Genomic DNA, 54,815 nt, shown 5'->3' with positions numbered 1-54,815 from the left:
ACCGGTCAGCGGGAGGGGATCGGTGTGGTTTTCGGGGGATACAACGGCATCGCTCACGGCATCGACGTTAGCGGTTACCCATATCACAGCGACGCCCGGAGGGGGCCATGGAGAACATCACACCCTAAGTTACCCGCGAGTAACTTAACGTAGGGTAATGTCCTGGCCGAGCTACACATGTGGGACGTACGGCCAGTCGTGCGACCGCCACACCCCAGTGCCACCAGAACAGGAGGTCGACGAAGACCCATGCCGAACATCGTCGTACTGATCAAGCAGGTTCCGGACACCTGGTCCGAGCGCAAGCTGACCGATGGTGATTACACCCTCGATCGCGAAGCCGCCGACGCCATCCTCGATGAGATCAACGAGCGCGCCGTCGAAGAAGCGCTGCTGATCAAGGAGGCGCAGGGCGGCGAGGTCACCGTCCTGGCCATGGGCCCGGAGCGCGCCACCGAGGCCATCCGCAAGGCCCTGTCCATGGGCGCCGACAAGGCCATCCACATCAAGGATGACGCCATCAAGGGCTCCGACTCGATCCAGACCGCCTACGTGCTGGCCGCCGCTCTCGGCCAGATCGAGGGCATCGAACTGGTCATCGCGGGCAACGAGGCCACCGACGGCCGCGTCGGCGCGGTCCCGGCCATCGTCGCCGAGTACCTGGGCCTGCCGCAGCTCACCCACCTGCGCAAGCTCACCGTCGACGGCGACCGCGTCACCGGCGAGCGCGAGACCGACGAGGGCGTCTTCAAGCTCGAGGCCACCCTCCCGGCCATCGTCTCGGTCAACGAGAAGATCAACGAGCCGCGCTTCCCCTCCTTCAAGGGCATCATGGCCGCCAAGAAGAAGGAAGTTCAGACCTTCACGCTGGCCGATCTGGGCGTCGACCCGGAGACCGTCGGTGTTGCGAACGCTGGCACCCAGGTGACCGGCGTGACCCCGAAGCCGCCGCGCACGGCGGGCGAGAAGATCGTCGACGAGGGTGAGGGCGGCCAGCAGATCGCCACCTACCTGGTCGGTCAGAAGATCATCTAAAGCCCCTCGAGCACAACGAACTTCAGGAGAGAAAGACAATGGCAGAAGTACTCGTGCTCGTGGAGCACGCCGAAGGTGCGCCCAAGAAGGTCACCACCGAACTGATCACCGCCGCCCGCGCCCTGGGCACCCCGGCCGCCGTCGTCGTGGCCGCCCCGGGCACCGCGGACAAGCTGGGCGACGCCCTGGCCGCCGCCGGTGCCGAGAAGATCTACGTCGCCGAGTCCGACGACGCCGAGGGCTTCCTGGTCACCCCGAAGGTCGACGTTCTCGCCGGTCTGTCCGAGTCCGCCGCCCCGGCCGCGATCCTGGTCGCCGCCACCGCCGAGGGCAAGGAGGTGTCGGGTCGCCTGGCCGCCCGCATCGGCTCCGGCCTGCTCGTCGACGCCATCTCGGTGAACGGCGACGGCTCGGTGCAGCACTCCATCTTCGGTGGCGCGTTCACCGTCGACGCCAAGGCCACCGGCGACGTGCCGGTGATCTCGATCCGTCCGGGCGCCATCGAGGCCGCGCCGCAGGCCGGTGCGGGCGAGAAGGTCGCCGTCGAGGTGCCCGCCCAGGAAGAGGGCGTCGTCAAGGTCGTCTCGCGTGAGCCGATCGTGGGCGGCGACCGTCCGGAGCTCACCGAGGCCACCATCGTGGTCTCCGGTGGCCGCGGCGTCGGTTCGGCCGACAACTTCGGCAAGGTCGTCGAGCCGCTGGCCGACGCCCTGGGTGCCGCCGTCGGCGCTTCCCGCGCCGCCGTCGACTCCGGCTACTACCCGGGCCAGTTCCAGGTCGGTCAGACCGGTAAGACGGTCTCCCCGCAGCTCTACATCGCCCTCGGCATCTCCGGTGCCATCCAGCACCGCGCGGGCATGCAGACCTCGAAGACCATCGTCGCGGTCAACAAGGACGAAGAGGCTCCCATCTTCGAGATCAGCGACTACGGCATCGTGGGCGACCTGTTCAATGTCGCCCCGCAGCTGACCGAGGCCGTGAAGACCCACAAGGGTTGAGCACCTCGCGCTGAGCGCAACTGATCCGACCCCGGCTGGAAACAGCCGGGGTCGTGTCGTTTCAGGCGTGGCCGTTCTTGCGCCGGTTGTCGCGGTCGACGGTGATGCCGATGAAGGTGGGGATGAGCAGGGCCAGCCCCCAGGGCACGGCCACCCAGAACGGCCAGAAGTAGCCGAGGCCGGTGGCCAGCCAGATGAGGATGCACAGGATGTTCACGAAAACCCATGGCGTCCACATGATTTTGATCCACACCGGAATGCCGGGGGATTCCGCGGGCAGGGTGCCCGAGCCCTTGCCCTTCTTCTGTTTGGGCAGGTCGGAGACGAGCGGAACCAGTTCGCCATGGGTTTTGGCGGCGTAGACCTGTTGCAGGCGTTCGTCGAATTCGTGCAGGGACAGTCGTCCCTCGTCCATGGCCAGACGCAGGCGGTCGACGATCTTCTGGCGATCCGCGTCTGATGCCCGCAGGTTCTCGGCACTCACGGATTCAGGGTAGGTCGGCCGCGGGCGGTGCGCTTCCCGAATGAGAGGGTGGAGTGGTGACGCTGCCTGTGGATGTGGCCGAGAATATTCGCGAGATCTTCGCCGAGCGGGGCGAACGGTGGTTGGCGGAGCTGCCCGAGGTGATCGAGGAGCGCTGCGCGGCTTGGGGTTTGGACGTGGTGGGGGAGGCCTTCGGCGGTGGGACCCACTCGTGGGTCGCGCCGGTGCGCCGCGCGGACGGATCGTTCGCGGTGCTGAAGATCCCGGTCGTCGACGAGGAGAACATCGGGGAGGCGGCCGGGCTGTTCTGCTATGCGGGGGACGGCGCGGTGCGGTTGTACGAATTCGACCCGAAAACCAATGCCCTGCTGCTCGAATGGGCCCGGCCGGGATCGCCGCTCATCGTCCAGCCCGGCTTTCCCAGTCTCGAAGGGCTGCCGGAGAACGTCGACAAGGTCGAGCTGGCCTGTGGGCTGTACAGGCGCTTGCGTCGGGAACCCCTCGGCATCCCCGACGACTTTCCGCCACTGCCCGAGGCTGCGGGGATGGTGGCGGACTGGGTGGAGATGTTCAGCGAGCCGGAGCCCGAAGTGGCCGAGGTGATTCCCGCTCGGCTGCTCGACTCGGCGCATATCTGGTGCGAGCGCCTGGCCACCCCTGACGGACCGCTCTTGGTCGTCAACCGCGATACCCACCTCGGCAATATCGTTGCGGCCGAACGTGAGCCGTGGCTGCTGATCGACCCCAAGGCGTATCTGGGTGAGGCCGCCTTCGATGCCGGGTTCCTCATCATGATCTCGGTCCAGAGCTCACCGACGGCGGAACACGCTGCCGCCGTGGTGAAGCGCATTGCGGCGGGGCTCGAGGTCGACCCGGAGCGGGCGCGCGGCTGGGCGTTCATGCGCGCGATGGAGGAGATCGTCTGGGCGGTCGAGGACGACGAGCCCGAGGATAGGGAGTTGCATCTGTCTGTTGCGCGGGCGTTGGCGCTGTGACCCGTGTGGTTTGGCCTGAACGGTCGAAAATCCCATCAAGACAGTGAAATCCGCTGCCTGAACGCGATTTCTGACCGCTCAGGCCAACCCACCATCACGCGCTGTGCAGCGCGGCAAGCAAAGTCGTCAAAATCGGCGACCGCCTGATATCCCCCCGAATCACCGCCGACACCGGAATCCGCAGCGGCCCCTTCGCCAACCGCAGTGTCGCGATCCCCTCGGTCTGACTGTCGGCATACAGCACCGTCCACGCGTCGGGCCGATTGATGAGCTCCATGGTGGCGGTGTGATCGGGCGGAATTGGCGGACCGTAGACCGGTCCGGTCGGCAGATCGGCGAAGGCCGCGCGCACCACATTGTGCAGCAGCACCTGTTCGGACTCCGGCGGCAGCAGCAGCGGGTAGTCACTGAGTTCGGCCAGCGCCACATCCTGGCGTCCCGCGAGCGGGTGGCCGGTGGAGGTGGCGATGACGAGATCCTCCACCCAGAGCTTCTCCACATCGAGCCCGGGCTGATCCACGCTGCCGCGAATGAGAGCGAGATCACAATCGCCGTCGGCTACCGCTTGGATGCGTTGGCGAAACGGCTTGATGACGAACTCGATCTCGGCCCCCGGATGCGCGGCGCGCGCACCCGCGATGGCCGAGAGTGATCTTGTTGCGAAGGACATGTTCGCCGCCAGGCGAATTCGCGGACCGGAGGCGCGTACAGCTGCGCGAATAGCCGATTCCAGGCTCAGCATTTGTTTCGCAAGGGGAAGTAGCCGAGTGGTGGCGTCGGTGGGTACAACCGATCTTGTCGACCGTTCGAAGAGCGTCACGCCAAGGTCACGCTCCAGTCGGGCGATCTGGTGACTGATCGCCGACTGCGAGATGAAGCATCGCGTCGCCGCCCGGCTGAAGCTGAGCTCCTCGCAGACGGCGACGAAGTAGGCCAGCTGTCGCAGCTCCACTGATGATCTCCATTCATGATCAACCAAGATAAGAGTCATCTACATTATGCGCCCTGACCCCTGGAACATTCGCATTCCGAATCACGGTTAGTAATGACAGAAGGGAGCTGTCATGCAGTACTTGGATTCGGGGATCGAAGCCACTGATGTCGTCATCGTCGGATCGGGCTTCGGTGGACTTGCCGCCGCTAAGCAGTTGAACAAATCGGGGGTCGATTACGTTCTCATCTCGAGCACGCCGGAACATCTGTTCCAGCCGCTGCTCTACCAGGTAGCGACGGGTGTGCTGGCATCCGACGAGATCGCGCCACCCATTCAGAACATCATCCGTCACCACAAGCACGGTGAGGCCCGGCTGGGCACCGTGGTCGCCATCGACGCCGACGCCGCCGTCCTCACCTACGACACACCGCAGGGCCGCAAGCGGATTCGCTACGGCTCGCTGATCGCCGCCACCGGGGCCAACCAGTCCTATTTCGGCCGTGACGATTTCGCCGACAAGACCTTCTCGCTCAAGACCATCGACGACGCCAAGGCGCTGCGCGCGCAAATCGAGAGCGTCTTCGAACAGGCCCGCCACGCCGACGCCGAAACCCGGCAGCGGCTGTTGAGCTTCGTGGTGGTGGGTGCGGGCGCGACCGGCGTCGAGGTCGCGGGTCAGCTCGAGGAACTCGCGAAACGGCATTACCACCAGGATGTTTCGGTGACCCTGGTCGAGGGTGCGAGTGAGGTGCTGCCGCCGTTCGGCGGCGGGCTGTCGGAGTACGCGAAGCAGTCGCTCGCCCGCAGCGGCGTCGAGGTTCTGCTCGACACCTTCGTCACCGATATCGAGGTCGGCAAGGTGACGGTCAAGAGCAAGGACGGTGTCGAGCGCGGCATCGGCGCGGAGACCGTGGTGTGGTCGGCCGGTGTGCAAGCGGGCGCTTTCGCCAAGATCCTCGCCGAGGCCACCGGCTGCGAAACCGACCGCGCCGGAAGGCTGTTGATCAACCCCGACCTCACCGTAGGTGGCCACGCCGACATCTACGCCATCGGCGATATGACCTCCCTCAACGGCTACCCCGGCCAGTCGCCGGTAGCCATGCAGGAGGGCCGCCACGCCGCCGACATCATCCGCCGCAAAAAGCAGCCCGGCACCCCCTTCGTCTACTGGGACAAGGGCAGCATGGCCGTCATCAGCCGCTTCAGCGCCGTAACCAGGGTCAACGACAAACTCAAGTTCACCGGCACCATAGCCTGGTTCGCCTGGCTAGCCGTCCACCTCTTCTACCTGGTCGGCTTCCGCAACCGCTTCGCCGCCGTCTTCTCCTGGCTCGTCGCCTTCATCGGCACCGGCCGCCCAGGCTTCTACGAGGTAGACGAAAACCCCACCCCGACCCAACGATTGGAGCCGCCACGCGCGGCGTGACTCAGTAACCTGTGCCCCCTCCAGCCCTAGCTGGAGGGGGCACAGTGCATTTCGGGCGCGGTCGCACGCTGCCGCGCCTTGATGCCCCGAAGTCAGCGGCATCTGGTTGTGGTCGTTACTACCGCAGGAGTATTCGGTCTTCTCATCGCCATCGCCGGAGCTGTGATGATGTGCTTCGGCTATATGGCGCAAAAGGATTTGCGCGACGAATCTGCGCGGACAGCACTGGTTCTGGGTTTCAGCTGCCAGGCGAACGACGACCGTCCGGGCACGGAGGAATGCACCTGGGGCAATTGGACCCAATACGGTCACACCCCTGGCGAGGACACCATGCCCGTCCGAGAGCGCACGGGAGAACTGATCACCAATCGCGTCCTGATCGGCGCTGCCCTCTTCGTCGGTGGCTTGGTCCTGATGGCCGGAGCACTGGCGGCCGCGGGCAGATCCAACCCTGTGATGTCCACAGCTCCAGCACAGCCCCAATATTCAGGAGCGCAGTGGCCCGGGGCCTCATGAACCGGGCGACACTGCCATGATCCGTTCGGCCCAAGCGCACATCTGCGTAATCGGATGCTCGAACTCGGGAAACCGCTCGGAGCCCGCGGTGGATGTGCGCTCTCGGTAGATGGCGAGGCTGCGGAACTCGGCCGAATGGTCGGTGCCGAGCTGTTCGTCAAGTGCGCGTACCGCGTCGAGCGCGAATGGCTTGGTGTGAGCGCGGCGGGTGACGATCGACGACTGGTTCTTCATGTAGGCGACCAATATGTCGGCGTCTGTGGGCTCACCAAAACGGGCGAATGCGAAGAAGTATCCCCAGTCCAGGTAGATGCCGTCGTCGTTGACCAAGAGTTCCGCGAGCTTGTGGCGGAACTGCGTCCGGCGGTCGAGGCCAATGAGCCAGACCGCGGTCAGCCGTGCCCGCCACTCCAATCCCAGCAAGTCGCACAGCTCTTCGTCGGTGATTCGACGTGCATCTTGGGCGAGGCTGGCTTCGAAGCGGGAGCGTTCGGGTCTGTCGCGAAGTGGACCGACACCCTTGAGTTTCAAGTACCGGCCGGTCTTTCCGCCCAAATCGGAGACGACCCAACGGCGAACCAGAGCCAGTTCTTCTGGGGTGGTGGGGAGTCGGATGCTCATTGTCGCATTCTGCCTCCGCTGGCGTTTCCGCACTGTGCGGAATGCTGTGGTGCCGCGGACATCTCAGTCCTGCGGTGCGGGGTTGATCGTGTCGCCGTCCCAGCTCAGGTCCGCGTTCTCGGGGATCTCGAAGGCCTCGAAGCGGTTGTCGGAGAGAACCGCGTCGATCAGGGTTCGGGGGCCAGCGACGATCGTGGAGTCGAAGTCTATTTCGCTGGCCACGGACCAGGTGTGGTCGGCGGGCCATAGGAGTTGCGGTGTGGCGCCCGGGAAGTCGGGGGTCCAGCCTAGGCCTGCGGTGTATACCCAGTCGGGGTCGGCGAGTTCGGAGAGGGTGGTGTCGAAGAGTAGGAAGTCGCGGCCTGGCCACCGCAGGAAGGGGCCCGTCGAGGCTGCGCGTGCGACCTCCGGTGCGACGGCGGCAGCCAACTCGGCTTCGACTCGGGTGCGCTCCCGCTCGACGAAGTGCGGGTCGTCGTCGGTGGACGCGACGAATACAGCGGTCGAGGATGTGTCCAGCTCTCCGAACCCATTCCACACTCCAGCCGTCACCTCCTCCGGCGTTTCGGTGGCCGCGCGCAGGTGAACGGTGAGCGCGGCCAACAGCTTCGGGTCGAACCACCCTTCGACGGTCTGACCGACCTCCCAGCCGTCGTCGAACGACCTTGCCGCTTCCCCGTCGGTGATATTGCGCCACTGCACCAACGGGTGCATCACCCTGCCGTTCCGTGCCGCAACCTCACGCCACGGCCACAGCGCCTCCTCCACGACCGCAGGGGCACCCCACTCGTCGACGACCGTGACATCGCGTCGAATCGCCTCGATCGGATGCAGGATTCGCGCATACGCCTCGAACCCGGTACCGACGACCCCGCCGACCCCGTCCCCACCGGCGCGCGCCAGCAACCACGACCCCCGCGCGAAATCCGTTGTGAAATCCACCTTGTCAGCCTAGTGAGCCTCCGCTGGCGACAGCTCGGGAACGTTGACCGGGTGTGGGAGCCATCGCTTCAGTCGGGGCATCCGCTCGCGTTTGGGGGGTTGACCTGAAGGTTGGTTTAGGTTTCACGATGGCGGTATGTCGGAAAACAGAGTGGCGCTCGTTACGGGGGCGTCGGCGGGGCTGGGGCGGGCGTTGGCGCTTGCGCTGGCCGAGCGTGGATGGCGGTTGATCATTACTGCTCGTGGGGGTGAGCGGCTCGGGGAGGTTCGGGCGGTTACCGGGGGCGAGGCGGTGGTGGGAGATGTCGCGGATGTCGAACATCGGGGTCGAGTCTTCGCCGCGGTGGAGGCGGCGGGGAGGGTGGACCTGGTGGTGAACAATGCCAGTGCGCTGGGGTCGAGCCCGTTGCCTTCGTTGGAGCGGTATCCGCTCGATGAGCTGGAGGACGTGTTCAGGTCCAATGTCATTGCGCCACTGGCGATTTTGCAGGGCACCTTGCCGATGCTGCGCGACGCCAGCGGGGTCGTGGTGAATATCAGTTCGGATGCCGCGGTGGGTGCCTACGCGGGCTGGGGCGGTTACGGGGCGTCGAAGGCGGCGTTGGACCAGATCGCCACTGTGCTCGCGGTGGAGAATCCACAGCTGCGGGTCTACAGCTTCGATCCGGGGGATATGCGCACCGAGATGCATCAGGCGGCATTTCCGGGTGAAGACATCTCGGATCGTCCGGAGCCCGAAACCGTTGTGCCGGTACTGCTTCGGCTCATCGAATCGCGGCTGGAGAGCGGACGGTACATCGCGTCCGAATGGGCGGTGCGGTCATGACTGTCGCGGTGGATGCTGTCGAGTTCGTACTACCGGCGGAGCTGTCGGCCAGTGCGCCGCCCGAGACACGGGGTATGGCGCGTGACGAGGTGCGGCTCATGGTGGCCGACGGCGGGGTGTTGACCCATGCGAGGTTTCACGAGCTGCCGGGATTCCTGCGCCCCGGAGATCTTGTGGTCGTGAACAATTCGGCCATGCTCACCGCCGCGGTCGAGGCCGTCTACGACGGCGTCGGGGCCATACTGCACTTCGGAACCTGGCTCGACGACGGGACCTGGACCGTCGAGCTGCGGGACCCGGGCGGCGTGCCGTGGTCGGGTGAACCCGTGGAAGCCGGTGCACGCGTGGAACTGCCAGGCGGAAACACTGCTGTCTTGCGCCGCCCGTGGCTACCTGGCGCGCGCAGACTCTGGGCCGCCGAGGTCAGCGGCGACGTGTGGCGACTGCTGTGGCAGTACGGACGCCCGATCACCTATTCCTATGTGGCACAGCACTGGTCGGCGTCCTACTACCGAACCGTCTTCGCCAGCGAGCCGGGCAGCGCGGAAATGCCCAGCGCCGCACGGCCGTTCACGGAATCACTGGTGACCGAACTGGTGAGCGCGGGAGTGGTGCTCGCGCCGATCACCCTGCACACCGGCGTCTCCTCACCGGAATCCGGGGAACCACCGAGCCCGGAGCGGCTCACCGTCCCGGAACCCACCGCCCGCCTGGTCAATTCCACCCGCGCGGCGGGCGGACGAATCATCGCCGTGGGCACCACCGTCACCCGCGCCCTCGAATCCGCCCTCGGCGCCGACGATCTCGTCCACCCGTACTCCGGCTGGACCGACCTGGTGCTCGGCGCGGACCGCCCGGCCCGCGTGGTGGACGGCCTCATTACCGGCTGGCACGCACCCGGAGCCTCCCACCTGCACCTGCTCGAAGCCGTCGCGGGCGCGCACACGGTGCGCGAGGCGTACCGAGCGGCCCTGGACACCGGCTACCTCTGGCACGAATTCGGCGACACCGCACTGCTGTTGCGCCCCTGACCCGGGGGTGCCCGCACACGCCGCCCAGCACATGTTCTACGCTGTCGTATCCGCTCCGCACGGGTGCGATCTCGCCCCGGTAGCGAGCAAAAGACCAGGTGGGGAACCATCGGCGACGCCCCGATGAACTCCCGGTACGGTCCAGATCGCGTTCACCGGACTGGCATCGACCCGCCACCTCGCGGTCGCTCCGAGGCCGTCTGAGACTGGCTTGATCATCGGTATGACCACCAAGGCAGCGTCGAACTCGAGCCTGCGCTCGGCTGGATCGAATCCCGCCCTGCTCCCCACCGCGTCATGTTCCACCCCGGAACCCGTGCACTCCCCGGGTACGCCCCGGTACTCCCTGGTCGTCGAATCCGATGCCGCGCACCGAGAAGCGGCGCAGCGGCTGCGCTACCGCGTCTTCGCCGGTGAGCCCGGCTTCACCATCGCCGACGACGGCACCGGCCGCGACCACGACCGCTTCGACGAGCACTGCGACCACCTGCTGGTGCGCGACAACCGCACCGAGGAATTCGTCGGCTGCTACCGAATGCTGCCGCCGCACAAGGTGAATGCCGCGGGCGGCTACTACACCGCCACCGAATTCGACCTCGCCGGACTGGACCCGCACGGTCAGAAGATCGTGGAGATGGGCCGCGCCTGCGTGGTTCCCGAACACCGCAACGGCTCGGTGCTCAGCCTCATGTGGGCGGGCATCCTGCACTACATCGAGATCACCGGCTACGACTGGGTGATGGGATGCGTCTCGGTCCCAATGCGACTGACCCCGCAGGACGAGCCCGGCGTGAACGTACGCGGCGTCCGCGACCTACTGCTCGCCCGGCACGCCATCGAGGAATCCCGCTTCGTCCACCCGTACCGCACGGTCGAGGTCGACGGCAAAACCCTCGACGACCTCACCCCACCCGCCCGCACCAAGGTCCCGCCGCTGCTCAACGGCTACCTGCGCTTGGGCGCGCAGATCTGCGGCGAACCCGCCCACGACCCGGATTTCGGTGTCGCCGACTTCGTCGCACTGCTCGGCTTCGCCACCGTCAATACCCGCTACCTCGACCGGTTGCGCAGCGCCGCAGCCACTTTCGATGCCCGGTGAGGAGCTTCCATGCCCGCGTTCCTAGCCCCGGGGTCGGCACCCCTGTCGTGCCCGCCCGCCGCCCCCGTCCACGCCTGGATGCCGTCGAGCCCCTGCGGGCCGGACTGCGTCGACGCGCCCGCTGAAGCCGGAACCCTGCGGGTGGCCGCCCGCATTCTCTCCTTCGCGGCCGTGCTCTCCACCTTCCCGGCCGCCTACCTCGCCACCCCGCGCCGCTGGCGGTCCGCGGTGAATCGCAACTACGCGCGAACCCTGCTGTCCTGCTGCGGAATTCGAATCCGAGTGGTGGACGAGCGAGAAGTACCCGCCGACCACGGCGCCCTGGTGATCGCCGACCATGTCGGCTGGACCGATATCGCCGTCCTGGTCGCCGTCGAGCCCATGGCCTTCGTCGCCCGCGCCGATCTGGTCGATTGGCCCCTGCTCGGCAATGTCGCCCGCATGGTGCGCGTGATCCCCCTGGAACGCGAAAACCTGCGCGCACTCCCGAGTGTCGTGGGCACGGTGGCCGCGCGCCTCGCCAAGGGTGAACGCGTCGGCGTCTTCCCGGAGGGCACCACCTGGTGCGGTCGCGCCCGCGGCCGCCTGCGCCCGGCGTTCTTCCAGGCCGCCATCGACACCGACACCCCGGTGCAGCCGGTTCGCCTGCGCTACCTCGACCGCTCCGGCGAATTGTCCACGGTCCCAGGCTTTGTCGGCATCGATACCCTCACCGACTCCATTCGCCGCGTCCTGCGCTCACGCGGGGTCGTCGCCGAAGTGGTGCTGCGCCCCCTCGAAATGCCCGGCACCGACCGCCACGAACTGACCCGCCGCGTCGAGCGGGCCCTGCACGACGCCGACGCCGACCAGGAGTTCGCCGCCTGGCCGATCCATGTCCGTGAAGCGGGCGCGGGCCAACTCCGCGAGGCCGACCCGGTCTACGACGTCCAGACCGATCCCGTTCTGGGACAGGTCCCCAGCGACGCCAGAATCCCGGCCCAGAGCGCCTCCTAGCGGTCAGAACAGCAGCGCCACCGCCACCACGAGGAAGGCGACCACCAACACCACCACGACGGTGACGATCGCGATCCCCGTAGGCGGGAACCGGTTGCTCGTGCGTGGCTCGGGCGCCGACAAACCGGAGGTCTGCGGCGTCTCGGGCGGTGTCGAGCCGGGCGCCACGCCGCCCCCGGGTTCCAGGTCGGGGGTCCGGCGCGGGTCGGGGTCCATCGTCATTGGCGGCCCTCCTTGTATTCATGGGGCGTTTCGGGCGGGTCCAAGGGCTCTCCACGGCGCTTGCGCCGCAGCACCACGATGGCTACCGCCACGGGGATGGCAAGCAATACGAGAAGTTCCATACCGAGCGGTTACCCCCGAATAGCCGGTAAATGCTCCCGCCGGGTTTCGGCCTCCGTGACCGGGTACGCGCCCAATAGGTCGCGTGCGACTCACGTGATCGCGGCATTCGATGGAGGAGATTTCGATGACTACCGCCCGAGAGATCATGACGGCCGACTGCGAGTGCATCCGGTCCAGTGACACGGTGCTGACCGCGGCGCGCAAACTCGCGGAGCTGAATGTGGGGGCACTGCCGATCTGCGGCGAGGACGGTCGGCTGAAGGGTATGTTGACCGACCGCGACATCGTGGTGAAAGTCATTGCCCAGAACAAGAATCCGAACGGTATCGACGCGGGCGACCTCGCCGAGGGCACCCCGATCCTGGTCGACGCCAACGACGACGTCGAGGTGGTGGAGCGGCTGATGGCCGAACATCAGGTGCGACGGCTGCCGGTGGTCGAGGACACCCGGCTGGTCGGAATCATCGCGCAGGCCGATCTGGCGCGGTCGGTGCGCAATTCCGAGGCGGGCGCGGTCGTCGAGGCGATCTCGCGGGACTGACGGCGGCTCCGGACCGGGAGACGTCGCGTCCGGACCTCCCGCCCGAGGACGGGTGGCAATAGCGTCATCGGTATGCGAAAGATCAGTCAGCGGACCCTCGGCGGGCCCGGGGTCCTGGAAGTTGTCGACGCCGATCGCCCCGCTCCCGGGCCAGGCGAAGTCCTGGTGCGGGTGCGCGCCGTGGGCGTCAACCCTGCCGACCGGAAGGTCCGCAGCGGGTATGTGCGCCTCTTCGGCGACCCGCCGTTCACCCTCGGGCACGAATTCAGCGGCGAGGTGACCGAAACCGGCGCGGGCGCGACAGCCTTCCGCCCCGGCGACGTGGTGTACGGCTGGGCGACCCCACCGCACGGGGCCTACGCCGACTACGTGGTCGTTCCCGAGACCGCCCTCGCGGCCAAACCAGCCAGCCTCGACCACGTGCACGCCGCCGCGCTGCCCATCGCGGGCCTGACCGCTTGGCAGGCGCTGGTGAAGGTCGGCGAAGTGCGGCCCGGGCAGCGGGTCCTCGTGCACGGCGCGGCGGGCGGCGTCGGCCACCTCGCGGTTCAGGTCGCCAAGGCCCGCGGCGCGTACGTGATCGGCACCGCGCGCTCGGCCAAACACGGCTTCGTCCGCGACCTCGGTGCCGACGAACTGATCGACCACACTGTCGAGGACTTCACCCGCGTCCGAGACGTGGACGTGGTCCTGGACACCGTCAGCGGCGACGTGGGCCTGAAATCGCTGGTCACGCTGAAGCCCGGGGGAGTGGTCGTCGACGTGGTGGGCATCGGCTTCGACCGCACGGCGGTGCGCGAACGCGCCGCGGCCACCGGCCGCCGCTTCGTCGAATTCAACCTCGCGCCGACCCCCGAGGACCTCGCCGCCCTCGCCGCTGTCGTGGACAGCGACGGCCTGCGTCCCTCGGTCGAGAGCACGCTCCCGCTGACCGACGCCGCCAAGGCACACGAACTCGGCGAGAGCGGGCAGGTACGGGGAAAGCTGGTGCTGGTGCCCTGAGCGGCGATACCCGGGTCACCGCCGCCCTTCGATGTGCAGGGCGATCCCGCCGATACCGAGGACGTCGCCGTCGGAGATCTTCGTGCCGCACAGAATCTGCGTGCCGTTGACGTACACGCCGTTGGCGGAGCCGAGATCGTGGATCATCATGCCGTTGTCGCGCACCACGATTCGAGCGTGACGGCGGCTCACCCGGGCGTCGTCGAGCACCAGGTCGTTATCGGCTTCGCGGCCGATGCGCAGGCCGTGCCCGGTGATCTCGATCGTCGTCCCATCGGCTGTCCGCAGTGCGGCGACCGGTTCGTTACCGGAGCCGACGGTGGTGGTGCGTCGGGCCGGGGGATGCGGCCGAGGCGGCGGTCTGCGATGCACGATGGCGTCGCGCAGATTCTCGGTCTCGGCATCCGGGTCCAAACCCAGCTCCTCGGCGAGGTTTCGGCGAATGCGTTGATACGCGTCGAGTGCGTCGGCGGGACGACCGGCCGCGTGCAGCGCACGAATGAGTCGCTGCCACAGCCCCTCGTGCAGCGGATGTTCCGCGGCGAGCGCGGTGAGTTCGTCCAGTCCGGAATCGCAGCGGCCGCACGCGTATTCGGCGTCGGCGCGCGCAATCGACACGTTCAGCCGCCATCCGCTGGCATCGGTGACGAACCGATCGGCGAAGGAGATGTCGTGCAACCCGGCCAGGGGCTCCCCGCTCCACTCGGCGAGGGCGCTGGTGAAATGGTCGATCGCCCGCGCGTGGTCACCGCGTGCGGCGGCGGCCGCGCCCGCGGTGCGGTGGGACTCGAATCGACCGATATCGCACTGCGTGTCGGCGATGTCGAGCTGATAGCAACCGGCCGCCACGGAGCGCAGCACCGCCTCGGCATCGGCTCCGGCGGAACGCATTTCGCGCCGCAAGGTCGCCACGTACCCGTACAGGCCCGCCATCGCGTTACCCGGCGGGTCCTCGTCCCAGATCGTATCGACCAGCAGCTGCGCCGAGACCGCGCGTCGGCGGTTGACGGTCAGCATGGCCAGCAGAATCCGAGGTTTGGGGCCGCCCACGGGAACGGGCCGCCCGGCCACGCTCATCTGGACGGATCCGAGCAGTCGAATATCGAGATCTGTCACGGTCACCGTGCCTGCGTCATATGCGAATACAGCATGGCACAGGCGATGCCGTCGCGGCGTCGCGCTCGAGAATTACTCGAGGGCGGCTCGAGATCGGTGTTCTACCGTGAGAGTCGGGTCGGGAGGAGATGACTCGCGGAGGGAAGGTACCGATGACCGCTACCGTTCAGCGATTCTCGTTGCTGCTCTCCGGGATTCACGACGCCGGAGTCGACCCGGCCCGATGGGATACCGTCATCGCCGACGTGACCGCCGTGCTCGGTGCGGTGCGGGGATTTCTCGTCCTCGCCGAGCCGGTCGGCCCTCGGGTCGCGGCGTGTGGTGCGAGCGACGCCGACATTCGCGAACACCTCGCCCAGACCGCCGATCCGGTGCGTCGGCTGCCGGTCGGTGAGATCGAGACGTGGCGCTCCGACACCCTGCTGGCGCGACTCGGCGACTCGGTTCCGGCCTCCTGGATCTGTCACCAGATGCCGAAACACACTGAACTGCCCGAGGATTCGGAGAGTCACACGCTGCTGCGCGCTCTGCTTCCGCACTTCGAACAAGCCCTGCGCACCCGAGCGCGACTGGCCGAACTGACTCGGGACCGGACGCTCGCGCTGGCGACCGTGGAGAAGGCCCGCTACGGCGTCATGATCGTCACCACCGAGCTGAGGTTGACCTTCGCCAACGCCAGGGCCACGGCCATCACCCTCGCCGCCGACGGGTTGGCGGTCGATTCGTTCGGTCGTCTGCGCACCACCTCGCCCACGCAGCAGCCACGGTTGCGGTGGCTGATCGGCGCGGCCGCCGGTCCGGCCGAGGTGGGCGGCAGCATCGCGATCGCGCGCTCCGGGAAGCGGCCCCTCACGGTGCACATCGCGCCACTCGACGGTTCGGCACACTGCCGCGCGGTGCTGCTGACGGTCGATCCGGACGATGATCAGGGCCCGTCGCCCGCGGCTTTGCAGGAGCTCTACGGACTGACCGAGACCGAGAGCCTGGTCGCCCGCGGAGTCCTGCGCGGCGACGGACTTCCGGCCGTGGCCGCGCAGCTCCGCGTATCGGTGAGTACGGCCCGGACGCATCTGCAACACATCTTCGTCAAGACCGGAACCCATCGGCAGGCGGAGCTGGTGCGGGTGCTGCTCACGGTCGCGCTCGCGGCGCAGTGACCGTCGGTCACACCGGCCGGAAGCCCGCGCCCACACCACCGCGTGCGTCGACGTCGGCGAGGATCGCGCTGATATCGAATCCCACCTGCGGGCCCACGCACGGGTACGAGATGTACCCGTTGACCATGGCCACCAGGGTGGTACCGACGACCACCGGTCCGCCGGAATCGCCGACGACCACGCAGATTTGGGTGAGCGTCAGGGTCCCCGTGGCGAACACGTCGCCGTAGACCAGCCCGCACGTGTGACCGGAGGACCGGCCCTGCTTGCAGGCGATGGCCGGAAATCGCGCGGGCTGCCTGAGGTCGGTGATCGTGGTGTCGCCGATGTGATTTGTCGGCTCCACCAGATCCTGATCGAAGTGGATGACCGCGTAGTCGAGATCGGCGTTGACGAAAGCGATGGTGCCGAGCGTGCCCGCGTCCCTGTCGTTTTCGGAGGCGATGCCCGTACCGGCCGTACCGCAGTGGCCCGCGGTGAGACCGACCATGCGGCCGTCGGCATCCCATCCGATGGTGGTCAGCGTGCACAGTGCGCCGTCGTCGAGGACGATGCCCGAGCCGCCGCCCAATACCGTTCGAGGTGCGGCCTGAGCGGTCCCGGGGGCGGTCCACACCAGGGCGAGGGCGGCGGCCAGCAGGAGAAATCTGCGGAACATGACACTCCGAAGTGTTTGTGCGCCACGGGTTCCGGCGCGCCGCAGCGCGCCGGTTCCTCCATGGTGACGCTTCCGATCCGCTCAGACCACGCAAATGGGGAAGAGGATGGGGACGGTGATGAGCAGGACCGAGCAGGTGTTCGACGCGCCGGGGATGGTGAGGAACGGCGAGAGCACCGCGGGCTGTACCTCGACCCCGACCGCCGGTGCGACGGGTGCGGGCTCCGGCGCGGGTGCGGCGGCGGCCACCCCGGCACCCCACGCGATCAATGGTGCGCACGCCAGCGTCGCGGCGGCCGCCCGAATCTTGTTGTTCCTCATGATCTTTCCCCTAACGGAGTGCGAATTGCGATATGCGGTCGGCCCGTCGGACGGATCGCACCACAATGACAGCACCGCCGGTACGAGGAATCCTCCTACGAATACATGAAATCCACTTCCAGAATTGTTCGATATTTCCTCGAGTTCCCTGCTCTACCGTGGGTTCAGCGCGCTGGAGCCGCGCGCGGGCGCAATCTTGGGGTTATTAACGGGATTTCGTGTATGACCACACCCGCACGGTCCGATCATCGAGACAGGGACCGTAGCAGGGGGTTACGTCATGCCTACCCGAGAATTACTGGCGGGAACCGTTTTCGCCGACCATGTGATCACCGGATTGCTCGGCTCGGGCGGTATGGGGACGGTGTACACGGCACGACACCCGCGGTTGCCGCGCACGGTCGCGCTCAAGCTCCTGCACGTCGCGCCGAACGAGAACCAGCGCTTCCAGGCCCGATTCGACCGGGAGGCCGATCTGGTCGCGCGGCTCGATCATCCGAATATCGTCTCCGTTCACGATCGCGGCATCGAGGACGGCACGCCGTGGGTGTCCATGCAGTACGTCTCCGGCGGCGATGTGCGGCAGCTCATTCGGCAATACCGCGACGGACTGGAGGCCGATCGGGCCGTCCACATCATCGCCGAAGTGGCCAAGGGGCTCGACCACGCGCACGAGCACGGCATCGTGCACCGGGATGTGAAACCCGCCAATATCTTTCTCGGCGAGGACGATCGGGTGCTGATCGGGGATTTCGGCATCGCCCGCAGCGCGTCACCGGCCATGACCCTCACCAGCGGCCCGATCGCACTGACTCCCGCCTATGCCGCGCCGGAGCAGCTGGCCGGTGGCGTGGCCGATCCACGGACCGATGTCTACGCGCTCGGCATCACGCTCTACGAACTGCTCACCGGGCGGCTCATCGGAACCGGTCCGCCCAACGCGCCGCTGTCGGCTCGGCTGTCGGCGGTGATCGCCACCGCCACCGCCTACGACCCGGCGATGCGCTACGCCAGCTGCGGTGCGCTGGCCGAGGCCGTGACCGCGGCCCTGAAGAAGGACCGTGCCCGGCGCATTCCGTGGGTCCCCGTAAGCGCTGTCGTGACGGTGGCGGCGGCGGTCGGCGTCTGGACGATCGTCATGCCGGAAGCGGCTGTGCCGCAGGCACAGCCGGTGCCGTCGATCGTCCAGGTCGCGGCCGCGAACGGGCCACTGCTGTGCCCCGTGCCCTATCTGAAATCCGAGCGCGGGGCCATGGCCTTCTGCACCCAGATCGACGAGGTGCAGAAGATCGCTCGCTGGGGAAGCTATTTCCCGGTGACCAAAGAATGGTTCCCGACGGCAAAATACACACTGGTCGACAGTGCCGAACGCATCGAGCGGCAGCCCGACGGCAGCCTGTTCGCCGGTGCCGGACTTGTCCGCAACGAGGCGACCGGAAAGCAATCGGTGGGCGGCCACCGCTACACCGCCGCCCACGATGCGGGGGAGTTCGTGAACACCTTCGAAGGCGGTCTGGGACCGCTCTCCCCGCGCATGGTGGTCTGCCCCGCCGACCTCTCGAAGTGTTGACCAGCGACGGTCAGGACGGCGGATTGCCATCCTGCGACGGCTGCCAACAGGCCAGCGGCGGTCCCGGCGGATAGTTCAACGTCCAGCCGACAGCCGCCCCGATCCCGGCCCCGATCAGCGCCCCCGGCAACGCACTACCGGTACCACCGATCACCCCGCCGACCAACGCGCCGATCACCGCATTGCATTGGCGCATGGCCAAATCATCCTCGGGAGTGGCGACATCAACCCGAGCATTCTCGTCCTGAACGGATATCCCGGCTACGTCACCACCAGATACACCCGGGTCCGCGTTGGCAATACCAACCGTGAAAGCCGTGGCGCAAAACGCGAGCGCGGCAGTTGCCGCAAATCTCTTGATTTCCATCGCCCCTTCTTCCTTGCGGTTAGGGAGCGGCTGCCGCGACCAACTTCAGCAGCCGGTCATCTACCACATGCCTACCAGCAAACCGGGCATTACACGCCAATTCCGACATTTCTTGATCACCTGGCTATCCGCCCGTGACCGTGTGCGGGCGTCAGGTGCGCTTGCGGTTTGTTTGTAGGTTTTCCACCGAAGGGGGTGCACAATGAGGGAATTACCGTGCTGTCCCGGCGATTACGTCGTTTTCGTCGGCTTTGTGGCTCTTGCCCCGGTCCTCGGCAACCCATCCCGATCGCACGTCGGAGACCGGAGGCAAACGTGACGACTACAGCACGACCCGGTGAACAAGAACCGACCTCCCCGAATTCTCTGCCGATGATGGATGTGACCCGTGTCGACGGGTGGATCACGGCGGACCTCGAGGGAGTTCTGCAACGCGCGGTCGATATCTTCAACGCCTGCGGGCACCGGCAGCTGCACGTGGAACATGTCGCGCTGGCGATGCTCGAGGATCCGCAGTCCACCGCGCGAGTCGGCTGGGTCGGCGCGCTGACCGCGCCGCAATGGCAGCAAGTCTTGGCCGACGCCCTGCCTGCCCGGTACATCGAACGCGACCAGCCGCGCCAGATCACCGACATCTTCTGCTGGCGCACCTTCCGCTGAGACACGGTGGGCCAACCGACCCGAAGGTCAGGGCGCGGTGCCGTCGAGCAGTTCCCCGATCTCGGCGGTGCCCTCCACGACAGCGCGGGCGAGGTCGGTCAGGCGTAGGTGATTGGCGCGGGCGTAGCCACGCAGCTGCCCGAATGCCTGATCCATATCCAATCCGCCGCGTTCGGCGAGCATGCCTTTGGCCTGTTCGATGATGATGCGGGTGTTCAACGCCGTCTGCAGCTGCCGATTGATGGTTTCCGATCGAGTCGCCGCGCGCTGATGCAGGATTCCTATGGTGGCGACATCGGCCAGAGCTTGGCCGACGAGAATGTCCTGCGATGACAGTGCACCGGCCGTGGTGGAGAACAGGTTCAACGCGCCGATGCGCTCCTGGCGCAATCGCAGCGGCAAGGCGCACACCGCGCGAAACCCATCGGCGAGGGCGCGACGCGCGAACGCGGGCCACCGTTCGGGCTCGACGGTGAGGTCGTCGACCAGCACACCGACGCCACTGCGGTAGGCGAGCAGGCACGGACCGGCCTCCGACTGCACCTGGAACAGCTCCAGCAGGCGGGCCTGTTCGGTGGTGGAGGCCAGCACCTGCAACCCGTCGTCGGGGGCGGCGAGCAGCAGTCCGGCGGCATCGACGCCGAGCAGACCTACGCAATCATCGACGAGGCGCTGGGTCAGCTCGATGAGGTCGTAGTCTGCGACGAGGGTGTCGGCCAGCTCCACGAATGCCTTCACCAGCGGGCCTTCGCGCTCATTCATGACCATCTCCTTCTGCGCTTTCGATTCGATATCCGTTGTGGGTCATGGTGTCTCGGCAGCGGGACTGAAGCGCAACCGGCGTGCTACCACGTCGTCGGCGACTTCGGCCAAGGTGAGACCTTCGGCGAAGGCATGGGCTTGCAGCCGCGAATAGGCGTCGCGCACCGGCACTCCCAGCTGCGCGGCGACCATCCCGCTGGCCTGATGGATCTCACGGGTGCGGGGTGCGGAATTCCACCATTGCCCCAACACCGTCTCGGCGCTGTCGGCGTCGGCGCCGCGATCCGACAACAGGATCATCGTCACCATCATGGCGACCGAGGACACCGCCGCCCACTGTGACCCGTCGAGCGGTCCCGGCTTCTCGCAGAACAGATCGAGCACCCCCAGCCGCGCGGCTCCTGCCTGCAGCGGAACCGAATACACCGCACCGGACTCGCCGATACCCATCGCGGCACCCAATAACGGCCACCGATGATGGATCAACGCCATGTCCTCGACCACGACCACCTCGCCGCGCGCCGCCGCGTCGATGCCGGGTCCCTGTCCCGCGGTGGCCTGCAACGCCTCGAATCGATCCGCGTCGGAATCGGTGGCGCACAACACTTCCCAGCCCGTCCCGGTGACATCCACCGCGATCGCGCTGCGCTGGACCGGCAATACCGCCACACAGGCCAGGCAGATCCGCGGCGGGCCGACGACAGCGCGAGGTACCGCCGAGAGCGCCGCGAGGAAACGCTCCGAACCCACCACATCGAAACCACTCACCGTGACCACCCGCCCGCCACGGCACGCACCGCTGCGAGAGCAATGGGGTACACCCGGGTGCGAGCTTGGCCGATCGCCATAATCGACACCCTCCAACCGGTGGAATCGATCCCGAGGAGCGAGGCCGCGCTCCACATCAGACGATAGTCGTCCTCGCGTGAGCGGCGGAACCGCAATAGAACTCGATCGGCAGGGCCTGGGGAATACGCGTCGGCGGTCGAGCGGTTGCGCAGATGGTGCGTGGAATCGTGAAGATCTCGCACACGGCGAGGGGGATACCCCAAGGAAACGCAGGTCAACGATGGGATAGGCTTTATCGGTCATGAAGTCGGCTTTCCCGGGTCCGGTCGGTGCCCAGACGGTCTACCTCGATCACGCGGCCACGACACCCATGTTCCCGGTCGCTGTCGAGGCGATGACGGCTGTCTTGGGGATGGCGGGGAACGCGTCGTCGTTGCACGGGTCGGGGCGGGCGGCTCGGCGGCTGTTGGAGGAAGCGCGGGAGTCGATCGCGGCTGATCTGGGGGCGCGGCCTTCGGAGGTGATCTTCACCTCCGGGGGGACCGAGAGTGACAATCTCGCCGTCAAGGGGATCTATCGGGCGCGGCGGGACGCTGATTCGCGGCGCACGCGGATTCTGGTGAGCGCGGTCGAGCATCATGCGGTGCTGGACGCCGTGGAGTGGCTCGAGCAGCACGAAGGCGCTCGGGTGACGTGGCTGGATGTGGACTCCGAGGGCGTTGTCTCGCCGCGCACACTGCGCGACGCGCTGGCCACGTATGCCGACGAGATCGCGCTGGTGAGCATCATGTGGGCCAACAACGAGGTCGGGACGATTCAGCCGATCGCCGAATTGGCCGCCATGGCACAGGAATTCGATATTCCCATGCACAGTGACGCGGTGCAGGCGGCGGCGCAGCTGCCCATCGACTTCGCCAGCAGTGGGCTCGCGGCGGCGAGTTTCGCCGGGCACAAGGTCGGCGGGCCGCACGGGGTGGGTGTCCTGCTGCTCGGGCGGACGGTGCCGTGCACGCCGCTGTTGCACGGCGGTGGGCATGAACGCGATCTGCGCTCGGGCACCTCGGATGTGCCCGCAGCGGTAGGGCTCGCGGCGGCGCTGCGTGAGACCGTGCGTGGATTGCCCACGCGGACAGCGGAATTGACGCGGCTGAGCAACCGGCTCATCGCCGGGGTGCGCGCGGCAGTGCCCGATGCCGTGCTCAATGGCGCGACCGGGGAGCGTCGGCTGCCGGGCAATGTGCACTTCACCTTCCCGGGCTGCGAAGGCGATTCGCTGCTGATGCTGTTGGACGCGGCCGGGGTCGAGTGCTCGACCGGATCGGCCTGCAATGCGGGCGTGGCGGGTCCCAGCCACGTACTGCTGGCCATGGGTGTGGAACCGGCGCTGGCGCGCGGGTCGCTGCGCTTCTCGCTGGGACATGATTCGACCGATACCGATATCGATGCCGTGCTGGCGGCACTGCCGCAGGTGGTGGAACGGGCCAAAGCAGCCGGTCTGGCCAGTGCGAAGGGAGGCTTCTAAATGCGTGTACTTGCCGCCATGAGCGGTGGCGTGGATTCGGCCGTAGCCGCCGCCCGCGCCGTCGACGCCGGACACGAGGTGGTCGGCGTTCATCTGGCCCTGTCGACCGCGCCGGGCACGCTGCGCACCGGATCGCGCGGCTGCTGCTCCAAGGAAGACGCCGGAGACGCCCGCCGCGCCGCCGACGTGCTCGGAATCCCGTTCTACGTCTGGGATTTCGCCGACCGGTTCAAGGAGGACGTGATCGATGATTTCGTCGCCTCCTATGCCGCCGGTGAGACTCCCAACCCGTGCCTGCGCTGCAACGAGAAGATCAAGTTCTCGGCGTTGGCCGATCGCGCGGTGGCGCTGGGCTTCGACGCCGTCGTCACCGGGCACTACGCGCGGCTCGAGGACGGTGTGCTGCGGCGCGCCGTCGACGAGGACAAGGACCAGTCGTATGTGCTCGCGGTGCTGACCGCCGAGCAGCTCTCGCGCGCCATGTTCCCGGTCGGCGACACCCCCAAGCCGCGGATTCGCGAGGAGGCCGCCGAGCGCGGACTCGCGGTGGCCAACAAGCCCGACAGCCACGACATCTGCTTCATTCCCTCCGGTGACACCCGGGCGTTCCTGGGCGCGAAGATCGGTATCCGCCCCGGCGCGCTGGTGGATGCCGACGGCACCAAGCTCGGCGATCACGATGGCGTGCACGGCTTTACGATCGGCCAGCGCAAGGGCCTCGGTCTGCCCGGCCCCGCCGCCGACGGCAAGCCGCGCTATGTCACCGATATCGATCCGGAGTCCGGCACCGTGCGCGTCGGCGCGGTCGAGGACCTGAACGTGTGGACCGTGCTGGCGGATCGCGCCATCTGGACCTCGGGCGAAACCCCTGACGGGCCTATCGAATGCGTCGCCCAGGTGCGTGCGCACGGCGGCACCGCCCCGGCGGTCGCCGAGGCGGTGGACGGTGGTCTCGTGGTGCGTCTGCGTGAACCGCTGACCGGTGTGGCGCGTGGCCAGGCCGTGGTGCTGTACCGCCCCGATGCCGACGGCGATCAGGTGCTCGGCAGTGGCACCATCACCGGCACCGAGCGTGAAATCCATTCCTACGCCAATGAACTGGTGGCCGACAGCACTCGGTGACATGTCGCCGGTGGCACACGGTCACCAGTGCGAATCGTGGGGCGGCGTCGGAGACGACGACGGTGAATGCCATGCTGGGCGCAGGCGTCGACGCTCGAAGGGCGGAGTGAATCCAGGTGACTGACACAGCGGCCGAGGCACGCGCGGTACTGCGCGGCGGGATCGCGACCGGCGTCGGCTCGTGGCCCGGCACCGATATTCGCGAGGCCACGGCGACCGTCGTCGGCGAACTCGGCGAGCTGCCCCACCTGGTGGAGCTGCCCGGCCGCGGTGTCGGCGCGGATATGGTGGGCCGCGCCTCCGCTCTGCTGGTCGATATGCGCTTCGACACCACGCCTCGGGGTTATCGCCTCGCCATCCGTCCCGGGGCCGTCGCGCGCCGCGCCCGAGACCTGCTGCGTGGCGATCTCGATGCTCTCGAAGAAGCCTGGGAGACAGCCGGTCTCACCGGCTCCGGTCTCACCGTGAAGCTCCAGGCCATCGGTCCGCTGAGTCTGGCCGCCCAGGTGGAACTGCCGGTCGGGCACCGCGTACTCACCGATTCCGGTGCCCTGCGCGATCTTTCGGAATCCCTGGCCGAGGGTCTCGCGACCCACGCCGCCGAGGTCGCTAAGCGTCTGGGTGCGAAAGTCCTTGTGCAACTGGACGAGCCGTCGCTCACTGCGGTTCTCGCAGGCACCCTGAAGGGCGCGAGCGTCATGAACACCGTGCGCGCCCTGCCCGCTCCCGAAGCGCAACACATCCTCGACAACGTCATCACCGCCCAACCCGCCCCGGTCTTGATCCACACCTGCGCGGACCGCCCCGCCCTGGCCTTCCTCCGCCAAACCGCCACCACCGCAGTCGGTTTCGACATGTCCACCATCACCACCGCCGACCTCGACCCGCTCGGCGAACTCCTCGACTCCGGCCACCACCTAGCCCTGGGCCTCATCCCGACCACCGCCCCGGCCACCCCGGTCACCTGGCGCGAACTCGCCGAACCCGGCGTCCGACTACTGGACCGCCTCGGCTTCCCCCGCCGCCGCCTCGCCACCCAAGTCACGGTCACCCCCGCCTGCGGCCTCGCCACCGCCCCCCTCGACTGGGCACGCAAATCCCTCACCCTCGCCACCGAGATCGCCACCGCCTACGCCGACGAACCAGAAGCCCTGACCTTCGACTGACGCGCCAAGTAGCAATCCGTCAGCAACACCCCCTGCGCTCGTGTCGTAAACTCCCCTGACCACGTAAGACGCCCGCCCAGGGGGAGCGATGACCGACAGTTTCAAGGCCGACATCGACCAGCTGAACCGGCTCGGCTCCACGGTGAAGACCCTGGCCGGACAGGTCGGTGCGCTGCGATGTGGAAAGGGTGCGGTCGAGCCGTTCAACAGCGGAAAGCCCGGCGGCGTGCTGACCTCGCACGAGGCGGCGGTGGCGCTCACCAAGGATCTGGTGCACGGCGCGCTCGTGGCGAGCGCCAAGACCCGGCTCGAAGGCGTGGCCGACGCCATGGCCTACACCGCCGGACAGTATCGAACCAAGGACGACGGCGTCCGCGACCAGATTCAGGCGACCATGGGGCAACTATGCGGTCCATGGATCCCGGACCGCCCGCTATGAGCCTCACCCCGGAGCAGATTCGCGCCTGGCGTCCCCACGATCTGGTGGAGGTCGCCACCGAGTGGACCACGCTCGCCACGAACCTCGACCAGAAATTCGTCGACTACGAGCAGGCGGTCGTGCGCACCGGCGACGGCGGCTACTGGGACGGTAAGGCCGCCGAATCCGCCCAGCGCGGTGCGGGTGACGACCGAACTCGCGTCGCGGCGATGACCGATGCGCTGCGCGGCCTCGCCGGTGTGCTCAACGGCAACTGGTACGCCATCGAGGCACCCTTGCAACGCGCGAAGATCGCCATGGACGCCCTGGGCAAGGCGGGGTTCCCCATCGCGGAGGGCACCCCGATTCCCAGCGAGTACGTCATCACCGACGACACCGTCATCGGCGCAACCGCGTGGCGCGATCTGGACGAGAGCAAGAAGGCCGAGATCAAGGGATTGATCTTCGATCTCACCGACGGAGCCGCTGCCGCCCGGACCGCCGACGACACTCTGCGCGAACAGCTGAAAACCCAAGCGGCAGCACAGTTCACGCCCCTGACCGACGCGGCCGTGCTGGGCGCGAGTCAAGGCAGGGCACAGATCGACGACGTGGTCCGAGCCGGAGAGCGCGGCCGAGAAGACGGCCGGGCCCTGGCCGAATGGGCCGACGGCCCGACACCCGACCAGGACCCCGCCGTCCTCGCCCGCGTCGCCGGTCAACTGCCCGACCACCCCCTGACGGACGCCCAACTGCGGACCCTCGCCAGCGGCGGCGAGGTCGATACGCTCCCGCGCCAAGTCCAGGACTACTACCGCGCCTTCTACAACGCGGCGGGCAAGGACGGCGTTCTCGCCCTGAGCGAATACCTGAAGGACCAGGAGGAATCGGGCAGCACCGTCGCTGCCTCCCAACGGGATACGCTCGCCAACGGACTCGCCGTCATCAGCAACGAGGACATCGGCACCGGCCGCACCCCCGACGGAAAGCTCATCGGCGCGGGCAGCTACCAGGACCTGCCCGCCGACATCCGCGAACTCATCGAAGCCCGCCGCACCGACCCGGACCCGATCGACCCCGCTACCCCCGGCGGCCCCCTCGTCGCCCTGCAAAAACAGTGGCAAGACACCAACGCCCTGGCATCCCTGCTCGCCGAAACCAACCCCGGCTACGAACCAGGCACAGAACTCGGCACCCAGCTGTACCTGAAATCCGCCGACATGGTCCAAGACCAATACAACCCACCCGACCTGGGCCGCGACACCGCCGCAGGCGCATTCACCGAATTCGCGGGCCGCAACAACGATGCCGCCCACCGAATCTGGACCGGCGACGGCATGCCCCACGACTACGACGCCAAGGAAACAGTCCGCACCCTCACCGGCCACGACTGGTCCAACTCCGACAAGGGCCGAGGAGCTGCAACCTTGATCGACCGCATCACGGAAGAAGCACGGCTCCCGCTCGACGACCCGCGCGGAATGCGCGGGCGCGAAGCGCTGGCGGGACTGGGAACAATGCTGTGCCCGGATGACAAGGGCGACACGGTGTGGGCGGAGCAGAAGGACTCCTTCGCCAGGAATCCGGAACTCGCGACAGCGGTGGGTAAGGCGGTTGCGGGGAATCTGGACGCCGTCAGCGGGACGGTGTGGACGACCGGATTTCCGGAGAACTCCGTTATGCCGGACGGCCGGGTCAGCTGGCAGGCGGAGGAAGCCAACCGCCTGTTGCAACTGGGCTCCTACTCCGAGGAAGGCCGGTTGAATATCACCACCGCGGTCGAGCAACATCGAACAGCGGAGCTCACGCAGTTGATGCGAGAACATCCGGACCAATTGCCGAATGCTCTCGCACTGAGCGATGCGGGCGCACTGTCCGGACGAGTCGACAATGCGATGTGGGATGCACTGATTCATCAGGATCAGCTGAAGGGGCAGGAGGCCCTGAATCCCACCGACGCGCTGTACCAGGCGAAGATGCTCGGCGCGTCGATCGCGGGACAACTCGCCGACGAAGCCGTGGGGAAGATTCCTCACGCGGATATCGGGACAGGCGCACTCGACCTGGAGGTCGGCGATGCCGTGGAGGGCAAAGTGCAGGAATGGTTGGGAAAGCCTGAGTACGAATTCATGGAACGGCCCAGCGAAGCGGTATTGAAGTCCGAAGCGACCGACAACGCCCACCAAGCGATACTGAACGCCGCGTACGCAACCGGTACGTTGCCCCCCACATTGCGGACCGACGACGGTCCACTCGACATGGCAACCATACGTCGGAATTCCCTGGCGCAGAACGACTTCACCAGCTTTCTGACGACGACTGGGCTTGGTCAATACGTCACGGATTACTGTCAGTCCTACGCGATCGACCTTGGCCAGCAAGGTGGTTCATGATGCGGATCCAATTCTCGGCCGTCGCGGCAGGGGTACTGGCTGCGCTCACACTTACCGCATGCGGTGGGGGTGAAACGGATGCGCCAACGGTCGGCCCCAGCACCACGCCGTCGGCGTTTCCGTATCCGCCCGTGCAGTACTACACCGATGTCGCAGTGCGGCTGGAAGAGCCACTGCGGTCGGCGGCTGAGTTCGCGCTCGAGATGACTGTCGGTGGCTATCGGATGGTTGACCCCAGGGAAAGCGAGCAGTTTCGGCGTGAATATCGAACCCGGGTCGATCTCGATGCCGACCGATTCATTGAGCCATTCGAAACGCCTGACTTTGTCGATGACACCGGAGGTTATACGGTCCGCGCTGTCAGTGCGGAGGAGTTGGCCGACGGCGTCATCGAGGTTTCGGTGTGCTCTTTCAACATCCCGGGTGTGTATTGGCTGCGGACGGACGGTCAGGTAGTCGATCCGGAAGGGCCGAAAGTCGCACTGACTCGCCCGCGGGTGCAGTGGACCGACCGTTCGGCTGCTATCGGGCCGAAACCCTCTGGTCCGCGGTGGCTTTTGCTGGACAACGGCGTCGATCTGAAAATGACCGAGGAGTCGGCCGAACGCGAGTGCGATCCCTTCAAGCCGGAGCCGTTCGTTCAGAAGATGCCGGATCCGACGACGCCGGTGGTTACGCCGACTCGCTGACGCTCATGCCTTGGCGAGGATGTCCGCGGCTATTCGGGTGGCGGCTTCGTAGCGCTCGTCGTCGGTGAGGGGGAGGTCGCCCATCATGGTGACGCTCCAGCTGATGGCCAGGAGGGCTTGGCGGGCGTGGAATACGGCCAGGGGCGTGGGGGTGGGGGCGGTCATGAGGTCGGCGAGGGTGCGGAATTGGTAGCGGAGGGTGGTGCCGAAGCCTAGGTCGCGGAAGGCGGGCTGGTTTTCGTGCCAGAAGCGGACCATGTCGGAGCCCAGCCCGTGGAGGAGGCTGCCGTAGCGGGTGAGGATTTCTTGGGCGCGGGCAGGGGTCGGTGGGGTGGAGTGGGCCCAGGTGACTATGTCGTCTATGCCGCGGTGCAGGTCCTCCGACAGGCTCACCACGATGTCTTCCTTGGTGCGGAAGTGGTAGTAGACGGCGGCCTTGGTGATGCCGAGGCGGTCGGCGATCTCGCGCAGCGAGGTCTTCTCGTACCCGCGCTCGGAGAACAATTCCATTGCCACGGAACGGATTCGGTCCCGTGTGTCGCTGCGACGCCCGTCCATCGGGTCCTTCCGTAGTGCTTGACGACCGGCCGGTTGGAGCCTAGCGTGCATGGCGTGGCCGGATTACTAGCCGGTCGGCAAGTTAGTTTGGGGAGGTCGACGTGCGGGTGCCTACTGATGGGGTCGCTATGACCGCGATCGGGGTGGCGGTTATTCGAGCGCGGGAGTCGCGGCGGGCGGATCGGCTGTACGACGACCCGTTGGCGCAGGTGCTGGTCGAGGCGGCGCGGGGCGGGTTCACCGGGGAGCGGTGGGCGCGGCTCGAGGCGCTCGCGGAGACGTTCCAGGAGGGGCGCAGTGCGGGAGTTCGGTTGGTGGACGACCGGATTCGCGCTGCCGTCGACCGCGGGATTCGGCAAATCGTGTTGATCGGTGCGGGGTTGGACACTCGCGCCTATCGCATGGACTTTCCCGAGGGCACACGGTTGTTCGAAATCGATCTGCCGGAGACGTTTTCGTTCAAGGAGCCGGTCTTGGCGGGGGCGGTGCCCCGGTGTGAACGGCATGTGGTGCCGGTGGATCTGCGTACCGATTGGGTGACACCGCTACTGGCGGAAGGCTTCCGTCCAGAGCAGCCGACGCAGTGGGTGGACGAGGGGGTGCTCGGGTATCTGTCGCCCGAGGAGGCTCTCGCCGTGGCGGCCGACATCACCGAACTCTCCGCTCCTGGAAGTGATTTCGGTGTCGGGCGGTTCGCGGTGGATGCGAACAATGGACAGTACGCCGAGCTGCGGCGGATGGTCTCGGGTGACGAAGCGCCGCCGCGCGCCCCCGGGGGGCTCGGGCCCGACGCCGCCGCCTGGCTCGAGGCGCACGGCTGGGAGACCGAATTCCATTCCTGGGACGAGCTCGTCGCCTCGTTCGGCAGGCCGCTGGCTGTCGACGACCCGGCGGTCGGGGTGCTCGTCGCTGTGCGGCGCTAGCCGTGGAAGGGGCCCGAGGCGGACTGGCGTGCGCCCGGGTGGTTGGGGAACCAATGGTCCGGCTTGCCGCTGGGGTACAGGACCGGGATCTGCTCGCCGATCGAGGGCCAGTGGTTGATATCCCAGATGAAGCGGCCGTAGGTTTCGTGTGCGACCAGACTTGGGCCGGAGATGTTGCCGCTGATGGTGACGTAGGAATCTTCCAGGGCGTTCGGGCGTGGGCTGACGCCGGTGACGTACAGCGTCCCGGCCTCGTGCTCGCGGTTGCCGAACAGGTTCCAGCCGCCTCGGAAATACCCGATGGCCAGCACTAGGGCGGTGGCCATCATGAGTATGAACATGATCTGGAGCAGCATGCCTCCATGCTAGGCCGCTGGGGCGCGAGTGCCTCGGTGCCCTAGCGCGTGGTGAGTTCGCTGGTTCCCGAGGATGTCCGCCGCAGCTGCCAGACCGTGGTGCGCTTGCTCTGTGAGCGCCCGTTCCCGCGGTCGATGAGGGTGCGGTTCGATGTGGTGAAGATCAGTTGTGCCCCTTGGGTATTGGTCTCCGGATTCTGGAACAGCTGAATCAGCAGGTCGGCGACCTCGGGGGTGAGGTGGGTGTCGATATCGTCGACGGCCAGCACGCCGCCGGTGTCCAGGGTGTCGAGAATCGGTGGGAGCAGGCGCAAGAGCGCGATGGTGGCGGTGGATTCGTCGGTGATGTCGAAGGCCGTGTCGATCCCGTCGTGTACCAGGCCGAGACCCACGCCCCGGCGGGCCACCATGCGCGAGTACAGCGCGTCACGCGCCGCGTAGAGCGTGGTGAGTTCGCGCCGCAACACCGTGACGGTGAGACCGTGTTCGCGCAGCAGCGTCTCCGCGCGGGCGGGGGAGGAGGTGGCGGCGTCGACTTCCTTTGCGGTGGTGGCGATGTCGTGATCGAGGTCGCGCAGATAGTCGGCGTACATGGGGTCGTGCTCGGGCACCAGCAGATCGCTGATACCCACATCGCTCGAGCGCAGCAGCGTGAGCAGTCGGGCCGCGTGCTCGGTGGAACGCGAGACGTGACTGCCGAGCCGGTGCACGACGGCCTGGGCGTCCGGCTGCCCGCGCTGCACCTCCAGCAGCGACTGGAACCAGCGATAGGCGGGCACCAGCGCCTCGGCGTACAACTGCCCGGACAGGCTGAGCAGCAACGCGTTCGGCCGCACCAGCGGCACCAGCGCCCCGATGCCGAAGCGGGCCGCCTCGAACATCGGACCGATGCGAATATCCTCCCCGGCGCGCTCGAAGATGATCCGCTTGCGATTGTGCGGATGCGTGTGCAGCCACTCCGCGCTCACATCGGCATTGTCGAGCCTGAACCCGTACGTGTAGGGAAAGCCCTCCGCCACGAAGTTGACCACGAATTCCGTTGGCCGGTCGGTGAATCCGAGATGTGGCGTGCGCACCGGCCCGGCATAGGGATCCCACCCGCTGACCGAATTCAACACCGCGTCGCGCATATGCCACAGCGCGTCGACGAGGCTGGTCTTACCGGTGGCGGCGGCGCCGTGCACGGCGGTCACCGGTACGGCGACCGGCCCGCTGCCACGGGTGAGCCGCAATTCCTGCGGTTCGGCGAGGGACCTGTGATTCGTCACCTGGAAGCTGCGCAACACGCTCGCCATCCTGCCGGTCGGAACGGGTATCCGCGAGCGGGGGTTGACAGGCAACCAATAGGTTGCCTAATTTGGAATAGGCAACCTTCGAGTTGCATATGGAGGTGAAAGCGTGGACGAGGTGTTCAAGGCACTGGCCGACCCCAGTCGTCGCCGGTTGCTCGACAGCCTCAACGACCGCAATGGCCAGACCTTGCGGGAACTCTGCGAGGGCCTGGACATGACCCGTCAGGCAGTGAGCAAACACCTGGCCGTCCTGGAGGCGGCCAATCTGGTCACCACCCGCCGCCACGGCCGGGAGAAGCTGCACTACTTGAACGCCGACCCCGTCAACGCCATCGCCGACCGCTGGATCCACCGCTACGACCGCGCGCGGGTGCACGCACTCGCCGACCTCAAAACCGCATTGGAGAGCGCGACCATGAGCAACGACGAATTCGTCTACACCACCTACATCAAGACCACCCCCGAACAGCTGTGGCGGGCACTGACCGATCCGGCCTTCACCAAGCGCTACTGGGGCGCCACCTTCGACACCGACTGGCAGCCCGGCTCACCCATGGGTTGGGAGCAATTCGGTTGGGTGAGCAAAGATCCCGAGCAGCGCGTCCTCGAGGCCGAGCCGTACCGCCGCCTCTCCTACACCTGGCACACCGTCGACCAGGCCTTCGGCGAGCAGTTCGAATTCAGCCCGGAAGACACCGCCGCGCTGGCCGCCGAACCTCGTTCGACGGTCACCTTCGAGATCGAACCGCAGGGCGAGATCGTGAAACTCACTGTCGTGCACAAGGGTTTCGGCCCCGACAGCAAGATGCTGGCCGGTGTGCGCGAGGGCTGGCCCGGCATCCTGTCCAGCCTCAAGACGCTCCTCGAGACCGGCGACGTGCTGCCGGAACCCGCTGAGTCCCAGTGAGATTCAGCCGAGCGCGCCGTACACGCGGGTCGGCGTGATCCGCAGTACGACGCGGCGATCGGCGACCATGGCGCGACGGTAGTCGTCCCAATCCGGGTGTTCGCCGCTGAGCGCCCGGTAGTAGGCGATCAACTCCTCGACGGTGGCATCGTCGGGTTCGGCCGCGACGGGGGACAGGTCGGCCTTGCCCTCGAGTACCGCGTAACCCCAGAAGTCGTCGCGCGAGACGTGAATCGCCGCCCACGGCTCGCGCTTCAAGTTGTGGTACTTGGCCCGATCGGCGGTGATGGAGACGCGAATGATGTCGTCGTCGCCGACCCAGTGATTCACATTGGACAGCTGCGGCCGGGTGTCCTTGCGAATGGTGGCGAGCACGGAGTTGCGATGGGTGCGCGCGAATTCCAGCGCGGTCTCGAGTTCCATATCTCCTCCAACCTGATGGGTATCCGGAGTGTTCCGGGTCTCAGCGGCCGTGCGACAGCGCGCCCAGCAGCGCGCCGACACAGGCGTCGCGCAGCTCCGCGCGCGAGAAGTTCTCGCGCTCCAGCCATTCCACGCACAGGACGTGGACGAAGACGAGCCAGCTCAGCAGGACGGCCGAGGTCGCCGCGCGCTCGGTGTCGGTGAGGCCGGTGGTGTCGAGCAGCTGGTCGCGCAGCCGCGCGTGATGGGTGGCCATGATCGCCTGAATGGTGCGGTCCCCGGCCAGGGTGCGGTTGGCGGCGAGCACGGTGTGGCGATTGGCCGCGAAATAGTCGATATGGGTGTCGAGCGCGGCGGCGAGCCGCTCGGGCAACGGCAGTGCGGGGTCGAGCGCGGCCTCGGTGAGCCGCTGTTCGGCGGAGCGTTCGTAGATGGCCGCGAAAAGGTCGCGCTTGGCCGGAAAGTGCCGGTAGAGCAGCGCGCGTGAGACGCCCGCCCGCTCGGCGACCTGTTCCATGAGCACCTCGTCGTAAGGCCGCTCGGCGAACAGTTCGGCCCCCACGTCGAGGAGTTGACCGCGACGTTCGTCGGGGGTGAGGCGGCGGCGGGGAGGCATGGCCCACAGCTTAGTTGACGCGTGTCTATTAGCGTCGTACCGTCACGTAGTAGACACACGTCTACTAGCGGAGGTGGGAAGTGGCCAAGGTGTTGAAAGGGCTCGTGGTGGCCATGGGCGTCGCGTGCGTCGCGATCGGAATCTTCCACTTCGCCTTGGGGATTCACTCGGTACCGGGCGAGGGTTCCGCCGACGCCACCGTCGACAGTCGCGAAAGGTATTACGGCGCGATATTTCTCGGCTACGGCCTGGCCTGGCTCTGGGCGGCGCGGCAGGCCCCGATACCGGCGTCCGCGGTGCGACGGCTGGCCGGGATCTTCCTGCTCGGCGGCGTCGGTCGGCTGCTGTCCATGGCGGTGGCGGGTCAGCCGCAGTGGTTCCAAATCGTGCTGACCGTCATCGAACTGGTGCTGCCGCCGCTGTACTTCTGGCTGGCCGACGCCGACGAGAAGCGGGTGAATTCAGGTGCCTATGTGCACCGGCAGGGAGCGCAGCCCGCGTAGAACGGGGCTGGGAATGCGGACGGGTTCGCCCGCACTCGTGAGGTGCGGAGCCCGTCGGGCCAGGATTTCGAGCGCTATGCGCCCTTCCATACGGGCCAGGGCATTGGCGATGCAGTAGTGCATGCCGATGCCGAAGGCTATGTGGTCGTGGCGGTTTCGATCCAGACGGAAATTCTCCGGGTCGTCCCAGTGCCGGGGGTCGCGATTGGCCGCACCCAGTAGCGGCAGGACGCGGGCACCGGCCGGGATGGTCACGCCGTGCAAGGTGACCTCGGTGGTGGTGATGCGCAGCAGGCTCTGGGCGGGACCGTCGTAGCGCAGGGTCTCCTCCACGGCGGCCGGGGCCAGTTCGGGATCCTGGCTCAGGCGCTGCCACAGCTGCGGCCGATCCAGCAGTGCCGCAACGGCATTGGAGATCAGATTGGTCGTGGTCTCATGCCCGCCGATCAGCAGCAGGATGCAGAAATTCACCAGTTCGACCGTGCTCAGCGTGCCGTCGGCGTCCGGGGTGATCAGCAGACTGATCAGATCGTCACCGGGACGGCGGCGGCGCTGGCGGACGACGCGGGTGAAATAGGCCAGGATCCTGATGGCGCTCACCATCATTCGCCGCAGATCGCCGCCGGTGAGCAGGCCGTTGACCAGCCCGTCGGACCAGCGTTGGAAATCGGCGCGCCGCTGCGACGGGATACCCATGAGCTCGGCGATGACCAAGGTGGGCAACGGTTGCGCGAGATCGCGGGTCACATCCGTCGCTCCACCCTTGCCGTGGGCGAGGAGGTCGTCCACCAGACGCTCGGTGATATCGCGAATTCGTGGCTCCAGGGCGGCGATTCGGCGCGGCGCGAAGGCTCGGCTCACCTTCTTGCGCAGCCGAGTGTGCTGGGGCGGATCACTGGTCAGCAGGGTTCGCACCGGCGGCAGGTGCTGCACAGCCCGGGTGAGCCAGCGCGGCAACGACATGCCGGGATTGAATGGGTTGTTCGAGAAGTCCTCCGCCGCATAGAGATCCGAGGAGAACCGGGTCGAGTCACGCAGCGCCATGGCCACATCGTCGTGGCGGCTGAGCAACCACACATCGAGCGTAGTCGAATGGTGGACCGGCGCTTCGTCACGCAGCCACGCGTAGTGCGGATAGGGATTCGCGATCACCGCGGGATCATTGAGATCGAAGGCGATGGTGCGGGTTTCGGCCATGATGGCCCTCCTGAACTATCAGGGTGTCGCGCCCAGGGCGGCGCGAAGCGTGTTGACCCATTGCTGGATGAACCGTTCGTCGTCCATCTCGAATGGCGGATCGTCGTAGAGATAGGCGGCGGCCCAATAGTTTTCGAGCGCCCCCTGCCAGATCGCGGTGATGGCCTCGACATCGCGGTCCACGCCGTCGTCGGCGGCCTGCTCGGCCAGCCAGTCCGCCAGGAACCGGCGTGAGGGCGCGAATAGCCGCTCGCGGGCCTGCGCCATGACCGCCGGGAACTTGTCGCTCTCCTTGGTCATGACGCGAATCAGATTGCGCCACAGGTGCAGCAGCATGAGCGAGCCGCGCGCCACGAGGGTCAGTTCCGCGGTGAGATTGCCCAGCGACAGCATCGGCGCGAGGGCGAAAGCGCCCGCGGAGGTCGCCACGGCGCGTTCCACCGCGGCCGACATCACCTGCTCCTTGGAACCGAAGTGCGTGTAGAGCGCGCCGGAGTGCGGTGAGAGTCCGGCGGCGGCCTCGATGGCGGCGACCGAGGTACCGGCGTACCCCTGATCGGCGAACAGGCGCAGCGCCTCGTCGAGGATGCGGTCGCGAGTACTGTCCGCCACGGGTTCTCCAATCAATCACTTGGACAACTCCAGAGTGCGCTTGCTGGAAGCAAGTTAGTACTTCCTGGCGTCCACACGTCCGAAACCCGCTGCCGCAGACCGTGCCGACCGGTCGCAATCTGGCTGCGATACCGGCGCGACGTGCGGGAATGTCGCGCAAACCTGTCGGTGCGCTCGGCTAGTGTGCAGGTTGTGAGCGAATCGGGTATGGAGATCACCCCGGCGACTGGGGACGAGCGCGTGGTGTGGCAGCGGCTGGCGGAGGAGGTTCGCGACCATCAGTTCCGCTACTACGTGCGGGACGCGCCGATCATTACCGACGGGGAATTCGACCAGCTGTACCAACGGCTGCTGGCCCTGGAAGAGGCCCATCCGGATCTACGCACGCCCGATTCGCCGACCCAGGTGGTCGGCGGCGGGTTCACCACCGAATTCCAGCCGGTCGATCACCTCGAGCGCATGTACTCGCTCGACAATGTCTTCAACGATGACGAGATGCGGCAGTGGATCAGCAAGGTGGAGGCCGAGACCGGCGGCGACATCCACTACGTGTGCGAGGTCAAGATCGACGGCGTCGCGCTCAACCTGGTCTACGAGAACGGACGGCTGACCCGCGGCGCGACCCGCGGTGATGGGCGCACGGGTGAGGACGTCACCCTCAATGCCCGCACCATCGACGACATTCCGCACGTGCTGACGCCGAACGACGAATTCCCGGTGCCCGCGTTGCTCGAGGTGCGCGGCGAGGCGTACATGACCCTCGAGGATTTCGAGGCGCTCAATGCCGCGATCGTCGCGGAAGGTAAACCGCCGTACGCGAATCCGCGCAATACCGCCGCCGGATCGCTGCGCCAGAAGGATCCCGCGATCACCGCCCGGCGCAAGTTGCGGATGATCTGCCACGGCTTCGGGCGGATCGAGGGGTGGACGCCGGAATCGCAGTACGAGGCCTATCGCGCGCTGGCGGCATGGGGGCTGCCGGTGTCCTCGCACACCGTGCGGGTGCGGGGCGCGGACGCGGTGGTGGAGCGCGTCCACTACTGGGGCGAGCACCGCCACGATATCGAGCACGAGATCGACGGCCAGGTGGTCAAGGTCGACGAGTTCTCGTTGCAGCGCCGCCTGGGTGCGACCTCGCGCGCGCCGCGCTGGGCCATCGCCTACAAGTACCCGCCCGAGGAGGCGACCACCAAACTCCTCGACATCCAGGTGAATGTGGGTCGTACCGGCCGGGTTACGCCGTTCGCGGTGATGGAGCCGGTCACCGTGGCGGGCTCCACCGTGGCCATGGCGACGCTGCACAATGCCTCCGAGGTGAAGCGCAAGGGCGTGCTCATCGGCGACACCATCACACTGCGCAAGGCTGGTGACGTCATTCCCGAGGTGCTCGGGCCGGTGGTGGACGCGCGCGATGGCAGCGAGCGGGAGTTCGTCATGCCCACGCACTGTCCCGAGTGCGGCACCGAACTCGCCCCCGCCAAGGAGGGCGACGCGGATATCCGCTGCCCGAATCAGCAGTACTGCCCGGCGCAGTTGCGGGAGCGGGTCTTCCACGTCGCGGGTCGCGGCGCGTTCGATATCGAGGCACTCGGCTACGAGGCGGCCATCGACCTGCTCAAGTCGGGAGCCATCGCCGACGAGGGCGACCTGTTCGACCTGACCGAGGAAAAGCTGCTCACCACAACGCTTTTCACCAACAAGAGCGGCACGCTGTCGGCGAACGGCAAGAAGCTGCTGGAGAATATCGAAACCGCCAAGGACCGGCCGCTGTGGCGGGTGCTGGTGGGGCTGTCCATCCGGCACGTGGGTCCCACCGCGGCGCGGGCGCTGGCGGCGGAGTTCGGCAGTATGGAGCGCATTCAGGCTGCCTCCGTGGAGGAGCTCGCCGCCACCGACGGCGTCGGGCCCACCATTGCCGCCGCGGCGACGGAGTGGTTCACCGTCGACTGGCATCGCGCCATCGTCGACAAGTGGCGCGCCGCCGGGGTGCGCATGGAGGACGAGCGCGACGAGTCCATCGAGCGCAATCTCGAGGGGCTCTCCATCGTGGTAACCGGTTCCCTGCAAGGCTTTACGCGCGACGGGGCCAAGGAGGCCATCCTGGTCCGCGGCGGCAAGGCCGCCAGCTCGGTCTCCAAGAAGACCGCCTACGTAGTCATCGGCGACGCCCCCGGATCCAAGGCCGCCAAGGCCGAGGAACTGGGCGTCCCTATCCTCGATGAGGACGGCTTCCGCCGCCTCCTCGAGGGCGGCCCCGACGCCGTCGCGGAGTAACCAAGATCAAGGGGAACTGGTGGCGGCATCGTGCGAGTGGCCGCCGCCACCAGTTCCCCCTTGTGGGTTCGGGACGAGAGGTGATGGGTGTGTCCGCGGTGGAGGTTCGGGATGTGCGTGCGGGTGAGTTCGGGGCGGTCGGTGCGCTGACGGTCGAGGTGTATGTGGGGGAGGGGCATGTGAATCCCGAGAGTGATTACGTGCTGGAGTTGGCCGATACCGCCACTCGTGCCGCCGCGGCCGAGATCCTGGTGGCGGTGCACGAGGGTGAGGTGGTCGGGTCGGTTACCGTCGCCCGGCCGGGTACGCCCTTCGCCGATATCGCCCGGGACGGCGAACTCGAATTCCGCATGCTGGCGGTCGCCAAGCGGGCCCGCGGCCTGGGCGTGGGCTCGGCCCTGGTCCGCCACGTCATCGATATCGCCCGCGCCGAAACCCGCGACGCCGTCGTCCTCACCACCATGCCCACCATGGCCGACGCCCGCCGCCTCTACGACCGCCTCGGCTTTCTCCATGCGCCGGAACGAGATTGGCGCACCATGGCGGGCACACACCTGACGGTCATGCGACTACCACTCGCCAGCTGAGGCGTCTCCCGCGTGTAGCGCTCCCGGCCCGAGCGACCGGAAGGCTGTGTCGGGCCGCCCCGGACCGCGATGCCAAGCGAACTCGACATCGAACGCGTCTCGCTCTTGCGCGCGAAGGGGATTGGTGCGGCCTGCGGGCCACGATGCGTTCTCGCGACCCGTGCCCCTCGCGCACCCGCTGTCGCGCACCCCCTGTCGCGCAGCCGCCATCGCGCACCCGCCGTCGTGAGGCTGGTCGGCGCGCCGTGCCGAAATTCGGCACGACACCCGCGTAGCCCGCTCCCCGTCCGGCAGCACCGGCAGCAGGAAATCGCGCCCCCGCGATGCGGTGCGGAGGCGCGAAATGTCCTGTGCTGGCCTGGGTTCGGGTCAGCCGAGGACTGTGGCGATTATGCCCGTGAGGTAGCCCAGGCGGGCTACTTCCGAGGGGCGGAAGTCGGGGCCGCCGGGGCGGCCGAGGAGCAGGACCTTGCCGGTGTCGCCGAGGGGGGCGGCGGCGAGTTTGGTGTCCATATCGCGCCAGATCTGGGGGACCCAGTCGGATTCGCCGTCGAGGACCGAGGGCTTCTCCAGGGGCATCCAGGGGGCGGAGCCCGCTTGGGTGGACGGGGCGCTCTGGCTGCCGACCACGCGGTACGCGCCTTGCGGGCCCATATCGATGACGGTGCTCCAGCCGACCCGCAGCACGCGCGGGACGCCGTCGACGAGCACCTGCAGGCGGTCGTCGTGGGCGCTGGCCACCTGGTCGATGAGCTCGAGTTCCCGATGCGTGTCGAGCATCCCGGAGTACGGGCGCAGCGAGTCCACGAGCACGTCGGCCAGGGATTCGGCGGCGGTGATCAGGGTGTCGGGGAGGGCGCCCGGTGGTACCTCCACCACGATGTCGTCGATCGCGTAGCCGTCACCGCGTTCCACGACATCCAGCGAGAGGATGTCGGCACCGACGGAGCCCAGCGCGAGGGCGAGTGAGCCGAGACTTCCTGGGCGATCCGGAAGTTGCACGCGGAGCAGAAAAGACACGTGCTTGCCTTCCTTTCACTAGTGCGCGATCGAGAACTTGGGACTAATACCCGAGTCTGGCAATACTTACACCCAAGTGCGACGGTTATCGAGTCGAAGGTATCGCGGTGACGCGGGCCACTGTTCATTGTGGCGGCTATCGAGTGCACCCGCCATGGTCGGTGACCGTTGACGGACGGTCGCATGCGAGTCGCTAGGCTGTCACACGGCCGAATCACCATGCTAGAACCACGCGAAAGGGGTCCCGCGGTGCCCGACATCTCCCGAGACGAGGTCGCACACCTCGCCCGGTTGTCCCGGCTCGCTCTCACCGAGGAAGAACTGGACCTGTACGCCGGTCAGCTGGATTCGATCCTGAACCACGTCAAGGCCATTTCCGAGGTCGCCGCGGCCGACGTCCCGGCCACCGCGTCGCCGAACCCGACGACCAATGTGACCCGCCCGGACGAGACCGTGCCGTGCCTCACCCCGGAGCAGGCGCTGTCCGGCGCTCCGGCGGTCGAGGAGCAGCGGTTCATGGTTCCGCAGATCCTGGGAGAGGGCGAATGAACGACCTGACGAAGCTGTCGGCTGCCGAGCTGGCGGAGAAGATCCACGCGCGCGAGGTCTCCTCGGTCGAGGTGACCGAGGCGCACATCCAGCGCATCGCCGAGGTCGACGGCGAGATCAACGCCTTCCTGCACGTCTCCGGTGAACAGGCCCTCGCGGCCGCCGCCGAGGTGGACCGCGCGGTCGCCGCGGGCGAGGTCGCCTCGCCGCTCGCCGGTGTTCCTTTGGCGCTCAAGGACGTTTTCACCACCACCGATCAGCCGACCACCTGCGGGTCCAAGATCCTCGAGGGTTGGGTCGCGCCCTACGACGCCACGGTCACCGCGCGGCTGCGCGCCGCCGGTATCCCGATTCTGGGCAAGACCAATATGGACGAGTTCGCCATGGGCTCCTCCACCGAGAACTCGGCGTACGGCCCGACGCGGAATCCCTGGGACCACAGTCGAATTCCGGGCGGTTCGGGTGGCGGCTCGGCGGCCGCCCTGGCCTCGTACCAGGCGCCCCTGGCCATCGGCACCGATACCGGCGGCTCGATTCGCCAGCCCGCGGCCGTGACCGCGACCGTCGGCACCAAGCCCACCTACGGCACGGTGTCGCGCTACGGCCTCGTCGCCTGCGCGTCGTCGCTGGATCAGGGTGGGCCGTGTGGTCGCACCGTCCTCGACACCGCGCTGCTTCACGAGGTGATCGCCGGATACGACCCGCGCGACTCCACCTCGCGCGATGTGCCGGTGCCGCCCGTGGTCGCCGCCGCCCGAGAGGGTGGGTCCGGTGACCTGAAGGGCGTGAAGGTCGGTGTGGTCAAGGAACTGCACTCCGACTCCTACCAGCCCGGCGTGCTCTCCTCCTTCGATACCGCCGTCGCGCAGCTGAAGGATCTCGGGGCCGAGGTGGTCGAGGTGTCGTGCCCGCACTTCGAGTACGCGCTCGCCTCCTACTACCTGATCCTGCCGTCGGAGGTGTCGTCGAACCTGGCGCGCTTCGATGCCATGCGCTACGGCCTGCGCGTCGGCGACGACGGTTCGCACTCGGCCGAGCAGGTCATGTCCATGACCCGCGCGGCCGGATTCGGGCCGGAGGTCAAGCGCCGCATCATGATCGGCACCTACGCGCTGTCGGCGGGTTACTACGACGCGTTCTATGGGCAGGCGCTGAAGGTGCGCACGCTCATCGCGCAGGACTTCGACAAGGCCTACGAGAGCGTCGATGTGCTGGTCTCGCCGACCAGCCCGTTCACGCCGTGGAAGCTGGGCGAGAAGGTCAACGACCCGCTGGCCATGTACCTGTCGGATCTGTGCACGCTGCCCACCAACCTGGCCGGGCACTGCGCCATGTCGGTGCCGTCCGGGCTGAGCCAGGACGACGGCATGCCGGTGGGCTTGCAGATCATGGCTCCGGCGCTGGCCGATGACCGGTTGTACCGGGTCGGGGCGGCGTACGAGGCGGCGCGCGGGGCGATCGCCTGAGCGCCTGCTGACGGATGGTCCTACGGCCGAGCCCCTCTCACGTTGCGTGAGAGGGGCTCGGCCGTTATCGGGGCAACGGCCCACTTATCGACGCGGACTGGGTCGCTGTGTGGGCTGGGGCGGGTACGGACTGGGCTCAGGCGTGGATCTGGCGCAGGCGCGGCCTGGCTACGGCGCGGGTCTGTCTACGTCATGGACCTGAGCACCGCAGGGGACCGTCTGCTGCCGGGGCCGGATCACTATGCGGGCCAGGTGAATTCCGGGTCCTTGCCGTAGTCCAGGCGGCGCTGGTCGAGGGCCATGGCGACCATCTGCTGCGCGCCCGGGCCGATGATCTTGCGCAGCGGCGGGTTCGGGTCGTTCACCAGTTCCAGCAGTCCCGCCGCGCCGACTTCCGGTGCGGCTTCGGCCCATTCGGCGTTCTCGTCGGCCTCGACGGCGGGCGGCGGGGCCAGCGGATCCGGGTAGTCCGGCATGCCGAGAATGCCTTCGCGCAGGCCCTGGTAGGCGGGCAGCGCCTCGGCGAACTTCATGCTCGACTTCGCCCAGTCGGTGTCGAAGCCGCCCATCTGCGCCATGGTGACCGCGATGCCGAAGGGCCGCAGCTCATCCGCGAGGGAGGCGCTGAAGCCCTCCAGGGCCCACTTGCTGGCGTTGTACATGCTGAACAGCGGCAGTGAACCCACCGCTCCGACCGTGGAGATCTGCACGATGTGGCCCGAGCCCTGGGCCCGCAGATACGGCGTCGCCGCCTGCGACACCCACAGCGCGCCATAGAAATTGGTGTCCATCTGATCGCGGATCTGGGCCTCGGAGAGCTCCTCGAGCGCGCCGACCAGGCCGTAGCCCGCATTGTTCACGATCACGTCGATGGCGCCCGACTTCTCGAAGGCCGCTGCCACGGTGGCGAATACGCCCTCGCGGTCGCGAACGTCCAAGGGCAGCACCGTGAGTCGTTCATCGGTCAGGTCGTCCATGGTGCGCGGATCACGGGCGGTCGCGACGACCCGATCGCCCGCGCCGAGGGCGGCCACGGTGAAGGCCCGGCCGAGGCCGCGGTTGGCGCCGGTGATGAACCAGGTTCGAGTCATTGCTCATCCTTTCGTCGCGAGACGCTCCGTCTCGTTTCGAAAGTACTGTGCCAAGCGATCGCGGTCTTGTCAAGACGAGACGGTTCGTCTCGTTTAATGCTAGGGTGGGGCATGCCCGAAACGCCCAGCGTCGCCCGTCGCAGCGAGCGCGCCCGCGCCGCCATCCTGACCGCCACCACCGAGCTGATCGGTGAGCTGCCGTATTCGAAGATCAGTGTCGAGGCCATTGCCGCGCGGGCGGGGGTGGGCAAGCAGACCATTTATCGCTGGTGGGCGTCGAAGGGGGCGGTGGTCTTCGATGCCATGCTCGAAATGAATTCCGGGCCAGAGGGATTGGCGCTGCCCGATACCGGGGATATTCGCGCCGATCTGCGCACGCTGCTGCGTGGGACCGTCGTGGCGCTCACCGATCCGGGTTTCGAGAGTTTCCTGCGGGCCATGCTCATCGAATTGCAGCAGGATTCCGAGTTGGCGGGCATGTATCGGGAACGGCTGTTGCTGCCCGAGCGGGCCGCGGTCACCGACCGGTTGGTCGCGGCGGTCCGGGCCGGGCAGCTGCGCGCCGACGCGAATCTCGAACTCCTCCTGGACCTCCTGCTCGGGCCTGTGCAGAGCCGCTGGACCCTCGGATTGGGTGGGCTGACCGAGGAGTTCGCCGATGCCGTGGTGGATGCGGCGCTCACCGCGTTCACCAGCTAGCAGCCGCCGAGTCGGGTGCCCTGGTCGGGGCCGTAGCGGTGACCGTGACCGGTGGGGGCGTCCAGGGCGGACAGTAGGTCGGCGGAGGTCTGTAGGAAGCTCATCACCGGAAGCCATTGGGGGACAGGGGCGTCCGCGCGGGTGCCGGTGAGATCCGGTGCGCGCCACAGCAGAGACGGTGACCAGTGCACCACCGGGTCGGAGGAGTTCGCGAGGACGGTCGCGCCGCCGTGGTGCACGCGTCCGGCGGGTGGGCCCGCCCAGAGCACCGCGCAGGTGCGGCGGTCCTGGTCGGCGTCGTCGGCGAAGATGGAGGTGCCGCCGACCGCGCCGAGGCTCTGGCCGTAGACGTAGAGCTTCGGGGGATGGGGGAGCGTCGACAGGCGCTGTTCGATGGCGGTGAACAGGGCCTTGGCCGATTGCTCGGCGGCGGCGCGGCCGAACAGGAAGGTCGCCCAGCTCGGAGCCGCCGAGTACTGCAATCCGACCAGAGCGACATCGCCGTCGAAGCGATCGTCGAGCCCCGCGGCGGCCTCGGCGTCGATCCACCCGGAGCCGGTGGGCACGGTGACCACCAGGTTGGCGCGGTTCAGCCCGCCGGAGCGCTCCAGCTCCCGAATGGCAAGGGATACACGGGTATCCAAGTCCGCGGCTGACTCCAAGCCGACGTAGACCCGCACCGCCCGCGCGGGCGTGCCCGCCACGAACCTGCGCCCCTGCTGCCCCAGTGACGGCCAACTGATCGTCGACACCGGACTACCCGATCGCGCGGGCGAAAGCGGCTGCACCACACCGGGATCCAAGGCCGCATTCGCCGCCGCGTACGTCGACCGCCGCCACTCGATCACCGCCGGAAGCGCCGCGAACTGCACCGCCACCGCCAGTACCGCGGCCACGGCGAGGCTGCGCCCGCGACCCAAACGCCGGACCGCCCACCGTATTCCGCGCGCGATGCCGGTCAGGACGGTCAGGATGAGCGCGGCGCCGAGCAGGCATTGCAGCCAGTACACGACCCCGATCCCCGCCACCCCCATGGCATCCCGCAACCGCAGCTGCCAGTACTCCGCATATCCCGCCGAGCCACAGACGGCGACCAAGCCGACCGCGAATACTGGAAGCCGCCACCGCCCGAACACGGCATCGACGTCAACCCCGCACCGCCGCACCACGAACCGAACGACCCCGGCGATACCGAGTCCGACGGCCGCGAGCAGCCCGGTCAGAATCGCCTGGGCGGACGGCGTGCGCGGCAACAGGCTCGGAGCCAGCGAAGCGAGCACGCCCAGGGTGATACCCAGCGTGGTCCCGACGCGCGGCGCGAGCAGTCGAGTGCGGAGCCCCCGCAACTTGGCGGCCACGCCCGGACCTCCTCGGCCCCCGTCATGAAGCTCCCGATCGGACGGCCCATCCGGACCGGACCGTTGAACCGGCGTAGTCTCTTCCGGCCCTTCGCCGTCCCACGGGTCGACGGTGGATGCGTCTGCGACAGACACGGTGCTCATACGGAAACCCCCTGCATGACACGTCGGTTGACCTGGTGGCGGAAGGTGCCCCCGGCGGAGAACTCGGCTGTGATCAGGTTCGCGCTCAGTGCGGCGGCCATCGCGGCCGCAGCTCGACGGGCAGCGCTGACCCGGGCGCACCCGGCGCTGAGTGCGCCGGTGGCGGTTGCCGTGGTCATGCCGAAACCTCCTGCGCGGTAGCACGGTTGGCGCGACGACCCATGCCGCGCCCGGTGGCGAATCCGGCGAAGGCGAGCGCCGAACCGAGCACGGGGAGTGCGACTGCCATCGTGGTGGGCTCGGCTTCGGTTGTGTCGAACAGGTTTTCGTGAACGGGTGGCCCGTAGTCCTGTCGCCGTGAGTTCAGATCCACGGCGGCGGTGGCGATGGTGGCCATGGCCTGGCAGGCGGCGCCGCTGACCGGATCGGGTCGGGTGGTGCACGCGGCGTGCATGCGCTCCTCGAGGGTGGCGTCGAGCGCCTGCCGTGCCCACGGGGTGAGCGGCTGCCCGTGCGCATCGGCGTAGCGCAGCAGGTCATAACCGAGATCGTGTGCCTTGCAGGCGATCTCGAACTCGGCGGGCAACGGCACCGGCGATGAGCAGTCGCCACCGGGGTTCACCAGCAGCCCCTGCTCCAGGGTCGGCTCGTAGCCCGCCGAAACGGCGAAGTCGGCCGGAATCGCCGCGACCGCCTGATTCGCCGACGTGAGCCCCGCGACCGCCGCCCGCGCGGCGGCGTTCTCACCCACCGTCGCCTCGGGCGTCGGCGCACTCGCCGCCGCGGCGGTCGGCGCGGTGATCAAGGTAGCGGCCAACAACACCGCGGACGCAGCCGCGACCCGCCCGCCCCTGCGGAGCCTAATCGCCTTGCCGGAACGTGTATTCCGCCCCTCCGCCGCCCGCGCGAGCGCGCCGTTGGTGCCGGTTCGCTGCGGTCGCACCCGCTCGATCTGGGCGACAGCCTGCGGGTCCGTGCCGACCTCGGGGGCGGGCTCGGTGGCGCGATCGCCGCGCCCGAGGCGGGCCTTCGTGCTCGCCGAACGCGAATCCTTCCGCTCTCGCGGGGGCAGTTCTCGCTCCGCGGAACCGGCATGGTTCGGCCGGGAAGTCGAGGCCGTGGCGTACACCGCTTCTTCTGCGACTAGTCGGTTCGGCCGCGGCGCAGTCTCTCGGTCGGCGGACGTCGACAGCCGCACCGGTGTGCTGTTGCGGGGGCCGTCCGGCGCGGGGAAGTCGGCGCGGGGATCGGGGGTGGACGACTGCGGGTGATGGGGCCGGGGTCGTTCCGGGAAGTCCGGGGTCTCGATCATGGTGGCGACGTTATGGAGGCGGGTGGCTCGGGAGCCTCACGCTGTGGGGCCGTTCGCGCGTGCTTGCGGTGGGGGAGAGGCGGGGGTGGGTGATACCGGAGTAGGGGGTGCAAGATCGGCCAGCGGTATGAGGTCATTGGTGGCGGAGGGCCATAGTGTCGTGACCATGCTGGCTAGATTGAAGGCGGTGCGTCTTCCGAAGAACGCTCGGCTGACCTTCGACGTGCTCACCGGAGTGGTGACGGTCCTGGGTCTCGCCGTGGCGTGGCCGACGCTGCACCTCACCCATCAGGTGCCGATCGCGGCGCAACCGTTCATCGCCGGGCTCGCGGCCTTCCCGCTGCTGCTCGTTCGGGTGAATCCCGCGCTGGGATGGGCGGTGTCGGCCGGGTCCGCGCTGCTCATCGCCCTGGCCATTCCGAATCAGCCGGACAACACCATTCCCTTCCAGGTGGTGCACATCCTGGTGCTGTTCGCGCTCACCTTCGCGGTGGCCGTGCGGGCGGGCGCGCAGATCGTGTTGGTGGCGTGGCTGTCCACCTCGCTGCTGATGGCCACCACCATGGCGCAGGCGGGCGATTCGTTCGCCGACGCCGGACTGGGCTGGCCCATCGCCATCACCGGGCTGGTGATCTTCGGCCTGCTGGTGCGGTGGCTGACGCAATCGCAGAAGGCGCTGCTCGAGCAGTCCGAGGAGACCGAGCTGGAGCGGGCCCGGCGGGCCATTCTGGAGGAGAAGGCGCGCATCGCTCGCGACCTGCACGATGTGGTGGCGCACCACATGTCCATGGTGGTGGTGCAGGCGCAGACCGCGCCGTACCGCATCGACGGGCTCTCCGCCGACGCCAAGGCGGAGTTCGAGGCCATCGGCTCGGGCGCGCGGGCGGCGCTCAACGAGATCCGCGGACTGCTCGGCGTCCTGCGCAGCGACGGCCACCTGCCCGAACACGCCCCGCAGCCCACCGCCGCCGACGTACCCGAACTGCTGGAAGGCGCGCGCCGCGCGGGCATGCGCCTCACCTCGGTGATCGACGGTCCCCTGGACGTCATCGCGGATTCCACCGGCCTCGCCCTCTACCGCATCGTCCAGGAATCGCTGGCCAACGCCTCCCGCCACGCCCCCGGCGCGGCCGTGCGGGTCCGCATCACCTCCGGCGCGAACCTCGCCCTGGCCATCGTCAACGACCCACCCGCCCCCGGCCACACCCCGACCCGCTCCGACACCCCCGGCAGCGGAATCGCGGGCATGCAATCCCGCGCCGAAGCCGCAGGCGGCCACCTCACCACCAGCGCCCGCCCCGACGGCGGCTTCGAAGTCCACGCCGACCTCCCCCTCACCCCCCTCTTCACCCCCACCGAACCCCTCACCCCCGCTTCCGTACCCGCCTCCCCGACGATCTAGCGCGCAGCTCGGACGGCGAGCAGCGAGGCAATACCACGCCCCGACCCTGAACGGGAGGCAGGCGAAAGTCGGCCACCCAACGACCAACCCGAAGCTCGCACTTTCGCACGCGCCCCAGAACGAGGAATGGCGGGTGCCCCGACACCAGCGACGAGAGTCGGTGCCCGCCTTGCCGACCCGCGCCGTCATCAGGCGCGCGTGGAGACATCGACACCACCTCAGCCGCCGCGGCGAACGACGCCATAGCCCCTGTGCCGCGCCGACGGAAGGCGCTGCCACCTGAGTAGCGCTAACAAATCGCGCCCCATCTCCACCACGCCCAAGCACTTGCGCGGCATCTCCACCACGCCCAAGCGCTGGCGCGGCATCTCCGTCACGTCCAAGTCCTGGCGTGGGGTCTCCATCCCGCGCGGTTGTTGCGATGAACAATCTGGAGACCGCGGCGTTGAGCGTGGAGGCCACACCTCGACAAGCCCCATGGCGCGGGTCCGGCCCCTCACGTCCGGCCCATCACGTCCGACCCGGAGCCGGAGGCGGCCCCGCTCGAGCAGCAGGGGTGCGCATCTCGAGAGGCCACAGCAGATGGCAGCCGCGGCGACTTCTCCACCACGCCTAGGTCCTGGCGTGGGTCCCCACCACGCCTAGGTCCTGCCGTGGGTCCCCACCACGCCCAGGTCCCCATGGCATCCCCACCACGACCAGGTACTGGTGGCGGCATTGTGCGAGAGCGCTCCGCCATCAGTACCTGGTCGGTGTCGGCGGGTGCGTCGTTGGGGGCGGTTCCGTGCGAGACTCGTGGGGTGCTCGAGGTGCGACTGTGGCGATAACTGTTTTGATCGCGGACGACCAGGCGATGGTGCGGGCTGGGTTCGGGGCGCTGCTCGCGGCGCAGCCCGATATCAGCGTGGTGGGTGACGCGCCGGACGGGAAAGTCGCTGTGGCGGAGGCGAAGCGGCTGCGACCCGATGTGGTGCTCATGGATGTGCGCATGCCCGAGATGAATGGGCTCGACGCCGCGCGGGCGATTCTGTCGGCGGGGTTCGAGCCGCCGGTGCGGGTGCTCATGCTCACCACCTTCGATATCGACGACTACGTGTACGAGGCGCTCGGGATCGGCGCGAGCGGGTTCCTGCTCAAGGACGCTCCTGCCGAGGAACTGGTGCGCGCGGTGCGCGTCGTCGCCAATGGCGACGCGCTGCTCGCGCCGACCGTGACGCGGCGCCTCATCGCCGATGTCACCAAGCGGCGCGCCAAGCGCACACCGACGCCCGCGCTGGGGGATCTCACGCCGCGCGAACGCGAGGTGCTCGAACTCGTCGCGCGGGGTATGTCCAATGCCGAGATCGCCGACATGCTCTTCGTCGCGGAACAGACCGTGAAGACGCACGTGTCCAAGGTCTTCGCCAAACTGAATCTGCGCGATCGAGCCCAGGCGGTGGTGCTGGCCTACGAATCCGGGTTGGTGACACCGGGCTGAATCCATTGCGCGGCAGCGCTGATGTGTCCGTCGAGGGCGGCACGCAGCGGATAGGATTTCGAACTCGGACGTCGCCGGAAGGGGGTCGTGGTGCTGAACAGCGGTGACGTGTTCGCCGGATTCACCATCGAGCGACTGCTCGGCCAGGGCGGTATGGGATCGGTGTATCTCGCCCGCCAGTCCAGGCTGGGTCGGCTGACGGCGCTCAAGCTGCTGAACCGGGAACTGTTCGCCGACCGCGAGGTTCGCGCCCGCTTCGAACGCGAGGCCGATCTGGTGGCGCAGCTGGACCATCCGAATATCGTGGCCGTCTACGACCGCGGCAGCGAGGACGCGCAGCTGTGGATCTCCATGCAGTATGTCGACGGCGTCGACGCCGCGAGCGTGCAGACCGCCACACTGCCGCCCGAGCGCGCGGTACAGATCATCCAAGGTGTCGCGGACGCACTGGATTACGCGCACAGCATGGGGGTGCTGCACCGGGATGTGAAGCCCGCCAACATCATGCTGGCGCGCTCGGTGGCCGGACACGGGGAGCGGGTGTTCCTCACCGATTTCGGAATCGCCCGGCTGCGTGAGGATTCCACCCATCTGACCCAGACCGGCATGTTCACCGCCACCCTGGCCTACGCCTCGCCGGAACAGATGACCGGCGCGCCCCTGGACCACGCCACCGACCAGTACTCCCTGGCCTGCGCCCTGTACTGGCTGCTCACCGGCATCGGCCCGTTCGATTCCCCGCATCCGGCCGAGATCATCCGCGGCCACCTGCAATTGATGCCGTACCCGGCCAGTATGCGCCGCCCCGGCCTGGCCGCCGCCATGGACGCCGTCATAGCCAAGGCCATGGCCAAACGCCCCGCGGACCGCTTCCCCAATTGCGCCGAATTCGCCGCCGCCGCCCGCCGCGCCCTCAAGGAACCCCCCGCCTTGCTGCCCGGCCAACCCATCGTCCAATCCGGGCCCACCTACCGCTATCCCCCCAACCACCCTGCGGCACAACAACCTTCACCCGGTTACGCCCCGCCCGGCTACCCGCAGCAGCCGTACCCGCCGCAGGGCTATCAGGCCGCGCCACCGGTAGTCCCACAGCCAGGGCAAGTCCCACGGCAGGGTCAGGTGCCGCAGCAGGGCCAAGTTCCACAGCAGGGCCACGTCCCGCAACAGAACCAGGTTCCGCAGCCGGGCCATCCTCCCCAACCCGCCCAGGTTCCACCGCATCAAGGTCAGGCAGCCGTACCCCAGTACGCCCCCGTGCCCCAGCCCGGTCAGCCCGCCTACGCTCCGGGGTACCCCGCGCCGCAAACCTATTCTCCCGCACCACCACCCGGCTATCCCGCCCCGCCGGTGCCTCCTGAACCGCAAGCTGCTCCCGCGCCCGCCGGACCGCAGTCCGTCGACTCGCGCCAGCAGAATGCCGCTGCGCCACCGCATTCCAGCAGCGCGCAGTCGCCAGCGAGTGGGCCGTCGTCCGCCGAGGACAAGTCGTCGAGTCCCGCGGGCGAGACGGCGTGGTCGGCCGGTGCGACCTCCTCGGACGACGCCACGCCGCCGGGCGACCGGTTGGGGAGCGGGGTGGCTTCAGATGGGCTGAACGAGGTTGTCTCGCAGGAGGAATCGGAGCTGGCCGCTGCCGCCACCGAGCGCATGGCCTACCCCGATTCCCCGCAGCGGCATCCGGTCGGCGTGGCGGTCCCGCCCCGCCCCACGACCGAATCGGTCGGATACCCCCTTCCCGCGCCGCCCGATGGCTCGGAACGTTCGTCCGGAAGTGACGCCGCGTCGGTTTCGCTGGCAAAGGTTTCCGACCTTCCCCCGCAAGGCACCGCGGCGACGTCCGAGTCGGCGGATTCCGAAGCGCCACCGGACGAGCCGCACGGGAAGCACGCCCGGATCGGGCCGACCGAGGAACCCCCGAAACTCGGTTCGGCCGCCGCCGGAACCCCTCGGCACGCGGAGCCCGACGACACCACAGGCAGTGCCGATGCGGTCTCGCAGCCACCCGCCCCACCGACGGCATCCCAGGGACGCGAGGATCCCGATACCTCCCACCGGGATTCGGCCGGAGCGTGGATCGCGAGCACTGGCCCATCCCGCGAGGGTGAGGGGACCGCCGAGGAATCAACGGAGGGGACCGCCGACTCCTCGGCTGGCGGCGGTTTCCGGGAAGGATCGGACAGCGAGAAACCGGCCGCGTCGGACGAGGCGGCCCACCCGTCGAACGCGGAATCCGACTCGGACGCAGACGATCTCGCGGCGGACCAGGCGAAAGAATCCCACTCCGAGAGCACCGGAGACGAACGGCGTTCGAACCCGGACGAAGCCGCCCCCGATCCGGAGGGCGGGCACTCGGGTGAGCCGGGACTCGAGGTCGGGCAGAGCGATTCGGTGCGTGCCACAGGCGAGCCCGCGCCGGACGCGGTCTTCGATCCGGCGGCCGCACCGGGCAGCGCCCCCACCGCCTATCCGCCGGGCGGCCCGCACCCCTACGGCCCGCAGCCGTATCCGCCGAACCCGGTTCCGCCGCAGCGGATCCCGCCCGCGCGACACCCACTCGGCCAACTACAGCCGGGCACCGTGGTGGTCCTCGCCCTGACGGCCGCCGTCCTGCTGACCTTGCTGGCGGTCTTGATTCTGGGCGCGGTCGGACCCGACTGACGAAGCCGACCGCGGTCCGCCCTGCGCGGAGGGCAAGGCCACGCCCGCGAATAAGACTCCGCCACAGCGGCTTTCACCGACGCGACCAGCCGAACGCTCCGATAGGCGCGCCGCAGCGCCTCGGGAAGTAGTGAACCGTGAATGCTCGGGTCGACCGTGCCGGGCATTCGCGTCCGTCGGGTGCGCTTCCCCTCAGGGGTTCGCGCGGTCTCCCAACACCATTTGTCCGGTGTCCACCAGGATTTGGCGGGCTCGGCGGCGAACTCTGCAGTCGTCGACGGTGCAGCACATGTGGATCTGCATGGCTTGGTGGGCTTGGTCGAGGGTGAGGTCGCCTGGATCGACGGTGCAATCGAAGATGAACATCATGGTTTCCGCCGGGTCAGCGTCGGTGCGGTTGCGGCTGGGTGGTGCGGTGTTCGTTCGGCACACCGTGCAAGCGTATCGAGATTGCATGGGGTTCGACGGCGGTATGGGTGACGGGGGTGCGCCCGGCTCGGGGACGAGTCGTTCCAGAGTCGTCAGGGCTCCGGCTCTCACCGGGCGCGAGTCAAGCACAGCATTCGACGTTCGAGATTGTCGAGCGAAGTCCGGACAAGCCGGAAACTTTCGCAAACCTCCAGGTCAGCATTCATTCCGCATGGGAGCATCGTTCACAGTGACCGAAAACAGCCGTCGTGGGGGAGGATTCGATGTCCGAGCACGGTTCCACACTGCCGCGTCGCCAACTGGGGCGCTACCTGCGCGAGGGCCGCATGGAATCCAATATGACCATTGCCGAGGCCGCCGCCCTCATGGAGTGGAGCGAATCGAAACTGCAGCGCCTGGAAACCGGTAACGCGGAGAAGATTCGCGTGCTCGACGTCCGAGAACTGTGCCGTATCTACGATTTCGACGAGGAATTCACCGCGGCGCTGGTGGGTTTGGCGCAGCAGGCGAATGTCAAGTCCTGGTGGCACGAATACGACAGCCTGGTTCCCGAGGGCTTCAATATGTATGTGGGCCTGGAATCCTCGGCCCGCACGCTCATTTCCTATCAGCCCGATCTGGTCCCCGGTCTCATGCAGACCGCCGACTACGCCCGCGTTCTCATCGAAGATTACTGGCCGGATGCTCCGGCCGAGCAGATCGACCGCCGCGTGCAGTTGCGCATGCGCCGACAACATCTGCTCACCCGCAAACGCGCCCCCGCGACCCTCGATGTGGTGCTGCACGAAACGGCATTGCGCCGGGTCGTGGGCAGTGCCCGCACCATGGCGGCCCAGTTGCGCCGCGTGGCGGATATGAGCACGCTGCCGACGATAGCCGTTCGTGTACTACCCTTCTCCGCAGGCGTGCCGTCGGGACATACCGTCGGTCCGTTCGTCATTCTGGAATTCGGCCGGGACGGCAGAAACAAGCCGGTCGATCCCACCGTGGTGTACCTGGAGAATTTCCTCGGCGACCTGTACCTGGAAAAACAGGCCGCGGTCGACCGATATCACCAGGCGTACCACGATCTCCGGCGCGCGGCGCTGGACGAGAACAGCAGTAGAGACCTCTTGCGGAGAACAGCGAAGGAGTACGCGACGTGAACGTCGAATCGTCCGGCGCTCGATGGTTCAAGAGCGCCTACAGCACCGGCGCGAAGGAATGCGTCGAGATCGCGTTCCTCGACGGCGGAGTCGGCGTGCGCGACAGCAAGAATCCCACCGGCCCGGCCCTGGTGTTCGCCGCGACCGAGTGGGATGTCTTCGCCGCGGCCGTGGCCTCCGGACGATTCGACGGGTGAGTCTCAGCCGAAGAAGGCCGCGGCCTCGTTGTACCGTTCCGCCGGAACCAGTTTCAGCTGCTTGGTGGCCTCCGAGAGCGGCACCAGATCGATCTCGGTTCCGCGCAGCGCCACCATCTGTCCGAATTTCCCGGAGTGCACGGCCTCGGCGGCATTGACCCCGAAGCGGGTGGCCAGCACCCGGTCGTACGCGGTCGGCGTGCCACCGCGCTGAATGTGCCCGAGCACCGTGGTGCGCACCTCCTTGCCGATGCGGCGTTCGATCTCCGCGCCGAGCTGCTGCGCCACCCCGGTGAACCGCACATGCCCGAATTCGTCGATGCCGCCGTCGCGCAGGCTCATGGAATCCGGCTCGGGCTGCGCGCCCTCGGCGACCACGCAGATGAAATGCTTGTCCCCACGCTGGAATCGGCGCTTGATCATATTGCACACTTCGTCGACATCGAAGGGCACTTCGGGGATGAGCGTGAGGTGCGCGCCGCCCGCGATTCCGGCATTCAGCGCGATCCACCCCGCATGCCGCCCCATGACCTCCACCAGCATGACCCGCTGATGCGATTCGGCGGTGGTGTGCAGCCGGTCGATGGCCTCGGTGGCCACCGCCAGCGCGGTGTCGTGGCCGAAGGTGACGTCGGTGCAGTCGATATCGTTGTCGATGGTCTTGGGCACGCCCACCACGGGCACGCCCTCGTCGGAGAGCCAGCTGGCGGCGGTCAGGGTGCCTTCGCCGCCGATGGGAATGAGCGCCTCGATGCCATTGTCGTCGAGGGTGCGTTTGATCTGACCGAGCCCGGCGCGCAGCACATCCGGATTGGTGCGCGCGGTGCCGAGCATGGTGCCGCCCTTGGCGAGCAGCCGGTCGGTGCGGTCGTCATTGAAGATCTGGATCTTGCGATCCTCGAGTAGCCCGCGCCAGCCATCCTGGAAGCCGACGATCGAGTCGCCCCAGCGTCCGTTCGCGGTGCGAACGACAGCTCGGATGACCGCGTTCAAGCCTGGGCAGTCCCCGCCTCCGGTCAAAACTCCGATACGCATGCCGCCTATCTTGCCCCGCCGACGCGAGTCTGTGGGCCGCACCCCCGTGAACCGTGGGTTACGGACGGACGGCAGCCGGTGACA

At 67.7% G+C, this 54,815-nt stretch carries 58 protein-coding genes (1 of these 58 cut by a window edge); 32 read left to right on the top strand and 26 right to left on the bottom strand.

The features are described 5' to 3' along the window. A protein-coding gene (locus tag ACIBH2_RS10675) for a class I SAM-dependent methyltransferase (RefSeq protein WP_397115666.1) crosses the window boundary here: on the bottom strand, positions 1-57 show its beginning. The gene continues 720 nt to the left of window position 1, outside the view; the window shows 57 of its 777 coding nt (coding positions 1-57); the start codon lies at positions 55-57; the stop codon falls past the left edge of the window. Positions 58-249: 192 nt separating this feature from the next. Between ACIBH2_RS10675 and ACIBH2_RS10670 the strand changes: the two genes are divergently transcribed. After that, a complete protein-coding gene (locus ACIBH2_RS10670) occupies positions 250-1,035 on the top strand; it encodes an electron transfer flavoprotein subunit beta/FixA family protein (protein ID WP_397115664.1) in 786 nt (261 codons plus the stop codon). Between the two features lie 38 nt (positions 1,036-1,073). Then, the gene (locus ACIBH2_RS10665; protein ID WP_397115662.1) at positions 1,074-2,033 is read left to right on the top strand and encodes an electron transfer flavoprotein subunit alpha/FixB family protein; all 960 of its coding nucleotides are present in this window, start codon (positions 1,074-1,076) and stop codon (positions 2,031-2,033) included. 61 nt (positions 2,034-2,094) lie between these two features. Here ACIBH2_RS10665 and ACIBH2_RS10660 read toward each other — a convergent pair whose 3' ends face one another. Next, positions 2,095-2,517 carry a DUF1707 domain-containing protein gene (locus ACIBH2_RS10660; RefSeq protein ID WP_397115660.1) on the bottom strand — a complete coding sequence of 141 codons (423 nt, stop codon included), beginning with the start codon at positions 2,515-2,517 and terminating at the stop codon, positions 2,095-2,097. A 56-nt stretch (positions 2,518-2,573) separates the two neighbouring features. Here ACIBH2_RS10660 and ACIBH2_RS10655 point away from each other — a divergent pair, with 56 nt between their 5' ends. Further along, on the top strand, positions 2,574-3,512 hold the full coding sequence (locus tag ACIBH2_RS10655) for an aminoglycoside phosphotransferase family protein (RefSeq protein ID WP_397115658.1): 939 nt from the start codon (positions 2,574-2,576) through the stop codon (positions 3,510-3,512). Between the two features lie 94 nt (positions 3,513-3,606). On the opposite strand, the gene ACIBH2_RS10650 is transcribed toward ACIBH2_RS10655, so the two are convergent. Further along, positions 3,607-4,464 carry a LysR family transcriptional regulator gene (locus ACIBH2_RS10650; RefSeq protein ID WP_397115655.1) on the bottom strand — a complete coding sequence of 286 codons (858 nt, stop codon included), beginning with the start codon at positions 4,462-4,464 and terminating at the stop codon, positions 3,607-3,609. 112 nt (positions 4,465-4,576) lie between these two features. Here ACIBH2_RS10650 and ACIBH2_RS10645 point away from each other — a divergent pair, with 112 nt between their 5' ends. After that, entirely contained in the window at positions 4,577-5,872 is a 1,296-nt protein-coding gene (locus tag ACIBH2_RS10645) for an NAD(P)/FAD-dependent oxidoreductase (protein ID WP_397115653.1), read from the top strand. 510 nt (positions 5,873-6,382) lie between these two features. On the opposite strand, the gene ACIBH2_RS10640 is transcribed toward ACIBH2_RS10645, so the two are convergent. Together ACIBH2_RS10640 and ACIBH2_RS10635 are read right to left on the bottom strand one after the other, a co-directional pair. Continuing rightward, positions 6,383-7,009, bottom strand: coding sequence for a DUF6000 family protein (locus ACIBH2_RS10640; RefSeq protein ID WP_397115651.1), 627 nt, complete (start codon positions 7,007-7,009; stop codon positions 6,383-6,385). A gap of 63 nt (positions 7,010-7,072) precedes the next feature. Beyond that, positions 7,073-7,951, bottom strand: a complete 879-nt coding sequence (locus ACIBH2_RS10635; RefSeq protein ID WP_397115649.1) for a hypothetical protein — start codon at positions 7,949-7,951, stop codon at positions 7,073-7,075. Positions 7,952-8,087: 136 nt separating this feature from the next. Between ACIBH2_RS10635 and ACIBH2_RS10630 the strand changes: the two genes are divergently transcribed. The 4 genes from ACIBH2_RS10630 to ACIBH2_RS10615 all read left to right on the top strand — a co-directional run bounded on the left by ACIBH2_RS10630 (position 8,088) and on the right by ACIBH2_RS10615 (position 11,903). Beyond that, positions 8,088-8,777, top strand: coding sequence for an SDR family NAD(P)-dependent oxidoreductase (locus ACIBH2_RS10630; RefSeq protein WP_397115647.1), 690 nt, complete (start codon positions 8,088-8,090; stop codon positions 8,775-8,777). Further along, on the top strand, positions 8,774-9,808 hold the full coding sequence (locus ACIBH2_RS10625) for an S-adenosylmethionine:tRNA ribosyltransferase-isomerase (RefSeq protein ID WP_397115644.1): 1,035 nt from the start codon (positions 8,774-8,776) through the stop codon (positions 9,806-9,808). The genes ACIBH2_RS10630 and ACIBH2_RS10625 overlap by 4 nt, the downstream gene beginning before the upstream one ends. 223 nt (positions 9,809-10,031) lie before the next feature. Further along, positions 10,032-10,907 carry a GNAT family N-acetyltransferase gene (locus tag ACIBH2_RS10620; RefSeq protein ID WP_397115642.1) on the top strand — a complete coding sequence of 292 codons (876 nt, stop codon included), beginning with the start codon at positions 10,032-10,034 and terminating at the stop codon, positions 10,905-10,907. 9 nt (positions 10,908-10,916) lie between these two features. Next, entirely contained in the window at positions 10,917-11,903 is a 987-nt protein-coding gene (locus tag ACIBH2_RS10615) for a lysophospholipid acyltransferase family protein (protein ID WP_397115639.1), read from the top strand. A gap of 3 nt (positions 11,904-11,906) precedes the next feature. Here ACIBH2_RS10615 and ACIBH2_RS10610 read toward each other — a convergent pair whose 3' ends face one another. Beyond that, complete coding sequence (locus ACIBH2_RS10610) at positions 11,907-12,125, bottom strand: DUF6480 family protein (RefSeq protein ID WP_397115637.1); 219 nt, start codon at positions 12,123-12,125, stop codon at positions 11,907-11,909. A gap of 247 nt (positions 12,126-12,372) precedes the next feature. On the opposite strand from ACIBH2_RS10610, the gene ACIBH2_RS10605 reads away from it, so the two are divergent. After that, a complete protein-coding gene (locus ACIBH2_RS10605) occupies positions 12,373-12,789 on the top strand; it encodes a CBS domain-containing protein (RefSeq protein WP_397115635.1) in 417 nt (138 codons plus the stop codon). A gap of 72 nt (positions 12,790-12,861) precedes the next feature. Continuing rightward, positions 12,862-13,791: an NADP-dependent oxidoreductase gene (locus ACIBH2_RS10600; protein WP_397115633.1), complete on the top strand. Its 930-nt coding sequence runs from the start codon at positions 12,862-12,864 to the stop codon at positions 13,789-13,791. A 15-nt stretch (positions 13,792-13,806) separates the two neighbouring features. Here ACIBH2_RS10600 and ACIBH2_RS10595 read toward each other — a convergent pair whose 3' ends face one another. Then, on the bottom strand, positions 13,807-14,913 hold the full coding sequence (locus tag ACIBH2_RS10595; RefSeq protein WP_397115631.1) for a BTAD domain-containing putative transcriptional regulator: 1,107 nt from the start codon (positions 14,911-14,913) through the stop codon (positions 13,807-13,809). A 146-nt stretch (positions 14,914-15,059) separates the two neighbouring features. On the opposite strand from ACIBH2_RS10595, the gene ACIBH2_RS10590 reads away from it, so the two are divergent. Further along, on the top strand, positions 15,060-16,064 hold the full coding sequence (locus ACIBH2_RS10590; RefSeq protein ID WP_397115629.1) for a helix-turn-helix transcriptional regulator: 1,005 nt from the start codon (positions 15,060-15,062) through the stop codon (positions 16,062-16,064). 7 nt (positions 16,065-16,071) lie between these two features. On the opposite strand, the gene ACIBH2_RS10585 is transcribed toward ACIBH2_RS10590, so the two are convergent. After that, complete coding sequence (locus ACIBH2_RS10585) at positions 16,072-16,722, bottom strand: serine protease (protein ID WP_397115627.1); 651 nt, start codon at positions 16,720-16,722, stop codon at positions 16,072-16,074. Between the two features lie 81 nt (positions 16,723-16,803). Next, positions 16,804-17,043, bottom strand: coding sequence for a hypothetical protein (locus ACIBH2_RS10580; protein WP_397115625.1), 240 nt, complete (start codon positions 17,041-17,043; stop codon positions 16,804-16,806). Between the two features lie 280 nt (positions 17,044-17,323). Between ACIBH2_RS10580 and ACIBH2_RS10575 the strand changes: the two genes are divergently transcribed. Beyond that, positions 17,324-18,613: a serine/threonine-protein kinase gene (locus ACIBH2_RS10575; RefSeq protein WP_397115623.1), complete on the top strand. Its 1,290-nt coding sequence runs from the start codon at positions 17,324-17,326 to the stop codon at positions 18,611-18,613. Between the two features lie 10 nt (positions 18,614-18,623). On the opposite strand, the gene ACIBH2_RS10570 is transcribed toward ACIBH2_RS10575, so the two are convergent. Beyond that, the gene (locus ACIBH2_RS10570; RefSeq protein ID WP_397115621.1) at positions 18,624-18,980 is read right to left on the bottom strand and encodes a hypothetical protein; all 357 of its coding nucleotides are present in this window, start codon (positions 18,978-18,980) and stop codon (positions 18,624-18,626) included. Between the two features lie 372 nt (positions 18,981-19,352). Between ACIBH2_RS10570 and ACIBH2_RS10565 the strand changes: the two genes are divergently transcribed. Then, positions 19,353-19,640 (top strand): hypothetical protein, encoded by a 288-nt coding sequence (locus ACIBH2_RS10565; protein WP_397115619.1) that lies wholly within the window; start codon positions 19,353-19,355, stop codon positions 19,638-19,640. Between the two features lie 27 nt (positions 19,641-19,667). Here ACIBH2_RS10565 and ACIBH2_RS10560 read toward each other — a convergent pair whose 3' ends face one another. Continuing rightward, complete coding sequence (locus ACIBH2_RS10560) at positions 19,668-20,402, bottom strand: GAF and ANTAR domain-containing protein (protein WP_397115617.1); 735 nt, start codon at positions 20,400-20,402, stop codon at positions 19,668-19,670. A gap of 42 nt (positions 20,403-20,444) precedes the next feature. Then, positions 20,445-21,170, bottom strand: a complete 726-nt coding sequence (locus ACIBH2_RS10555; RefSeq protein ID WP_397115615.1) for a GAF and ANTAR domain-containing protein — start codon at positions 21,168-21,170, stop codon at positions 20,445-20,447. A 322-nt stretch (positions 21,171-21,492) separates the two neighbouring features. Between ACIBH2_RS10555 and ACIBH2_RS10550 the strand changes: the two genes are divergently transcribed. From ACIBH2_RS10550 to ACIBH2_RS10525, 6 genes are all read left to right on the top strand, one after another. Further along, positions 21,493-22,713: a cysteine desulfurase family protein gene (locus ACIBH2_RS10550; protein ID WP_397115613.1), complete on the top strand. Its 1,221-nt coding sequence runs from the start codon at positions 21,493-21,495 to the stop codon at positions 22,711-22,713. Beyond that, positions 22,714-23,835 (top strand): tRNA 2-thiouridine(34) synthase MnmA, encoded by a 1,122-nt coding sequence (gene mnmA / locus ACIBH2_RS10545; protein ID WP_397115611.1) that lies wholly within the window; start codon positions 22,714-22,716, stop codon positions 23,833-23,835. A 116-nt stretch (positions 23,836-23,951) separates the two neighbouring features. After that, positions 23,952-25,001, top strand: coding sequence for a methionine synthase (locus ACIBH2_RS10540; protein WP_397115609.1), 1,050 nt, complete (start codon positions 23,952-23,954; stop codon positions 24,999-25,001). An 88-nt stretch (positions 25,002-25,089) separates the two neighbouring features. Further along, positions 25,090-25,440, top strand: coding sequence for a hypothetical protein (locus tag ACIBH2_RS10535; RefSeq protein WP_397115607.1), 351 nt, complete (start codon positions 25,090-25,092; stop codon positions 25,438-25,440). A gap of 209 nt (positions 25,441-25,649) precedes the next feature. Then, a complete protein-coding gene (locus tag ACIBH2_RS10530) occupies positions 25,650-27,812 on the top strand; it encodes a hypothetical protein (protein WP_397115605.1) in 2,163 nt (720 codons plus the stop codon). Continuing rightward, positions 27,809-28,501: a hypothetical protein gene (locus ACIBH2_RS10525; protein WP_397115603.1), complete on the top strand. Its 693-nt coding sequence runs from the start codon at positions 27,809-27,811 to the stop codon at positions 28,499-28,501. The genes ACIBH2_RS10530 and ACIBH2_RS10525 overlap by 4 nt, the downstream gene beginning before the upstream one ends. 3 nt (positions 28,502-28,504) lie before the next feature. On the opposite strand, the gene ACIBH2_RS10520 is transcribed toward ACIBH2_RS10525, so the two are convergent. After that, positions 28,505-29,011, bottom strand: a complete 507-nt coding sequence (locus ACIBH2_RS10520; protein WP_397116959.1) for a helix-turn-helix domain-containing protein — start codon at positions 29,009-29,011, stop codon at positions 28,505-28,507. Positions 29,012-29,187: 176 nt separating this feature from the next. On the opposite strand from ACIBH2_RS10520, the gene ACIBH2_RS10515 reads away from it, so the two are divergent. After that, on the top strand, positions 29,188-29,982 hold the full coding sequence (locus ACIBH2_RS10515; RefSeq protein WP_397115601.1) for an SAM-dependent methyltransferase: 795 nt from the start codon (positions 29,188-29,190) through the stop codon (positions 29,980-29,982). On the opposite strand, the gene ACIBH2_RS10510 is transcribed toward ACIBH2_RS10515, so the two are convergent. Next, positions 29,979-30,338, bottom strand: coding sequence for a hypothetical protein (locus tag ACIBH2_RS10510; protein ID WP_397115599.1), 360 nt, complete (start codon positions 30,336-30,338; stop codon positions 29,979-29,981). The two genes, ACIBH2_RS10515 and ACIBH2_RS10510, sit on opposite strands and share 4 nt — an antisense overlap. A 41-nt stretch (positions 30,339-30,379) precedes the next feature. Continuing rightward, positions 30,380-31,633 (bottom strand): ATP/GTP-binding protein, encoded by a 1,254-nt coding sequence (locus ACIBH2_RS10505; protein ID WP_397115597.1) that lies wholly within the window; start codon positions 31,631-31,633, stop codon positions 30,380-30,382. Positions 31,634-31,736: 103 nt separating this feature from the next. Between ACIBH2_RS10505 and ACIBH2_RS10500 the strand changes: the two genes are divergently transcribed. After that, positions 31,737-32,537, top strand: coding sequence for an ArsR/SmtB family transcription factor (locus tag ACIBH2_RS10500; protein ID WP_397115595.1), 801 nt, complete (start codon positions 31,737-31,739; stop codon positions 32,535-32,537). 3 nt (positions 32,538-32,540) lie between these two features. Here ACIBH2_RS10500 and ACIBH2_RS10495 read toward each other — a convergent pair whose 3' ends face one another. Together ACIBH2_RS10495 and ACIBH2_RS10490 are read right to left on the bottom strand one after the other, a co-directional pair. Beyond that, a complete protein-coding gene (locus tag ACIBH2_RS10495) occupies positions 32,541-32,960 on the bottom strand; it encodes a PPOX class F420-dependent oxidoreductase (RefSeq protein WP_397115593.1) in 420 nt (139 codons plus the stop codon). A 40-nt stretch (positions 32,961-33,000) separates the two neighbouring features. Continuing rightward, positions 33,001-33,576, bottom strand: coding sequence for a TetR/AcrR family transcriptional regulator (locus ACIBH2_RS10490; protein WP_397115591.1), 576 nt, complete (start codon positions 33,574-33,576; stop codon positions 33,001-33,003). Positions 33,577-33,656: 80 nt separating this feature from the next. Between ACIBH2_RS10490 and ACIBH2_RS10485 the strand changes: the two genes are divergently transcribed. Further along, positions 33,657-34,079, top strand: coding sequence for a DUF4345 domain-containing protein (locus tag ACIBH2_RS10485; protein WP_397115589.1), 423 nt, complete (start codon positions 33,657-33,659; stop codon positions 34,077-34,079). On the opposite strand, the gene ACIBH2_RS10480 is transcribed toward ACIBH2_RS10485, so the two are convergent. After that, on the bottom strand, positions 34,038-35,276 hold the full coding sequence (locus ACIBH2_RS10480) for a cytochrome P450 (protein ID WP_397115587.1): 1,239 nt from the start codon (positions 35,274-35,276) through the stop codon (positions 34,038-34,040). The two genes, ACIBH2_RS10485 and ACIBH2_RS10480, sit on opposite strands and share 42 nt — an antisense overlap. An 18-nt stretch (positions 35,277-35,294) precedes the next feature. Then, a complete protein-coding gene (locus ACIBH2_RS10475) occupies positions 35,295-35,888 on the bottom strand; it encodes a TetR/AcrR family transcriptional regulator (protein ID WP_397115585.1) in 594 nt (197 codons plus the stop codon). A gap of 192 nt (positions 35,889-36,080) precedes the next feature. Here ACIBH2_RS10475 and ligA point away from each other — a divergent pair, with 192 nt between their 5' ends. Then, positions 36,081-38,162, top strand: coding sequence for an NAD-dependent DNA ligase LigA (gene ligA / locus ACIBH2_RS10470; RefSeq protein ID WP_397115583.1), 2,082 nt, complete (start codon positions 36,081-36,083; stop codon positions 38,160-38,162). Positions 38,163-38,245: 83 nt separating this feature from the next. Beyond that, positions 38,246-38,749: a GNAT family N-acetyltransferase gene (locus tag ACIBH2_RS10465; RefSeq protein ID WP_397115581.1), complete on the top strand. Its 504-nt coding sequence runs from the start codon at positions 38,246-38,248 to the stop codon at positions 38,747-38,749. Between the two features lie 369 nt (positions 38,750-39,118). Here ACIBH2_RS10465 and ACIBH2_RS10460 read toward each other — a convergent pair whose 3' ends face one another. After that, positions 39,119-39,769, bottom strand: a complete 651-nt coding sequence (locus ACIBH2_RS10460) for an amino acid-binding protein (RefSeq protein ID WP_397115579.1) — start codon at positions 39,767-39,769, stop codon at positions 39,119-39,121. A 249-nt stretch (positions 39,770-40,018) separates the two neighbouring features. On the opposite strand from ACIBH2_RS10460, the gene gatC reads away from it, so the two are divergent. Next, positions 40,019-40,318 (top strand): Asp-tRNA(Asn)/Glu-tRNA(Gln) amidotransferase subunit GatC, encoded by a 300-nt coding sequence (gatC, locus tag ACIBH2_RS10455; protein ID WP_397115577.1) that lies wholly within the window; start codon positions 40,019-40,021, stop codon positions 40,316-40,318. Next, positions 40,315-41,784 (top strand): Asp-tRNA(Asn)/Glu-tRNA(Gln) amidotransferase subunit GatA, encoded by a 1,470-nt coding sequence (gene gatA, locus ACIBH2_RS10450; protein ID WP_397115575.1) that lies wholly within the window; start codon positions 40,315-40,317, stop codon positions 41,782-41,784. The genes gatC and gatA overlap by 4 nt, the downstream gene beginning before the upstream one ends. Before the next feature lie 239 nt (positions 41,785-42,023). On the opposite strand, the gene ACIBH2_RS10445 is transcribed toward gatA, so the two are convergent. Next, complete coding sequence (locus ACIBH2_RS10445) at positions 42,024-42,875, bottom strand: SDR family NAD(P)-dependent oxidoreductase (protein ID WP_397115573.1); 852 nt, start codon at positions 42,873-42,875, stop codon at positions 42,024-42,026. Between the two features lie 111 nt (positions 42,876-42,986). Between ACIBH2_RS10445 and ACIBH2_RS10440 the strand changes: the two genes are divergently transcribed. Then, positions 42,987-43,574 carry a TetR/AcrR family transcriptional regulator gene (locus tag ACIBH2_RS10440; RefSeq protein WP_397115571.1) on the top strand — a complete coding sequence of 196 codons (588 nt, stop codon included), beginning with the start codon at positions 42,987-42,989 and terminating at the stop codon, positions 43,572-43,574. Here the strand turns inward: ACIBH2_RS10440 and ACIBH2_RS10435 are convergent. From ACIBH2_RS10435 to ACIBH2_RS10425, 3 genes are all read right to left on the bottom strand, one after another. Beyond that, positions 43,571-44,932 carry an alpha/beta-hydrolase family protein gene (locus ACIBH2_RS10435; protein WP_397115569.1) on the bottom strand — a complete coding sequence of 454 codons (1,362 nt, stop codon included), beginning with the start codon at positions 44,930-44,932 and terminating at the stop codon, positions 43,571-43,573. The two genes, ACIBH2_RS10440 and ACIBH2_RS10435, sit on opposite strands and share 4 nt — an antisense overlap. A 140-nt stretch (positions 44,933-45,072) precedes the next feature. Beyond that, entirely contained in the window at positions 45,073-45,255 is a 183-nt protein-coding gene (locus ACIBH2_RS10430) for a hypothetical protein (RefSeq protein WP_397115567.1), read from the bottom strand. Beyond that, positions 45,252-46,388: a hypothetical protein gene (locus ACIBH2_RS10425; protein WP_397115565.1), complete on the bottom strand. Its 1,137-nt coding sequence runs from the start codon at positions 46,386-46,388 to the stop codon at positions 45,252-45,254. Before ACIBH2_RS10425 ends, ACIBH2_RS10430 begins: the two co-directional genes overlap by 4 nt. Before the next feature lie 166 nt (positions 46,389-46,554). Here ACIBH2_RS10425 and ACIBH2_RS10420 point away from each other — a divergent pair, with 166 nt between their 5' ends. The 3 genes from ACIBH2_RS10420 to ACIBH2_RS10410 all read left to right on the top strand — a co-directional run bounded on the left by ACIBH2_RS10420 (position 46,555) and on the right by ACIBH2_RS10410 (position 51,925). After that, on the top strand, positions 46,555-47,790 hold the full coding sequence (locus ACIBH2_RS10420; protein ID WP_397115563.1) for a sensor histidine kinase: 1,236 nt from the start codon (positions 46,555-46,557) through the stop codon (positions 47,788-47,790). 817 nt (positions 47,791-48,607) lie between these two features. Next, positions 48,608-49,267: a response regulator gene (locus tag ACIBH2_RS10415; RefSeq protein ID WP_397115561.1), complete on the top strand. Its 660-nt coding sequence runs from the start codon at positions 48,608-48,610 to the stop codon at positions 49,265-49,267. A 90-nt stretch (positions 49,268-49,357) separates the two neighbouring features. Then, a complete protein-coding gene (locus ACIBH2_RS10410) occupies positions 49,358-51,925 on the top strand; it encodes a protein kinase (RefSeq protein ID WP_397115559.1) in 2,568 nt (855 codons plus the stop codon). Between the two features lie 192 nt (positions 51,926-52,117). Here the strand turns inward: ACIBH2_RS10410 and ACIBH2_RS10405 are convergent, their stop codons facing one another. Continuing rightward, positions 52,118-52,357 carry a hypothetical protein gene (locus ACIBH2_RS10405; RefSeq protein WP_397115557.1) on the bottom strand — a complete coding sequence of 80 codons (240 nt, stop codon included), beginning with the start codon at positions 52,355-52,357 and terminating at the stop codon, positions 52,118-52,120. 260 nt (positions 52,358-52,617) lie between these two features. Here ACIBH2_RS10405 and ACIBH2_RS10400 point away from each other — a divergent pair, with 260 nt between their 5' ends. Both ACIBH2_RS10400 and ACIBH2_RS10395 read left to right on the top strand, forming a co-directional pair. Beyond that, complete coding sequence (locus ACIBH2_RS10400) at positions 52,618-53,499, top strand: helix-turn-helix domain-containing protein (protein ID WP_397115555.1); 882 nt, start codon at positions 52,618-52,620, stop codon at positions 53,497-53,499. Beyond that, positions 53,496-53,696, top strand: a complete 201-nt coding sequence (locus tag ACIBH2_RS10395; RefSeq protein WP_397115553.1) for a DUF397 domain-containing protein — start codon at positions 53,496-53,498, stop codon at positions 53,694-53,696. The genes ACIBH2_RS10400 and ACIBH2_RS10395 overlap by 4 nt, the downstream gene beginning before the upstream one ends. Before the next feature lie 3 nt (positions 53,697-53,699). Here the strand turns inward: ACIBH2_RS10395 and ACIBH2_RS10390 are convergent, their stop codons facing one another. After that, positions 53,700-54,731 (bottom strand): ATP-dependent 6-phosphofructokinase, encoded by a 1,032-nt coding sequence (locus ACIBH2_RS10390; RefSeq protein WP_397115551.1) that lies wholly within the window; start codon positions 54,729-54,731, stop codon positions 53,700-53,702. Positions 54,732-54,815 lie beyond the last annotated feature (84 nt).

The sequence above is a fragment of the Nocardia sp. NPDC050406 genome, assembly GCF_044459025.1.
Classification (GTDB): Bacteria; Actinomycetota; Actinomycetes; order Mycobacteriales; family Mycobacteriaceae; genus Nocardia.
The sequence above is the reverse complement of the archived record's forward strand: the minus strand, read 5'-3'. Positions and strand labels throughout refer to the sequence as shown.

Bases quoted from the DNA above. Each gene is read 5' to 3' on its own strand.
- ACIBH2_RS10645 (WP_397115653.1), top strand. From the start codon at position 4,577: ATGCAGTACTTGGATTCGGGGATCGAAGCCACTGATGTCGTCATCGTC.
- ACIBH2_RS10575 (WP_397115623.1), top strand. From the start codon at position 17,324: ATGCCTACCCGAGAATTACTGGCGGGAACCGTTTTCGCCGACCATGTG.
- gatA (WP_397115575.1), top strand. From the start codon at position 40,315: ATGAACGACCTGACGAAGCTGTCGGCTGCCGAGCTGGCGGAGAAGATC.
- ACIBH2_RS10480 (WP_397115587.1), bottom strand. From the start codon at position 35,276: ATGGCCGAAACCCGCACCATCGCCTTCGATCTCAATGATCCCGCGGTG.
- ACIBH2_RS10515 (WP_397115601.1), top strand. From the start codon at position 29,188: ATGACCGCGATCGGGGTGGCGGTTATTCGAGCGCGGGAGTCGCGGCGG.
- ACIBH2_RS10495 (WP_397115593.1), bottom strand. From the start codon at position 32,960: ATGGAACTCGAGACCGCGCTGGAATTCGCGCGCACCCATCGCAACTCC.
- ACIBH2_RS10665 (WP_397115662.1), top strand. From the start codon at position 1,074: ATGGCAGAAGTACTCGTGCTCGTGGAGCACGCCGAAGGTGCGCCCAAG.
- ACIBH2_RS10465 (WP_397115581.1), top strand. From the start codon at position 38,246: ATGGGTGTGTCCGCGGTGGAGGTTCGGGATGTGCGTGCGGGTGAGTTC.
- ACIBH2_RS10590 (WP_397115629.1), top strand. From the start codon at position 15,060: ATGACCGCTACCGTTCAGCGATTCTCGTTGCTGCTCTCCGGGATTCAC.
- ACIBH2_RS10580 (WP_397115625.1), bottom strand. From the start codon at position 17,043: ATGAGGAACAACAAGATTCGGGCGGCCGCCGCGACGCTGGCGTGCGCA.
- ACIBH2_RS10490 (WP_397115591.1), bottom strand. From the start codon at position 33,576: ATGCCTCCCCGCCGCCGCCTCACCCCCGACGAACGTCGCGGTCAACTC.
- ACIBH2_RS10640 (WP_397115651.1), bottom strand. From the start codon at position 7,009: ATGAGCATCCGACTCCCCACCACCCCAGAAGAACTGGCTCTGGTTCGC.
- ACIBH2_RS10445 (WP_397115573.1), bottom strand. From the start codon at position 42,875: ATGACTCGAACCTGGTTCATCACCGGCGCCAACCGCGGCCTCGGCCGG.
- ACIBH2_RS10550 (WP_397115613.1), top strand. From the start codon at position 21,493: ATGAAGTCGGCTTTCCCGGGTCCGGTCGGTGCCCAGACGGTCTACCTC.
- ACIBH2_RS10570 (WP_397115621.1), bottom strand. From the start codon at position 18,980: ATGGAAATCAAGAGATTTGCGGCAACTGCCGCGCTCGCGTTTTGCGCC.
- ACIBH2_RS10425 (WP_397115565.1), bottom strand. From the start codon at position 46,388: ATGATCGAGACCCCGGACTTCCCGGAACGACCCCGGCCCCATCACCCG.
- ACIBH2_RS10525 (WP_397115603.1), top strand. From the start codon at position 27,809: ATGATGCGGATCCAATTCTCGGCCGTCGCGGCAGGGGTACTGGCTGCG.
- ACIBH2_RS10420 (WP_397115563.1), top strand. From the start codon at position 46,555: ATGCTGGCTAGATTGAAGGCGGTGCGTCTTCCGAAGAACGCTCGGCTG.
- ACIBH2_RS10560 (WP_397115617.1), bottom strand. From the start codon at position 20,402: ATGAATGAGCGCGAAGGCCCGCTGGTGAAGGCATTCGTGGAGCTGGCC.
- ACIBH2_RS10505 (WP_397115597.1), bottom strand. From the start codon at position 31,633: ATGGCGAGCGTGTTGCGCAGCTTCCAGGTGACGAATCACAGGTCCCTC.
- ACIBH2_RS10610 (WP_397115637.1), bottom strand. From the start codon at position 12,125: ATGACGATGGACCCCGACCCGCGCCGGACCCCCGACCTGGAACCCGGG.
- ACIBH2_RS10585 (WP_397115627.1), bottom strand. From the start codon at position 16,722: ATGTTCCGCAGATTTCTCCTGCTGGCCGCCGCCCTCGCCCTGGTGTGG.
- ACIBH2_RS10605 (WP_397115635.1), top strand. From the start codon at position 12,373: ATGACTACCGCCCGAGAGATCATGACGGCCGACTGCGAGTGCATCCGG.
- ACIBH2_RS10600 (WP_397115633.1), top strand. From the start codon at position 12,862: ATGCGAAAGATCAGTCAGCGGACCCTCGGCGGGCCCGGGGTCCTGGAA.
- ACIBH2_RS10670 (WP_397115664.1), top strand. From the start codon at position 250: ATGCCGAACATCGTCGTACTGATCAAGCAGGTTCCGGACACCTGGTCC.
- ACIBH2_RS10400 (WP_397115555.1), top strand. From the start codon at position 52,618: ATGTCCGAGCACGGTTCCACACTGCCGCGTCGCCAACTGGGGCGCTAC.
- ACIBH2_RS10440 (WP_397115571.1), top strand. From the start codon at position 42,987: ATGCCCGAAACGCCCAGCGTCGCCCGTCGCAGCGAGCGCGCCCGCGCC.
- ACIBH2_RS10630 (WP_397115647.1), top strand. From the start codon at position 8,088: ATGTCGGAAAACAGAGTGGCGCTCGTTACGGGGGCGTCGGCGGGGCTG.
- ACIBH2_RS10535 (WP_397115607.1), top strand. From the start codon at position 25,090: ATGACCGACAGTTTCAAGGCCGACATCGACCAGCTGAACCGGCTCGGC.
- ACIBH2_RS10520 (WP_397116959.1), bottom strand. From the start codon at position 29,011: ATGGAATTGTTCTCCGAGCGCGGGTACGAGAAGACCTCGCTGCGCGAG.
- ACIBH2_RS10615 (WP_397115639.1), top strand. From the start codon at position 10,917: ATGCCCGCGTTCCTAGCCCCGGGGTCGGCACCCCTGTCGTGCCCGCCC.
- ACIBH2_RS10430 (WP_397115567.1), bottom strand. From the start codon at position 45,255: ATGACCACGGCAACCGCCACCGGCGCACTCAGCGCCGGGTGCGCCCGG.
- ACIBH2_RS10565 (WP_397115619.1), top strand. From the start codon at position 19,353: ATGATGGATGTGACCCGTGTCGACGGGTGGATCACGGCGGACCTCGAG.
- ACIBH2_RS10510 (WP_397115599.1), bottom strand. From the start codon at position 30,338: ATGCTGCTCCAGATCATGTTCATACTCATGATGGCCACCGCCCTAGTG.
- ACIBH2_RS10530 (WP_397115605.1), top strand. From the start codon at position 25,650: ATGACCGATGCGCTGCGCGGCCTCGCCGGTGTGCTCAACGGCAACTGG.
- mnmA (WP_397115611.1), top strand. From the start codon at position 22,714: ATGCGTGTACTTGCCGCCATGAGCGGTGGCGTGGATTCGGCCGTAGCC.
- ACIBH2_RS10620 (WP_397115642.1), top strand. From the start codon at position 10,032: ATGACCACCAAGGCAGCGTCGAACTCGAGCCTGCGCTCGGCTGGATCG.
- ACIBH2_RS10625 (WP_397115644.1), top strand. From the start codon at position 8,774: ATGACTGTCGCGGTGGATGCTGTCGAGTTCGTACTACCGGCGGAGCTG.
- ACIBH2_RS10390 (WP_397115551.1), bottom strand. From the start codon at position 54,731: ATGCGTATCGGAGTTTTGACCGGAGGCGGGGACTGCCCAGGCTTGAAC.